The 57421-nt window shown below is 73.5% G+C and carries 45 protein-coding genes (2 of these 45 cut by a window edge); 20 read left to right on the top strand and 25 right to left on the bottom strand.

The genetic code is table 11. The features are described 5' to 3' along the window. Together WMF33_RS41095 and WMF33_RS41090 are read right to left on the bottom strand one after the other, a co-directional pair. A protein-coding gene (locus tag WMF33_RS41095; protein ID WP_437333710.1) for a hypothetical protein crosses the window boundary here: on the bottom strand, positions 1-852 show its 5' portion. 714 nt of this gene lie to the left of the window's left edge; only the first 852 of its 1566 coding nucleotides appear in the window; the start codon lies at positions 850-852; its stop codon lies beyond the left edge, outside the window. Positions 853-868: 16 nt separating this feature from the next. Next, positions 869-3157, bottom strand: a complete 2289-nt coding sequence (locus WMF33_RS41090) for a GumC family protein (protein WP_437333709.1) — start codon at positions 3155-3157, stop codon at positions 869-871. A gap of 288 nt (positions 3158-3445) precedes the next feature. On the opposite strand from WMF33_RS41090, the gene WMF33_RS41085 reads away from it, so the two are divergent. Next, positions 3446-6916: an FG-GAP-like repeat-containing protein gene (locus tag WMF33_RS41085; protein ID WP_437333708.1), complete on the top strand. Its 3471-nt coding sequence runs from the start codon at positions 3446-3448 to the stop codon at positions 6914-6916. 256 nt (positions 6917-7172) lie between these two features. On the opposite strand, the gene WMF33_RS41080 is transcribed toward WMF33_RS41085, so the two are convergent. Both WMF33_RS41080 and WMF33_RS41075 read right to left on the bottom strand, forming a co-directional pair. Next, positions 7173-8435: a hypothetical protein gene (locus WMF33_RS41080; protein ID WP_437333707.1), complete on the bottom strand. Its 1263-nt coding sequence runs from the start codon at positions 8433-8435 to the stop codon at positions 7173-7175. Between the two features lie 59 nt (positions 8436-8494). After that, positions 8495-11134, bottom strand: a complete 2640-nt coding sequence (locus WMF33_RS41075; RefSeq protein ID WP_437333706.1) for an O-antigen ligase family protein — start codon at positions 11132-11134, stop codon at positions 8495-8497. A 199-nt stretch (positions 11135-11333) separates the two neighbouring features. Here WMF33_RS41075 and WMF33_RS41070 point away from each other — a divergent pair, with 199 nt between their 5' ends. Together WMF33_RS41070 and WMF33_RS41065 are read left to right on the top strand one after the other, a co-directional pair. Continuing rightward, positions 11334-12614, top strand: a complete 1281-nt coding sequence (locus WMF33_RS41070; protein WP_437333705.1) for a phage head spike fiber domain-containing protein — start codon at positions 11334-11336, stop codon at positions 12612-12614. A 25-nt stretch (positions 12615-12639) separates the two neighbouring features. Then, positions 12640-13275: a phenylalanine--tRNA ligase beta subunit-related protein gene (locus WMF33_RS41065; RefSeq protein WP_044989384.1), complete on the top strand. Its 636-nt coding sequence runs from the start codon at positions 12640-12642 to the stop codon at positions 13273-13275. Positions 13276-13320: 45 nt separating this feature from the next. Here the strand turns inward: WMF33_RS41065 and WMF33_RS41060 are convergent, their stop codons facing one another. Together WMF33_RS41060 and metK are read right to left on the bottom strand one after the other, a co-directional pair. After that, positions 13321-14643 (bottom strand): hypothetical protein, encoded by a 1323-nt coding sequence (locus WMF33_RS41060; protein ID WP_437333704.1) that lies wholly within the window; start codon positions 14641-14643, stop codon positions 13321-13323. 348 nt (positions 14644-14991) lie between these two features. Beyond that, a complete protein-coding gene (metK, locus tag WMF33_RS41055; protein WP_437333703.1) occupies positions 14992-16239 on the bottom strand; it encodes a methionine adenosyltransferase in 1248 nt (415 codons plus the stop codon). A 412-nt stretch (positions 16240-16651) separates the two neighbouring features. Here metK and WMF33_RS41050 point away from each other — a divergent pair, with 412 nt between their 5' ends. Further along, on the top strand, positions 16652-17047 hold the full coding sequence (locus WMF33_RS41050) for a YbjN domain-containing protein (RefSeq protein WP_437333702.1): 396 nt from the start codon (positions 16652-16654) through the stop codon (positions 17045-17047). A gap of 16 nt (positions 17048-17063) precedes the next feature. On the opposite strand, the gene WMF33_RS41045 is transcribed toward WMF33_RS41050, so the two are convergent. Continuing rightward, complete coding sequence (locus tag WMF33_RS41045) at positions 17064-17432, bottom strand: PDZ domain-containing protein (RefSeq protein ID WP_437333701.1); 369 nt, start codon at positions 17430-17432, stop codon at positions 17064-17066. Positions 17433-17643: 211 nt separating this feature from the next. Between WMF33_RS41045 and WMF33_RS41040 the strand changes: the two genes are divergently transcribed. Beyond that, entirely contained in the window at positions 17644-18516 is an 873-nt protein-coding gene (locus WMF33_RS41040; RefSeq protein ID WP_061629115.1) for a CDP-alcohol phosphatidyltransferase family protein, read from the top strand. Positions 18517-18593: 77 nt separating this feature from the next. Here WMF33_RS41040 and WMF33_RS41035 read toward each other — a convergent pair whose 3' ends face one another. From WMF33_RS41035 to WMF33_RS41015, 5 genes are all read right to left on the bottom strand, one after another. Further along, on the bottom strand, positions 18594-19301 hold the full coding sequence (locus tag WMF33_RS41035; protein ID WP_437333700.1) for an NTP transferase domain-containing protein: 708 nt from the start codon (positions 19299-19301) through the stop codon (positions 18594-18596). Further along, positions 19298-19861: a thiamine pyrophosphate-dependent enzyme gene (locus tag WMF33_RS41030; RefSeq protein ID WP_437333699.1), complete on the bottom strand. Its 564-nt coding sequence runs from the start codon at positions 19859-19861 to the stop codon at positions 19298-19300. Before WMF33_RS41030 ends, WMF33_RS41035 begins: the two co-directional genes overlap by 4 nt. Continuing rightward, on the bottom strand, positions 19858-20370 hold the full coding sequence (locus WMF33_RS41025; protein ID WP_061629118.1) for a thiamine pyrophosphate-binding protein: 513 nt from the start codon (positions 20368-20370) through the stop codon (positions 19858-19860). The genes WMF33_RS41030 and WMF33_RS41025 overlap by 4 nt, the downstream gene beginning before the upstream one ends. 4 nt (positions 20371-20374) lie before the next feature. Then, a complete protein-coding gene (locus WMF33_RS41020) occupies positions 20375-22039 on the bottom strand; it encodes an isocitrate lyase/phosphoenolpyruvate mutase family protein (protein WP_437333698.1) in 1665 nt (554 codons plus the stop codon). A 180-nt stretch (positions 22040-22219) separates the two neighbouring features. Further along, entirely contained in the window at positions 22220-22546 is a 327-nt protein-coding gene (locus WMF33_RS41015) for a 2Fe-2S iron-sulfur cluster-binding protein (RefSeq protein ID WP_437333697.1), read from the bottom strand. A 126-nt stretch (positions 22547-22672) separates the two neighbouring features. Here WMF33_RS41015 and WMF33_RS41010 point away from each other — a divergent pair, with 126 nt between their 5' ends. After that, a complete protein-coding gene (locus WMF33_RS41010; RefSeq protein WP_061629121.1) occupies positions 22673-23962 on the top strand; it encodes an NAD(P)/FAD-dependent oxidoreductase in 1290 nt (429 codons plus the stop codon). A 30-nt stretch (positions 23963-23992) separates the two neighbouring features. Here the strand turns inward: WMF33_RS41010 and WMF33_RS41005 are convergent, their stop codons facing one another. The 4 genes from WMF33_RS41005 to purQ form a co-directional block, all read right to left on the bottom strand. Further along, positions 23993-24334, bottom strand: a complete 342-nt coding sequence (locus WMF33_RS41005) for a hypothetical protein (RefSeq protein ID WP_437333696.1) — start codon at positions 24332-24334, stop codon at positions 23993-23995. Positions 24335-24454: 120 nt separating this feature from the next. Next, on the bottom strand, positions 24455-25828 hold the full coding sequence (locus WMF33_RS41000; RefSeq protein WP_437333695.1) for a DNA methyltransferase: 1374 nt from the start codon (positions 25826-25828) through the stop codon (positions 24455-24457). Further along, complete coding sequence (locus WMF33_RS40995) at positions 25806-26603, bottom strand: zinc ribbon domain-containing protein (RefSeq protein WP_437333694.1); 798 nt, start codon at positions 26601-26603, stop codon at positions 25806-25808. Before WMF33_RS40995 ends, WMF33_RS41000 begins: the two co-directional genes overlap by 23 nt. After that, a complete protein-coding gene (purQ, locus tag WMF33_RS40990) occupies positions 26600-27325 on the bottom strand; it encodes a phosphoribosylformylglycinamidine synthase subunit PurQ (RefSeq protein WP_061625438.1) in 726 nt (241 codons plus the stop codon). Before purQ ends, WMF33_RS40995 begins: the two co-directional genes overlap by 4 nt. A gap of 93 nt (positions 27326-27418) precedes the next feature. Between purQ and WMF33_RS40985 the strand changes: the two genes are divergently transcribed. Beyond that, positions 27419-28072: a CPBP family intramembrane glutamic endopeptidase gene (locus tag WMF33_RS40985; RefSeq protein ID WP_437333693.1), complete on the top strand. Its 654-nt coding sequence runs from the start codon at positions 27419-27421 to the stop codon at positions 28070-28072. Between the two features lie 421 nt (positions 28073-28493). Here WMF33_RS40985 and WMF33_RS40980 read toward each other — a convergent pair whose 3' ends face one another. Next, entirely contained in the window at positions 28494-29792 is a 1299-nt protein-coding gene (locus WMF33_RS40980) for a response regulator (RefSeq protein ID WP_437333692.1), read from the bottom strand. 175 nt (positions 29793-29967) lie between these two features. On the opposite strand from WMF33_RS40980, the gene mnmA reads away from it, so the two are divergent. The 7 genes from mnmA to ftsH all read left to right on the top strand — a co-directional run bounded on the left by mnmA (position 29968) and on the right by ftsH (position 39086). Next, positions 29968-31125: a tRNA 2-thiouridine(34) synthase MnmA gene (mnmA, locus tag WMF33_RS40975; protein ID WP_437333691.1), complete on the top strand. Its 1158-nt coding sequence runs from the start codon at positions 29968-29970 to the stop codon at positions 31123-31125. After that, a complete protein-coding gene (locus WMF33_RS40970; protein WP_437333690.1) occupies positions 31122-31775 on the top strand; it encodes a hypothetical protein in 654 nt (217 codons plus the stop codon). Before mnmA ends, WMF33_RS40970 begins: the two co-directional genes overlap by 4 nt. Positions 31776-31965: 190 nt before the next feature. Then, positions 31966-34233 carry a serine/threonine-protein kinase gene (locus WMF33_RS40965; protein WP_437333689.1) on the top strand — a complete coding sequence of 756 codons (2268 nt, stop codon included), beginning with the start codon at positions 31966-31968 and terminating at the stop codon, positions 34231-34233. Further along, entirely contained in the window at positions 34230-35627 is a 1398-nt protein-coding gene (locus WMF33_RS40960) for a class I SAM-dependent RNA methyltransferase (protein WP_437333688.1), read from the top strand. Before WMF33_RS40965 ends, WMF33_RS40960 begins: the two co-directional genes overlap by 4 nt. Positions 35628-35751: 124 nt before the next feature. Then, positions 35752-35991, top strand: a complete 240-nt coding sequence (locus tag WMF33_RS40955) for a hypothetical protein (protein ID WP_437333687.1) — start codon at positions 35752-35754, stop codon at positions 35989-35991. Continuing rightward, entirely contained in the window at positions 35988-36977 is a 990-nt protein-coding gene (gene tilS, locus WMF33_RS40950) for a tRNA lysidine(34) synthetase TilS (RefSeq protein ID WP_437333686.1), read from the top strand. The genes WMF33_RS40955 and tilS overlap by 4 nt, the downstream gene beginning before the upstream one ends. Before the next feature lie 162 nt (positions 36978-37139). After that, positions 37140-39086, top strand: coding sequence for an ATP-dependent zinc metalloprotease FtsH (gene ftsH / locus WMF33_RS40945; protein WP_020740357.1), 1947 nt, complete (start codon positions 37140-37142; stop codon positions 39084-39086). A gap of 171 nt (positions 39087-39257) precedes the next feature. On the opposite strand, the gene WMF33_RS40940 is transcribed toward ftsH, so the two are convergent. The 3 genes from WMF33_RS40940 to WMF33_RS40930 form a co-directional block, all read right to left on the bottom strand. After that, entirely contained in the window at positions 39258-40727 is a 1470-nt protein-coding gene (locus tag WMF33_RS40940) for an alginate export family protein (RefSeq protein WP_437333685.1), read from the bottom strand. A 209-nt stretch (positions 40728-40936) separates the two neighbouring features. Continuing rightward, positions 40937-41779: a hypothetical protein gene (locus tag WMF33_RS40935; RefSeq protein ID WP_437333684.1), complete on the bottom strand. Its 843-nt coding sequence runs from the start codon at positions 41777-41779 to the stop codon at positions 40937-40939. Beyond that, positions 41776-44736, bottom strand: a complete 2961-nt coding sequence (locus WMF33_RS40930; protein WP_437333683.1) for a GYF domain-containing protein — start codon at positions 44734-44736, stop codon at positions 41776-41778. The genes WMF33_RS40935 and WMF33_RS40930 overlap by 4 nt, the downstream gene beginning before the upstream one ends. Positions 44737-45066: 330 nt before the next feature. On the opposite strand from WMF33_RS40930, the gene WMF33_RS40925 reads away from it, so the two are divergent. The 3 genes from WMF33_RS40925 to WMF33_RS40915 all read left to right on the top strand — a co-directional run bounded on the left by WMF33_RS40925 (position 45067) and on the right by WMF33_RS40915 (position 48575). Further along, positions 45067-45630 (top strand): ComF family protein, encoded by a 564-nt coding sequence (locus tag WMF33_RS40925; protein ID WP_437333682.1) that lies wholly within the window; start codon positions 45067-45069, stop codon positions 45628-45630. Between the two features lie 986 nt (positions 45631-46616). Then, on the top strand, positions 46617-47642 hold the full coding sequence (locus tag WMF33_RS40920; protein WP_437333681.1) for a polysaccharide deacetylase family protein: 1026 nt from the start codon (positions 46617-46619) through the stop codon (positions 47640-47642). Positions 47643-47852: 210 nt separating this feature from the next. Continuing rightward, complete coding sequence (locus WMF33_RS40915) at positions 47853-48575, top strand: hypothetical protein (RefSeq protein ID WP_437333680.1); 723 nt, start codon at positions 47853-47855, stop codon at positions 48573-48575. A 42-nt stretch (positions 48576-48617) separates the two neighbouring features. Here WMF33_RS40915 and WMF33_RS40910 read toward each other — a convergent pair whose 3' ends face one another. Further along, a complete protein-coding gene (locus WMF33_RS40910) occupies positions 48618-49682 on the bottom strand; it encodes an endonuclease/exonuclease/phosphatase family protein (RefSeq protein WP_061623866.1) in 1065 nt (354 codons plus the stop codon). 14 nt (positions 49683-49696) lie between these two features. On the opposite strand from WMF33_RS40910, the gene WMF33_RS40905 reads away from it, so the two are divergent. After that, positions 49697-50158 (top strand): hypothetical protein, encoded by a 462-nt coding sequence (locus WMF33_RS40905; RefSeq protein ID WP_437333679.1) that lies wholly within the window; start codon positions 49697-49699, stop codon positions 50156-50158. A 50-nt stretch (positions 50159-50208) separates the two neighbouring features. On the opposite strand, the gene WMF33_RS40900 is transcribed toward WMF33_RS40905, so the two are convergent. Next, on the bottom strand, positions 50209-51468 hold the full coding sequence (locus WMF33_RS40900) for a hypothetical protein (protein WP_437333678.1): 1260 nt from the start codon (positions 51466-51468) through the stop codon (positions 50209-50211). A gap of 372 nt (positions 51469-51840) precedes the next feature. Here WMF33_RS40900 and WMF33_RS40895 point away from each other — a divergent pair, with 372 nt between their 5' ends. Continuing rightward, positions 51841-52599, top strand: coding sequence for a hypothetical protein (locus tag WMF33_RS40895; protein WP_437333677.1), 759 nt, complete (start codon positions 51841-51843; stop codon positions 52597-52599). A gap of 61 nt (positions 52600-52660) precedes the next feature. On the opposite strand, the gene WMF33_RS40890 is transcribed toward WMF33_RS40895, so the two are convergent. Then, positions 52661-54073: a DUF4331 domain-containing protein gene (locus WMF33_RS40890; RefSeq protein ID WP_437333676.1), complete on the bottom strand. Its 1413-nt coding sequence runs from the start codon at positions 54071-54073 to the stop codon at positions 52661-52663. Between the two features lie 32 nt (positions 54074-54105). Continuing rightward, complete coding sequence (locus WMF33_RS40885) at positions 54106-55182, bottom strand: hypothetical protein (protein WP_437333675.1); 1077 nt, start codon at positions 55180-55182, stop codon at positions 54106-54108. 286 nt (positions 55183-55468) lie between these two features. On the opposite strand from WMF33_RS40885, the gene kbl reads away from it, so the two are divergent. Further along, the gene (gene kbl, locus WMF33_RS40880; RefSeq protein WP_437333674.1) at positions 55469-56659 is read left to right on the top strand and encodes a glycine C-acetyltransferase; all 1191 of its coding nucleotides are present in this window, start codon (positions 55469-55471) and stop codon (positions 56657-56659) included. Positions 56660-56664: 5 nt separating this feature from the next. On the opposite strand, the gene WMF33_RS40875 is transcribed toward kbl, so the two are convergent. Then, positions 56665-57421, bottom strand: partial view of a zinc-binding dehydrogenase gene (locus WMF33_RS40875; protein WP_061624923.1) — the 3' portion only. 413 nt of this gene lie beyond the right edge of the window; only the last 757 of its 1170 coding nucleotides appear in the window; the start codon falls outside the window, past its right edge; its stop codon occupies positions 56665-56667.

The raw sequence follows: 57421 nt of genomic DNA, 5'->3' as shown, positions 1-57421 counted from the left end.
GCGCCGGATCTGCATCCCGTAGGCATGCAGCGCGAGCCCGACGGAGGCGACGGCAAAGATCAGCGCGCCGCGCCGCCCCGTCACCGTGTAGAGCAGGAAGCTCATCAGGAACGACGCCCCGGCGACGGACACCAGCGCGGGGGCCCGCAGGCGGGCCTTGCGGAGCGACGCGAACCGGAGAAAGAAGTAAACGGCCGCGAGCTGGATCAAGTACCAGCCCGAGATCAGGATGCCCTTGCCGAACCCTTCGAGGTAGGTGTCTGCGTAGCTCAGCGTGAAGAACCGCCTCACGCCGATCGAGGCGATCCACGCGAACACGAGCCCGAGCCCGAGCAGCCCGACCACCAGGTTCCCCCAGTCCTGGTCCAGGATCGCCTTCGGTCTGTGCACCGGCACCAGGCGCTCCACGTTCGGCGCCTCGGGGGGCCGGCTCAGGGCGGTGCACACGATCGCGCACCCGGCCGCGCCGACGTAGGCCACCTCCATGGCCGCCTCGTCGCGGCTCGACAGATGCAGGCTGCTGGACATCAGCAGGCGCAGGACGGGCGTGTAAGCGACGCTGAGGAAGTACGTCGCCGGCACGTACGTCTCCGGATCGAGCGGATGAAAGCGGGGGCCGCCGGCGCGGGCGAGCGACGGGACGAGCGTCAGGAACACGATGCCGAGGGTCCACCCGAGCCCGCTGCCGAGCGACCCCTCGAGGACGGGGCCGAGCGCCGCGAGGGCGGCGACGAGGAGCGCCGCCCCGACCCGGACGCGGGGCGCCCTCGCCCGGGCGGGGGCTGCCTTGGCAGCGCGCCGAGCGCCGGGGGCGCGGGGGATCCCCCACGCGCCAGGGGGCCTCAAGGACATCAAGGGCCGGGGCTCCTCAATTCGGCAGGGGCGGCGGAGGCGGCTCCGCGGGGCCTCCGGGCGCAGGCTCGGCAGGCGGCTGGGCGTAACCGTCGCTCTTGTAGCCGTAGTAGTGGTAGACGCCGTACTCTTTGCGGTTCAGGTCGACGGCGTTCAGCACGACCCCCACGGTCTTGCCCCCGACGTCGTAGAGCGCCCGGATGCCGTGGCGCGCGAAGTCGCGCGTCGTGACGGCCGCTCGCACGACGAGCACGGTGCCGTCGACCAGCGTGGACAGCACGGTGCCGTCGGTCACCGCGACCAGGGGAGGGCTGTCGATGAGCACGCGGTCGAAGCGGCCCTGGAGCTTGCGGAGCAGCGCCTTGAAGCGATCGCTGTGCAGGAGCTCCGCCGGGTTCGGCGGGATGGGGCCCGCGGGGATGACATAGAGGTTCTCCACCTCCGTCTTGAGCGCGCTCTCGTCGTCGATGACCGAGTCGTCGAGCAGCGCGCTCGTGACGCCGATCTCCATGCCTTTTCCGAAGATATGGTGGAGGCGCGGCTTGCGGAGGTCGCAATCGATGAGGACAACCCTCTGCCCTGCCTGCGCCATGGCGACGGCGATGCAGCAGACCGCCGTCGTCTTTCCCTCCGCGGGCCCGGCGCTCGCGATGAGCAGCGTCTTGTACGGGCGGTCGGGCGCCATGAAGAGCAGGTTGGTCCGGATCGCGCGGGCCGCCTCGGCGATCCCGCTCTTCGGTTGATCGTGGACGACGAGCTCGCGACGGCCCGTCTGGGCCGCGCGCCTGCCGCGGCGGTTCGCCCTGCGGAGCTCGGCCTCCCGCTTGTTCCCTTTGTCGAACTCCGGCAAAAGGCCGAGGAGGGGCAGCCCGAGCTCCCGCTCCACCTCATCCGGCGTCTTCAGGGTGCGATCGAGCAGCGCGCGCCCGAGCGCCGCCACGATCCCGAGGAGCAGCCCGGCGAAGATGCCGACCGCGATGTTGGTCGGGACGCGGGGGCGCAGCGGCTCGATCGGGCGGCTCGGCCGGTCGAGGACGCGGATGTTGTTCACCCGCATCATCCGCTGCAGGTCGCTCTCCTTCGTGCGCTCGAGCACGAGCTGATAGAGCTTCTCCGTGTTGTCCTTGGTCCTGCGGAGGCGGTCGTACTCGATCTTCAGCGAGTTCAGCTCGAAGGCCTGCTTCCTCGCGTTCTCGAGCAGCGTCGCGAGGCCCGCCTCCTGGCGCTTCACGATGGCGAGATCGCGGTTCACCGCTCCCTGGACGTTCTTGACCTCGGCGATGAGCGCGCTCCTGTTGGCGGCGATCCGCTCGTTGGCCGCGCGGACCTCCGGGTGATTCTCGCCCTTGCCGGAGCCGAGGAGCGAGTCGCGCTCGCGGACGCACTCCTCTTGTCGCGCCCGCAGCATCTGGAGCACCGGGCTCTGGATGAGCTCGGAGGCGGGGAGCTCGGTCGAGCTGTTCGGGTCGACCTTCGACAGCTCGAGGCTCCGCGCGGCGAACTCCTCCCGTCGCGTGCGCACGGACGTGAGGGCGTCGTTGATCTGCTTCATCTCCTCGCGAAGCAGGTTGGTCTGGTCCTCGAAGTCCACGTCGAGGATATTGTTGCTGAGCTTGTACTCGTGGAGCGAGGTCTCGCTCGCCTCCAGGTCGTTCTTCAGCTTGTCGAGCTGCGTCCTCAGCCAGTCGACGGCCGAGTTCGTCGAGGCGAGCGCTTCATCGAGGTTCTGCTCGATGTACACATCCATCAGGGTGGCGAGCACGCGCTGCGCGCGCTCGCGATCCGCATCGTTGTAACGCACGACCGCGAGGCGGCTGTCCTTCACCGGCTCGACCAAGAGCCGCTCGAGCAGCAGGTCCGCGGCCTCCTCCGGGGTCACGGACTTGGGCGCGGGGGCCGCCGCGTCCTTCGGGAGGTCCTCGAGGAAGTAAGTGTCGTTCTGCAGGCTGAGCTGGGCGACGACCGCGAGCGCCACCCGCGTCGACCGGATGACCTTGTACTGGGTCTCGTAATAATCGCGGTTATTCCAATACGACCCAGTGCCCATGTCGACCACGGCGTCGACCCCGCGGCCGAGCGGCCTCGGAGGATTCGGATCGAACTGCACTGTCGCCGTCGACTGATAAATTTTCTTCTGTCCGAGCGTGTAGAAGGTGACGCTGAGGGCGACGAAGATCATCGTCGCGAGCGCGGTGGCCCAGTGCTTGCTGATGATGCGCCAGGCGGCGACGAGATCGAACGAGCGCTCGGCCGAAGCGTCGCTGGGGGACAGGGAAGGCGAGGGGGCTCTGAATTCGTCAGCCATAAGTCGTACGCTCTAAGCGCGTTTCCCAGGGTAGGGGGCCGCGCGGAGGGCTAAGGTGCCCCCCAAGTCCCCAAAATTCAAGCCGGCGTTCCGAATTGGGCGGGGATGTAGTATAACATGCGCACGTCGGGCTGTCCACGGCCTGAACGCCCGGGCGGCGGCGCGGAGGAGCGCGCGCTGGGAGGACTTTTGCTCGCTGCTGCCGCTCCTCCGGGATGGATTACACTTCGGCCGCGTGCGCAGCGCTACGCTCGCTCGCTGAGGACAAGCAGAATGACACGGTCATCGATGGTAACGCGTGCAGGCGCGATGGCGGCGTGCTCCGCGCTCCTCTTCGCCGGAAGCGACGCGTTTGCAGACTGGCCTTCTGCCCGTCACGACCCGCAGCGCACGGGCGCCACGTCGTCCACGAGCAATATCGCCAAGCCGGCTCCCTACTGGCGATCGTACCTGGGCGGCACGCTCACGTCGAGGAGCATGTTCGCAGGCGACGTGAACCAGGATGGCGAGATCGACCTGCTCTTCGCTTCCGGAGGGCGCGTGACGCTCTCCGATCCGCAGGGCTTCACCCGCTGGAGGACCCCTTCGATGGACTTCCGGGGGCTGCAGGCGGTCGAGGATCTCGACGGGGACGGGCTGCTCGAGGTGGTCGCCGTGACCGGCGCCGGGGCGGCCGTGCTCGATGGAGCGAGCGGCGACATCCTGTGGATGGAGCACGCCACGGAGCTCGGCGTGCTGGGCGCAGCGCGCCTCGCGGACTTCAACGATGACGGCCACCTCGATCTGTTCCTCGACGAGTGCGGCTGCTGCGCGGTGAAGACCGAGAGCCCGGGCGTCATCTACAGCTTCGCGCGGGGGTTCAGCGCCGTGGAGACGCTGCCCCCCCCGCCGCAGCGCTCGCACTGCAACGCCGCCATCGACACGGTCGGCGACTGGGACGGGAACGGAACTGCCGATCTCCTCGTGTCCTCTCACGACCGGCTGTTCTTCGTCTCCGGGTCTGGGGACGTCTTCGCGGAGTCCGGGCTCGTCGGAATGCACCTCGGGGGCGCGATGTGCGAGGCCGTGCGGCTGGGCGACCACCCGAGCCGCCAGCAAGCGCTGTGCTTCCAGAATCGGGTGTTCGGCGTGCAGGGGGCGCGCGAGGTCTCCCTGCTCGCGTACAGGCCGGGCGAGAGCCCGTCGCTGGCCGTCGCCTGGCGGAAGACGCTCAGCCCCAACGACGGCGGCGACGCCCGGGCGCCGACGCGCCTCGTCTGGGACCTCGACGGCGACGGCGCGCTCGAGGTGCTGGCGAGCGGCAAGACGGGCGAGACGTGGACGTCCTTCGTGCTCGACGCGGCCACCGGCGCCGAGCTCGCCGTCATCCCCGACGAGATCGTGCAGGGAGCGGTCCCGGGAGAGGCCGGCGCCGAGCAGTGGATCCTCGCCTCGCGCGAGGAGCGCGTGTCGGCGTTCCGGTTCAGCCGCGCGGCAGGGCGGCGGGTCGAACGGCTCTGGTCGCTCGACGGGGAGCTGGTCCGCACGCGGTACGACTGGGAGCGCGCGCAGCACACGGGGCTCAGCCAGGCGCTGATCATGCCGGATCTCGACGGCGACGGGCGCGGCGAGCTCGTGCTCGAGTCGACCTCGGCGCCGGTGGTGGTCACCGCGTACGCGACGCGCGCGGACGGGGCCTCGCCGGCCGCGGCCTACCGGGTCGACCTCGGCGTCGGCGTCGGGGCGCTCGACGCGCCGGCGGCGACGTCTCCGGGGTCGCCGCGGCTCATGGTCTCCCGCGAGGACGGCTTCCTCACGCTGCTCGACGCCTCGCTCGCGCCGACGAACCTCGTGCACGAGGGGCGCGAGGTCGTGCCTGGGCTGCGCGTCGGCGGCTACCTCGCCGGCCCAGGCGCCTACGTGAACTTCGGCCGCGCGCCGATCGCGGCGAAGCTGTCGCCGGGGGACACGGCCGACAGCGTCGTCGTCGTCGATAGCCGGGGCGATCTCGTCCGGATCGCGTCCGAGGACGCGAGCAACGTCGCGCCGGCCAAGCCGGCCTGGCGCGTCGTCGACGCGTTCGGCGCCTCGATCTGGCCCGCCGACGACAGCTCGCCGGCGACGCTCGCGTGCTTCCGGCGGCGCCACCCGCTCGTCGATCCGCCGAGGTACGCCGTCGTGGCGCTCGACGCGAACGGCAGGCAGACGGGCGAGACCGCGGTGCAGAAGCCGCCCGCGTGGGACGTGCTGCACGGAGACCTCGACGGCGACGGGGCGCCCGAGCTCGTGGCGCTCACGGTCGACGCCGCCTACCGCACCGAGATCCTCGCGCTCGATCGGAGCGGCGGGGTGCGATGGAAGGACGACTTCAGCGCCTCGGCCGGGACGCAGGCCGTCGCGATCGCCGACTGGAACGGCGATGGGGGGGAGGACGTGGTCGTGGCGATCAACTCCGCCCGGGTGCTGTCGGGCCGGGACGGCCGCGCCCTCCGCGAGAGCACCGAGCGGTTCCCCTACTTCATGCCGATCCTCGCGGACGTGTCGGGCGACGAGCAGCTCGAGATGACGCTGCAAGGGGGGTACCACCCCGAGCGAACGCTGCCGCACGATCTGAGCTCCGCGCTCTGGAAGGGGCCGGCGAACAGCCGGCCGTACCCGCACGGCGCGATCGCGAGGTGCGAGGGGAGGTCGCTCCTCGTCGAGGGCTCGTACTTGCAGCCGGCGCGCCTCACGTTCACCAAGCTCGACGGCCCCGGCGCCGGCCAGTCGAGCTCCATCGTGCTCGCCGGCGACGCCGTGTTCCCCGACGAGCAGGCCGCGGAGCGGGCGGGCGCGGTCATGGGCCAGCTCAGCGACGCCGCGATCTCGCGGAACCTCACCGGGCTCCCGTCCGCGGGCCCCGCCGTCGTCATCGGCTCCACGAACGGCTTCCTCTACGCGGTCGACGCGTGCTCGGAGCGCCTCCTGTGGTCGTACGCCTTCGGCGAGCCGGTCGGCTCGCCGATCCTCGCGGACACCGACGGCGACGGCCACGACGACATCGTCGTGAGCGTCGCGGACGGCTACCTCTACGACCTGCGGCACGAGATCCTGCCCGCGCCCGAGTTCGTCTGGGAGATCGACCCGATCGCGAGCCCCAGCGAGGACGTCGACGAGATCGAGACCCGGGACACCCTCCACGTGAAGTGGTCGAAGGTCCCGGCGGCGACGTCGTATCAGGTGGCGGTCGTGGGCGGCGAGGGGAACTACGTGAGCTCGCCGCCGTGGCGCGACGTCGGCGACGTCTCCGAGGCGTCCATCGACCGATTGCCGCTCCTCGACGGGGCGAAGTACTACGTCGGCGTCCGCGCGGTCTCCGCCGCCGGGCTCTCCCCGGATCGCGCGTCGGACGGGGTGATCGTGCGCATGCCGCAGGGCGAAGGGGGCGCCGGTGGGGACGGCGCCGGTGGGGCGGGGGCCGGCGGGGCCGGCGCCGGTGGGGCCGGGGCCGGCGGGGCCGGCGGTGGCGGCGGCGGGGCCGGTGGGGCTGGCGGCGCGGGCGCTGGCGGCGCTGGCGGGGCGGGGGCCGGTGGGGCCAGCGCGGGCGGCGCCGACGGCGCGCTGCCGTTGGACACGCTCCTCTATGGCCGGGGCTGCGCCTGCTCCGAGGCGCCCGGGCAGCCCGGCGCCTCGTGGGCGGCTGGCCTCGGCGGCGTCGCGCTCGCGCTCCTCGCCCTCGGCAGGGCCCGAGCCACGGCGGCCGTTCCGGCGCGCCGCCGCGGGAGCGCCGCGCGGTCCTAGCGCCGAGGTGGGTACAGCTGCCGACGCCGGACCGCTGTACCCAAGTCGAGACCAGTTCCACCCACCAGGAGTCCAGCCAACGGATCCAGAGAGAGAATTCAACGCAAAGGCGCAAAGGCGCAAAGGCGCAAAGGCGCAAAGGCGCAAAAGAATCAATATTAATGCTTTTTTGCGTCTTTGCGCCCTTTGCGCCTTTGCGTTGAATCTCTCTTCTCTCGCGAGGCAGATCCCTGGCGGGATTGCTGACCCGCGGTACTTAGAAGCTAACGCTCTGCCCGAGCGCCAGCGCGGCGGCGTACGCGGCGATGAGCAGGAACATCGCTCCGAGCGCGTAGCGGCGCATGGACGCGTCGATCACGAAGGCGAGGCGGGCCACGCCGACCAGCGCCGAGGGGCCGAACACGCCGAAATGGCGGACCAGGAGCTCCGGCGCCAAGAGGAGGCCCCCGGCCACACAGGCGCTGCTCAGCACGCTGCCGATGGGGAGCGCGCGGCGCGAACGCGGGCCGGAGAAGTAGACGCACAAGGTGTCGGTGATGAGCGGACCCGCCACGGAGACCAGCATCGTCGCCGTCATGGCGTCACGCGCGGCCCCCGTATGAGGGATCCAGGGGATCGGGATCGCAAAGAGCGCGTAGATGACGGCGCCGATGGCCCAGAGCGCGAGCCCCGCCGGCAGCCAGGCGCGCAGGGCGCGCGGCTGCCAGGTCGCCTCGTCGCCCGAGCCGCTCGCGCCCGAGACGCCGCGCGCGGCGAACGCCTGCGAGGCGCTCGAGAAGGCCACGGCGAACGACCAGTAGAGCACCTGCTGCCCGACGCGATGCTCGCCGATGTACTTCAGGTTCACGCTGAGCGAGATGGGATAGACGACCACCGTCGAGAACGTCGCGATGGAGTACGGGAACGCCCGCCGGACGATGAGCACCGCGTAGCGGGCGGCGCGCCGGAGGCGGGTCGGGCGCAGCAGGAGCAGCGCGGGCGAGGCGCTGGCGAGCCCGAGGGCCGTGGCCACGCCTCCGGGGAGGCCGGCCAGCGCGGCCAGCATCGACGCGCCAGGCGAGAAGACGAGCAGCACCGCGAGCGACTGGAGATACCGGCCCTCGCGCTGGAAGAGCGGCCAGAGGCTGGGCGAGGCCGCGGCGAGCAGCGAGCACCCGCTGAAGAAGGCCGTGATGAGCCCCGCCGCGCCGCCCAGCCCGAGGGCGAGCTCGTGCGTGAGCGTGATGCTGAAGGCGACCGCGGCGATCATCGCGAGCGCGCCGCCGGCGAGCGCGCGGCCCGCCTTCGTCGAGAGCGCGCGCGTCCGGCGCGCCAGGATCGGCGCGAGGCCGGCGTGGACCAGCGCGACGGCGACCACCCCGCGCGACATGTAGTTGGCGAGCGCGGCGAGGGCCGCGGGCTGGGACGAGAGCGCGAGCACCCACTGCGCGGCGAGCGAGAGGGCCCGCGGCAGGAGGACGGCGAACGCGACCCCCGTGCCCCCGTGCATCAGGGCGCGCAGCAACGACGACAGCTTCACGAGGCGCTTCGCTGGAGGCGGACAGGGGCGCGCATGACCACAGGGGGCGCGCAGTCTACCTACGGCGAGAGCGTAGGCGCCAGGGCCTTGGCCCGCTCGTCGAGGATCCTCCGGCGCAGCTCGGCGTCGTTGCCGCCGCGGCGCTGCAGCAGGCGCTCCAGCGCGCTCGCCGCCTCGACGTGCGCGCCGGCCGCGCTCGCGGCGTCGGCGAGCTTGAGGAGGCGCTCCTCCGTCGGTTCGTCCTGCGCCGCCCGCGCGTAATAGGTCACGGCGGACGAGTAGTCCTTGCGCCCGGCGAGCAGGTCGCCGACCCAGGTCGCCGCCGACGCGCACTCCGCGTGGGAGCTGCACGCCGCCGGCATCAGGTCGCGGAGCGCCGGGAGGAGCCGCTCGGAGGTGCCCAGCTGCGACGCGGCGACGACCCGCAGGCGGAGGCAGCCGAGCCGGTTGTCGAGCCGCTCGCAGCTCTGCGCGAGCAGCTGCTCGGCCTCCGCGCTCTTCTTGCGCGCGAGGAGGAGCCGCGCCCGCAGCTGGACCGCGAGGAACGAGTCGCTCTTCGCCCCCTGGATCGCCGCCGCGTGCGCCTCGACCTGCCGCTCGCAGGCGCCCCGCTGCGCCTCGTCGCCGCCGCAGCGGGCGGAGCTCGGGTCCTCCAGCATCGTGAGCAGCGCGGTGCCCGCGGCCCAGCGCGCGCCGACGCGCGCAGGGTCGCGCGCGACCGCCTCCTCCGCGCAGCGCAGGCGCAGGTCCAGCGCCTCCCGGCGGTCCCCCACGATCGCCATGCGCTCGAGCATCTCGACCCCGGCCTTGCCCTCCGGCACCGCCCGCAGCAGCTCGTCCCAGCGCTCGGTCCATTGCCGGGCGAGGACCGCGGCGGCGCCGGTGACGGTGGTGTCGTCCTCCACCGCGAGGCGGAGGCTCAGGAGCGCCTGCTCCTTGGCGCCGCGCGACGCGAGCACCTCCGCGAGCAGGAGGTGGGCGCGGCCGTGGCGGCGCGAGCGCTCGAGCGTGCGCTGGAGCCACGGGATCGGGCTCTCGATCCGGCCCTGCAGCACGGTCACCGCGCCGAGCAGCGGGAAGTACGGCTCCGCGGGGTGGCGGAGCATCGCCGCGCGGAGCTCCTCGCGGAGGCGCGGCCAGCCGGCGCCGCTCGCCGCCCCGGCGTCGCTCACGGCGCGGAGCGCCCGGCGGTCGTGGTCGACGTCGCGCCAGCCGAAGCGCAGCATCAGCGCGACCAGCGCGACCCCGGCGGCCGCGGCGCACGCCGCCTCCTGCCACGGCCGCCACCGCCCGGAGTCGGCCTCGTCCGCCGGAGCGCCGCGGCGCGGGCGCTCGCGGTGGGCCTCGCCCCAGAGCGAGCCCAGGGTCGCCGCGAGCGCGATGGCGACGCCCGGCACCTCGAGCCCGAGGTCCAGCAGGTTCTGGAGGAGGAGCACCACGCAGCCGACCCACGCGCCCAGCGCCGCCGTGCTCCCGCGGAGCGCGATCTTGCCCGGGCGAAACGCGACGCCGAACGCGACGAGCGCGGCCGCCGCCGCCGGGACGCCCCACTCCGCCGCCCACTGGATCGCGAAGTTCTCCGCGTGGGTGAACACGATGTTCCCCGGCTCCTGCCGGTAGGCGGGGAACACCGTCTCGAAGGCGCCGCGCCCGATGCCGAAGAGCCAGTGGTCCGCGATCAGCGGGAGCGTCGCGTAGAACAGCGACAGCTTGTTGAGGTTGTCGTCCGCGATCTCCGAGAGCGTGCGGTTCGTGGTGGCGAGCGCGGCCAAGAGGGCGCCGCCGGCGATGGCGAAGCTCAGCAGCCAGGCCGCCGGGCGCTGGATGCGGCCGCCCGAGCGCCGCCTGCCGCGCCGCTGCCGCGAGAGCAGCGCGAAGAGGGCGAGGCCGAGCGGCAGCACGAGCAGCCCGCCGCGCGAGGACGCGATGATGCCGACCCCGACGATCGTGGTGATCCCGACCCCGGCAACCCAGGCCGGCAGGAGCGGCCGGCTCGTGAGCAGCAGCCCAACGCCGGAGAGGATTCCGAGGTTCAGGTACCCGGCGAGGTTGTTCGGGTTGAGCAGCGGACCGATATGCCACGCCGCGACCGAGAACCGCGGTTGATACAGGCCGAAGACCTGCGTCGCGCCGAGCAGCCCGTGGGCGATCGTCGTGAGCGCGGCGAGGAACGCGCTGCCGAAGACGAAGGTGATTCCAAGCCTCGCGCCGTGCCGCGCGCCGACGAACGCCGCGGCGATGAAGATGCCGGAGTACGTGAGCCATTTCACGGCCTCGACCAGCGTCGCCCCCGGATCGAGCGAGATGCTGGCGTACCGCGGCGCCGCCTCGCCGAGCGGCATCAGGGCGCGCGACCAGATGTCGGCGCTCGCGGGCGAGAGGCGCTCGAGCCACGCGAGCGGCAGGGGCACGGCCTGCAGCAGCGTATAAGCGGTCAAGCCGAGCAGCGTGAGGACCGGCAGCGCCCTCACCAACGATCGTCCTTCGGTGAGCGCGCCGGCGCGGAGCGAGAGCGCGGCAGCGATCGTCGTGATCGAAGACACCAGCGCCAGCGTGGGCGTATGGACGGCGCCGATGGCGAGCACGGATCCGGCGATAGCGGCCGCGAGGAGCCACGGGATCACCCGCTCGGCGAGCGGCGGCGCGGCGCCTCCTGGTCGGCTCCACGCTGCGGCGCTCGTCGAGCGCCGGCGTTCCATGGGCGACCTCGGCGAGAAGCGGGGGTAATCCGGATCCACGGCCCGCCAGGGTAGTCGATCTCGGTCGCGAAGGGACGAGATCGACCACGGCATGACAGGCTCGATCGGCGCGGTGCCAGGATTGACAGCGAGAGAGTGGGAGGACAATCATCCCGCCATGAGTGCCGCCGCGCTCCGCCGCGCATCAACGGTCCTTCCGTTGGCGGTCCTCGTCGCGAGCGCGGGGGCCGCATGCACGCTCGACGTGCAGGGCACGGGAGGGAGCGGGGCGGGCGCCGCCCCCGCTTCGCCCGGCGATGGCGGGGGCGGCGGCGAGGGGAGCGTGGACGGTCTGCCGAACGGGATGCTCTACGGGTGGTCCGCGAGCACCCCGGCGCAGCCGGGGGTCTACGAGCTTCCGGGGTGGCTGACGCTGGAGAGCCCCACTCCGGACAAGACCGTGCAGATCGGCGAGAGCGCCCTCGTGAGCGGAATCCCCGCGCACGCGGCCCGCGCGCGCCGGATCCGGGACGACGGCCCCTCCGGGCTCAGCCTCGAGAGCGCGCGCGAGAACCGGATTCCGCTCTCGACTCCGTTGCTGCGCCCCTGGCGCACGCTCCACGCGGCCAGCGTCGCGGAGGCGCACGGGCCGGACGGCGAGCTGTCCGCCGGGCGCGTCTCCGATGAAGACACCGCGCAGGCCGCAGCGACCTACGTGCCGGTCGACCGCAGCGACGGTTCGATCTCGACCGTCTCGGGCTGGGTGGGCGACGTGGAAGGGGAGGAGGGCGGCTTCGCGTGGATACGGGCCTTCGCGTTCGACGACGCCGCCCAGAACGACGAGCGCGCGCGGGTGCCCGCGCCGGCGCGCGCGTGGCGCCGCGTCGACTTCACCGGCGTCGAGACCGCCCGCGCCGGGCAGATCTGGGTCTATCCCGCGGCGGGCGACGGCGCCCGGCAGAGCGCGGCGAGCTTCGCGTTCTTGAACCTCGAGTCGGCCCGATACCCCTCGTCGGCCATCCCCACCTCGGGCAGCGCGCGGCGGCGCGAGGCCGACGTGCTGGTTGCGAACAACGCTGAATGGTTGATCTGGAAAGGGTGGTTCAAGGCGATTCTCGATTTCGCGCCCAACTACGCCTCTGGCGAGCAGCTCGCCGATCACGACCTCCTCTACATCGACTCCGGAACGCGGGTGTTCCTCCGCGCCTCGGACGGCGCCGTCGTGATGACCGTGACGGGCGCCGACGGCTCCGCGAGCCTGGAGACGGAGAGCCTCTCGTGGGAGCGCGAGCAGCCCTTCCACGTCGAGGCCTCGAGCTCGCCGTCGGGGCTGTCGCTGCGCGTCTCCCTCGACGAGGGGAAGGACGTCGAGATCGAGGAGCCGGCGGCCGCCGTCGCGATCCCCGTCCCCGAGTCGGGCCGCATCCACATCCTGGGAGACCCGGACGGCAGCCAGGAATGCGCGGATCTACGCCGCGTCGAGTTCTACGAGGTCCACTGAGCGCGGCTGGTGTAGAGTGCGCCGCGTGCTCACGATCTCGGCACATCCGCTGCTCGAAGCCGCCGCCTTCGTCACGACCTTCCCCGCGCCGCTCGGCGAGCTGCCGGAGAGCGACGCCCTCCGCGCCCTGCTGTCCGACAAGGCCTCGGCCCCGTTCCGCTCGGACGACGCCGTGCGGTCGGCGGTCCGCGACCTGCTCCGGCACGGCGGCTACAAGCCGACCGGCCGGGGCAAGCCGGCCTCCGAGTACCTCATCCGCGCCGCGGAGGGCGGCGCGCTCGCGACCATCAACGCGGCCGTGGACGCGTGCAACGCCGTGTCGCTGCACACCGGGCTGCCCATCAGCGTGATCGATCTCGACCGCGCGAGGCCGCCGCTCCGCATCGACGTCGCGCCCGCGGGCGCCCGCTACGTGTTCAACGCGTCGGGGCAGGAGATCGACCTCGCGGGGCTCCTCTGCGTCTTCGACGCGGAAGGCCCGTGCGCGAACGCCGTGAAGGACTCGCAGCGGACCAAGACCCACGCGGGGACGACGCGCACGCTCTCGGTCCTCTGGGGCAGCCGCGCGCTGCCGGGCCGCGCGGCGGAGGCGGCCGCCTGGTACAAGGCGCTGCTCGGCGGCGTCGGCGCGGCGACCTCGGACGCGCCGATCGCGGCCTGAAGAACCGCGCCGGCTCACCCGCCGCCGGCGCGGGCGCGCTCGTCGCTAGGGGGCCGGCGGCGGGCGGTCGACGGGTATCGTGCTCACGGTCTCGTCCTTGTCGGCGAGCCACACCCAGTTGTCGACGAGCCCGGTCGAGTCGAGCTGGTGATCGCCGGCGTCGTACGCTCCCCACCGGATCTTGATCAGCTGGCCCGGCTCGACGGGCGCGGAGGTGACGAGCCAGCTCGTCCCCGCGCGGCCCTCGAACCCCGTCCCGAGCAGCTCGCTGGTCCCGCTCGAGCACGCGTACACCCTGCCGTCGAGGTTGCAGGGCGGGCCGCCGTCGCAGCTGCAGACGTCGATGAAGGCGTTGTTGATGCTCATCGCGTTCCTCTTGTTGTCGAAGAGGATGTGGCCGTCGATGAGGTTGGCCGGACGCGGCGAGAGCAGCGCGACGAAGTAATCGTTGAACTCGGTGCAGACGAGCGGCCAATCGTAGGTGACGTAATTGATGTTGAACGCGAAGCCGCGGACGTTCGTCGGGACCCGGATCGCGATCTCGACGGCCGTCGGGTCGGACGGCTTCAAGGGCACGAAATCGCCGCAGTCGCGCGGGTCCTTCGGGAAGCCCTCGGGGAACTCGCCCTCGTACTTCTTGTTGAACCCCATCGGGCTCTCGAACCCCTCGTCGCTCGCTTGGCGCGCCGTGCCGCTGGAGAGCGCGAGCAGCCGCGCGCCTGCCTTCGGCGGGATGTTGGCCCCGAACTTGGGCAGGATGCCGTGCCCGAGGTGAAAGTTCGCGTTCTGTTCCGCCCCTTCCGGCGGCGGCGAGCCGTCGACCATGACCCAGGCCGCAGAGACCACCCCCCAGTCGCCGGGCCCGGACGACGTCTTGCACAGCTCGACCGCCCTCGCGGCGCTGAGCGGATCCGCGTCGTCGATCGGGATGTCGCTGTCGCAGGGCTCCGGCAGGTTGTCGATCTCGCCGTCGCAGTCGTCGTCGACCCCCTCCGGCGCGGCGCCGCCCTCGCCGCCGACCGTCGCGAGCTCCACCACTCCCGGGTTGACGAGCGGGTTGCAGTCGTCGCAGTCGCCTTGCTGCTCCGTGTAGCCGTCGCCGTCCGCGTCGTCGTCCGGCGAGCCGCCGCAGTCCATGCCCCCAGCGCCCCCCACGCTCGCCGCGCCTCCGGCGCCGCCCGACGCCGTGGTGATGGTCGTCGCGTCGGTCGTCGCTGTCGGCGCGTTGCCGCCGGGGCCGGCGGCGCTCCCGGCGCCGCCCTCCCCGCCAGCGGCGATGCCGCCCACCGGTCCGATGTTCCCGGTGCAGGCCACGCTCAGGCACCCCGCCGCGGTCATGAGGCTCAAGAAATCCAACCAACGCGTCATCGGTGCTCCTCGAGGTCGCATGGAGCCAAGGAGGTTCAGGTCGATCCGGCGATACGGGAGTCTGCGATGATTTTATCAGCAGAAGCCGCGGCAACAGTCAGCACATCCCGGCGAAGCGCGGTGCTTTTTTGTGAGTCGGACGCCCACATCGTGGCACCGGCTCCCGGCCAGGCGCGGGCGTCCAGCGCGCTGCGCGCTGCCGAAGAAGAGGGGCGACCGCATCGACGGAGCCTCGACAAAGCAGAGAGCGCCGGCGCTTTCACCGCGCCGGCGCTCTCGGGCCCTCGAGGGGCGTGGGCCGCCGGATCCGCCCCGCTCGACCGGTGTCGGGCGGGACGTTCCGGACGCTCAGGCCTGGGCGCCCACTTCCTTCTTGCCCTTGCGCTTCGGCTCCTTCTTGCCGGAGCCGTTCACGGTCGCGGGCACCGCCGAGAGCGTCGGGCGCAGCAGATCCTCGGCCATCTTGGCCGCGCGGTTCGTCTTCTCCCAGCTGAACTCGTCGCGCCCGAAGTGGCCGTACGCCGCCGTCTTGCGGTAGATGGGCTTCAGCAGGTCGAGCTGCTCGATGATCGCCTTCGGCCGCATGTCGAAGTTCTGCATGATGTACTTCTCGAGCACCTCGTCACCTACGCGGCCCGTGCCGAAGGTGTTGACGTGCACGCCGACCGGCTGCGCTACGCCGATGGCGTAGGCGATCTGCACCTCGCAGCGCGCGGCGAGCTTCGACGCGACGACGTTCTTCGCGACGTAGCGCGCGTAGTAGCAGGCGGAGCGATCGACCTTCGTCGGGTCCTTGCCGCTGAAGGCGCCGCCGCCGTGCCGGCCCATGCCGCCGTAGGTGTCGACGATGATCTTGCGGCCGGTGAGGCCGGCGTCGCCGAAGGGGCCGCCGACCACGAAGCGGCCGGTCGGGTTCACGTAGACCTTCGTGTTCCGATCCATCAGCTTCGCCGGGATGCTCTTCTCGATGATCAGGCTCCGCACGGCGTCGACGATCGTCTTGTGCTTGACCTCGGGGCTGTGCTGCGTCGACACGACGACGGCGCTCACGCGGACGGGCGTGTGCTCCTCGTACTCGATCGTGACCTGGGTCTTGCCGTCGGGGCGCAGCCAATCGAGCTTCTTCGACTTGCGGAGATCAGCGAGCTTGCGGGCGAGGCGGTGGGCATAGCTGATCGGCGACGGCATCAGCTCCGACGTCTCGTCCGTCGCGAAGCCGAACATGAGCCCCTGATCGCCGGCGCCCTGCTCCTTGAAGAGGCCCTCGCCCTCGGTCACGCCGCGGGAGATATCGGGCGATTGCTTCTCGATCGCCGTGAGCACCGCGCATGTCTCGTAGTCGAAGCCCATCGAGGCGTCGGTGTAGCCGATGTCCTTGATCGTGTTGCGCACGACCACCGGCATGTCGACCCACGCCGAGGTCGTGATCTCGCCGGCAACGACGGCCATGCCCGTCTTCACCAGGGTCTCGCAGGCGACGCGGGCCGTCGGATCCTTCTCGATGATGCCATCGAGAATCGCGTCGGAGATCTGGTCGCACACCTTGTCGGGATGTCCTTCGGTGACGGACTCGGAAGTGAACTGGTAACGGCGCATGAATCGCTCCTTCGGCGGGCTCGAAAAACGGGCCTCTACGCATAGTTCGAGCGCGGGGCACCGTCAACGCGGGCTGCGGCCGGCCGCGGACAAAAGCGCCGGCCGGACGAGCTGCCGGATGGGTCGGCTCGCGCGGCCTGAACGCGAATGGGCCACCGCGCGCGCGGCCATCCTGCGCGCGCGGCCGCCCCGCGCGCGCGCTGCTGCCCGGGCAGCACTTCGCTCCCCGGCGCGCATCCGTCGGGCGCGCCGGCGAAAGGCGCGCCCGACCGACGCGCGCCAGGCGAAGGAGCTGCGCCGCGCTCGGGATCGCGCCGGGCGGCCCGCGATCGCGGGCGATCGCGGCGCGGCCGCCCCGCCGCACGTCCAGCGCACTCCCGGTGGCGCGCCGCGAGCGGCTATGATGCCGCGCATGACGTTCGACGAGATCAGGGCCTGCCTCGAGGGTGAAGGCTGGGCTGTGGAGGTCGTGTCCAGCGACACGATGCGCAGCGACTTTCAGGGGGCCGAGCGGCTCTTCCCCCTGTTCGTGCGGCTCTCGCCCCCCTTCGTCGTCTTCGCGGTGATCCCGTTCGTGCGGCTCCCGATGGAGCCCGAGGAGGGCGACGCGATCGTGCGACGCCTCCTCCAGCTGAACCGCGAGATCAACATGGCCAAGCTCTCGGCCGACGAGGAGGGCGACGTGATCCTGAGTGTCGAGTACCGCCTCGAGGACCTCGATCCGAGCGAGGTGCGCGACGCGGTCGACGTGCTCTCGTTCTATGCGAACAAGCACTATGCCGAGCTTGTGGAGCTCGCCACGCCGTGAGGAGCCCCCCGGCGCCTCACGGCACGATCGGCTCCTCTCGCGGCTTGATCCCCTCGTGCGCCCTGAGCTCGCTGCGCACGACGCGGACGCGCCGCACGTCGCCGCCGCGGACGACCGTGAGCTCGACGGCGCTCCCGACCGCGCCGCGGAGCCGCTCGCGCACCTCGGCCGAGGAGAGATCCCGCACGTAGACGCCATCGATCATGAGGATCTCGTCGCCGGGGATCAGCCCGGCCCGCTCGGCGGCGAGCCCGCGCGGTACGTCGCGCACGTAGAGCGCCTGCGACTCGTTGTCTCTCCCGAGGACGGCCCCGATGGACCCCACGCCCGCCGCGCAGCCGGCGGCCATGAGCAGGAGCGCCGCGCCGAAGGACCTGCTTGCCACGGGGACACCATAGCGCCCGAGCGGCGCCCCGTGCGCCTCATCGTCGGGCGACGTCCCCGATGTCCGTGGAGCGCTCAATCCAGTTGGTCTCCGGGGGGAAGCTGCCCTAGAGTCCGCGCCGGAGTCGCCGATGCCCGAACCGTGCGCTGCTACCGAGAGCTCTACGCCTGCCGCTCCGTCCGGCGGTGTGCCCGGCGGCTGGAAAATGCGCATGGAGGACCCGCTCAATCGCTACTATCGGTACCCGATCGCGCGCTGGATCGTGCGAGCGCTGATGAGGACGCCCGTTACCCCGAACCAGGTGACGCTGGTCCAGCCGCTCTTCGCGGCGCTCGCCGGGTACCTGGTGACGTTCGATGATCCGCGGCACCTCGCCGCCGGCGCGCTCGCCTTCGAGCTCCGCTCCATCCTGGACTGCGTGGACGGCGCGCTGGCGCGGGCCAAGCGGATGGCGAGCCCCGCAGGGCACGCCATTGACGCCCTTGCGGACTGGCTCGGTGTGACATTCCTGTACGCGGGCATCTTCTGGCACTTCCACCTTCACCCGCCGCCCGAAGGCCCGTGGAGCGCAGTCCTGTCCACGAACGGCATCCTGCTGCTCGCGCTGCTCCAGGGGGCGCTGCGCTCCTTTTCCTCGGACTACTTCAAGCTCAAGTACTGCTCGATCTTCGAGCGGGGCACCGATGAGACGGTGGACGTGCTGCGCAGCAAGATCCAGGCGCTCGGCCCGTCGTCCTCGTTCTTTGCCCACGCCGATGTCTTCATCGGGCGGATGGGGCACCTCGCGTTCGAACACGAGTGGTTCGACCCGGAGCGGAGCCGGTCCTCCACCGGCGCCGATCAGGTAAAACAGCTGATCCGGGAGGAGACATCGCCGCTCACGCGCCTCATCGGCGCGCTCTGGGCGATATCGAACGGGGACGCGTTCCTGTCGCTGGTGGTGCTGACGCTCCTCGCGGACCAGCTCTGGCTGGGTCAGGTCTTCTTCGCGACCGGCGGGGTCGTCTGGATCGTCGCGGTCATCGTGCTGAACGGCTGGTTCCTCCGCGGCGCGTCCCGCCGCGGGAAGCTGGCCGTGGCCTGAGCTCGGCCGCCGCGGCGCCGCCGCGCTCGGGCCCGCGCGTCTCGTCTCGTCAGAGGGCGCTCGTCAGAGGGCGCGCGTCAGAGCGCGCTCGCCAGCCGGCGAGCCTTCTCCACGTCCTCCTCGAAGTCGATCTCGGTCCAGGGCAGGTCGTCGACGCGCTCGATGCCGAACGGCACCTCCTGGAAGGCGCGGTCCATCGCGGCCTCGTACTCCTGATCGAGGCGGCCGGCGGAGACCTCCTCCTCGAGGAGGCGCTGCATCACGCGGCCGCCCTGCGGGCCGACCTTGGCGAAGCCGACGGTCTCGCCCGCCAGGTCCCACTCCTTGCCGACGCGGCGCGCGATCTTCAGCACGCGGCCGGCGCGGACGCCGACCATCATCTCCTCGCCGCTCTCCTCCGAGCCCGCGTCGACGAGCAGGCAGTTCTCGTGCGGCGAGGACACGAGGCGCCGCAGCAGCGCGGCGGGGTACAGCACGTCGGCGTCCATCCACAGCCCGCCGCCCGACAGCCGATCGGCCGCGACGTGGAGCGAGACGATGCTCCCGTGGACGAACCGCGGGTTCTCGACGAGCTCGATCTTGAGCGGGGCGCGGAGCGACGCGAGGGCCTCCTCGATCATCTCGCGCCGGAAGCCGACGACGATCGTCAGCTCGGCGACGCCGCTCTCGGCGAGGTTCACGAGGTGGCGCTCGAGCAGCGTCTTGCCCTCGATCGAGATGAGGCACTTGGGCGCGTCCCGGCCGATGCGCCGGCCGCGCCCCGCGGCGAGCAGGATGGCCCTCATCGGCGCGCCTCGGCCGCGAAGCGGGCGGCGAGCTCCGGCGGGGTCTCGGCGACGCGGCCGATGCCCTTCACGGTGCCGCCCTCGACGAGGGCGAGGACCATGACCGGGCCCGGCTGCACGCGCGCGGCGCGCAGCGACGCGTCGAACGAATCGACCGAGTCGGCGCGGTGCGTGGCGCGGTAGCCGACGGCGCTGGCGACCGACTCGAGCTTCACGTCGCCCGAGATCGTCCGCTGCCCACCGGTCGAGGCGTGGGAGCGGTTGTCGAGGACGACGTGCAGGAGGTTCGCGGGCCGCTCGCTCCCGACGCTGGCGAGGGCGTTCATGCCCATGAGGACGTTGCCGTCGCCGTCGAGCACGAAGATCCGCTTGCGCGGCTGCGCGAGCGCGAGGCCGAGGCCGATCGACAGGCCGAGCCCCATCGAGCCGATCATGTAGAAATTCGAGGGCCGGTCCTGCGTCGTGTAGAGCTCGCGGCCGATCATGCCGTTGCAGCAGACCACGAGGTCGTCCTTGCCGACCGCCGCCGTGAACACCTTGAGCGCTTCGAGCTTGTTCATTCGAGCACCCCCGCCGGGACGATGAGCGCCGCCGGCTGCCTCGTGGAGAGCATGACGTCCTTCGCCCACCCGACCTGCGGGCCCATCGGCTCGCCGCCGCGGAGGACGCGGTGCTGGATCTTCATCAGATCGAGGATGGGGAGCATGATCTCGCCCATCATGATGTGCTCCGGGGCGTCGTTGCCGCCCTCGCCGCGCCAGGAGATGACGAGCAGCGTGGGCACCTCGTACATCGTGCTGAGCGAGGCCAGCGCGTTGACGGAGACGCCGAGCCCGGAGTTCTGCATCAGGACCATCGGCAGCCGGCCGCCGAGCCAGGCGCCGACCGCCATCCCGATCGCGCTGTCCTCGCGGGTCGCCGAGATGTAGCGGGCGTCCCTGTCGGCCTCGAGCTGCGAGACGAGGCCCTTCAAGAGCGAGCAGGGCACGCCCGCGAAGAAGTCGAACCCCGCGTCCTTGAGCGCGGCGACGAACTCGGGCGCGTACGATTTTCCTGAACCGTGGGACATCGGCTCACTCCTTGATGAGGGCCCAGGCGCGGCGGTAGTCCTCGAACGTGTCGATCTCGAGCCACCCCTTGTAGACGTCGATCGCCTGCACGTCCGCGCCGCGGTCGATGAGCTCCTGGAGCAGGTCGGTGAAGGTCGCGCTGCGGAGCGACTCGGCCTCGTGGAAGCTGCCCTTCGCGCGGGTCTCCTGCAGCTGGCGGTAGCAGTCGGTGAGCAGGCGCGCGCCCTTCGCGGTGAACATGGCCATGCCGACGAACTCGCCGTGCGCCTCGCCCGCCGGGATCGCGCGGCCGACGCGGGCCACCCGGTGCGGCGCGTCGGCGCCCACGAAGCGGTAGCCGGCCTCCTGCGCGTCCTTCAGGACCACGAGATCCGGCACGCCGCGCGCGTCCTTGGGCCGCTGGCCCTCGGCGTAGGCGCGGTCGACGACGATCGAGATGTCGGCCGGGCTCTTGAGCAGCTTCTCGAGGTGGCCGCGCTCGAACACGATGTCGCCGTAGAGGAAGACGAACGGCCCGTTCAGCTCCTTGGAGGCGCGGAAGAGCGAGGCGACCTCGTTCGTCGTCGCGTACTCGTCGTTGTCGTAATAGCGGGCGTTCGGGAGCTTGATCGCCTCCTTCTTGTACCCGCGCACGACGGCGACGTCCTTCACGCCGCACGCGTTGAGCACGTCGATCTGCCGCTCGAGGATGCTCTTGCCCTTCAGGTCGAGCATCGGCTTCGGCAGCTCCTCCGTGAGGGGCAGGAGGCCCTGGCTCTGGCCGGCGGCGAGGATGACTGCGGTGACGCCCGGGCTGCCGGAGGGCAGGAAGCTCGACTCCTCCTGCTTCATCTTGTCGACGCCCACGAGCTGATAGACGCGCTCGAGCGGCACCACCTTGTCGTCGACGCTGCCGGTGTACATCTCGCGCTTGAGCGTCTGGAGCGTCTCCGTCATCGCCTTGATGGACGAGCGGATCGCGTGGTTCGCGAAGATGATCAGCTTGAAGCCGGCCTTGTGCAGGGTGTCGACGTTGGTCGTGCGGTAGATCGTCGGCACGCAGACGAGCGGCGTGCCCGGGCGATCCCACGCGCGGGCGAAGGAGAGCACCTCGTCCGGGTCCTTGCTCTTCGAGTGGATGAGGACCATGTCGGCGCCCGCGTCCGCGTAGGCGCGGCCGCGGCGGAGCGCCTCATCCATCCCCCAGCCGGCGATGAGCGCCTCGGTCCGCGCGATGACCACGAAGTCGCGGTCCTTCTGCGCTGATTTCGCCGCGCGGACCTTGAGCGCGTGCTCCTCGACCTCGGCGAGCTCGCGCTTCACGCCCGCGTAGAAGCTGCAGCGCTTCGGGAAGATGTTGTCTTCCATGCAGATGGCCGCGACGCCGGCGGCCTCGTACTCCTCGACGCAGCGGATGACGTTGACGGCGTTGCCGTAGCCGTTGTCGCAGTCCGCGATGACGGGGAGCGAGGTGTTGTTCATCATCTTGGCGGCGTGGAGGTTCTCCGCCATCGTGAGGATGTTCGCGTCCGGCACCGCGTAGCTCGCCGAGATCTCGAAGCCGGAGGCCCAGAGCCCGTCGAACCCTGCCTCTTCGCCGATCTTCGCGGAGAGCCCGTTGTGCGCGCCGATGATGACGATCGGGCCCGGGCGGGCCATGAGCTCGCGCAGCTTCCTGGCTTTGGTCACGTCTGCTCCACTCCTCTCCTCCGCGCGGCCTCGTCACGGTCCGCCCGGCGAGCGACCGCGCCCGCTGCGCAGCGGAGCGCGGCCCGAGCGAGCGGCGCCCGCCGTCGCCGCGCGCGGGCGGCGCCGTGGGGCGCCGGGTCTCGCCCTCCATCGGAGCCGGGCCTCAGAACGGGGCCTGCCTTAACACCGTTCGCCGGTCCCGCCAATGCCGCGCACGCCGCGGAGCCGGACCAGCCCAGGGCCGGCGCGGAGCACCGCCTGGCAGGCGAGGCGCAGGCGCGGCGGGGCGCCGAGCCGCTCGAGCAGCTCGAGCTCGCCGCGCGCCGGCGGCTCGAGGTGTTGCTCCCCCTCGACGACCTCGACGCGGCAGGTGGCGCAGCGCGCGTCGCGGCACGAGAACACGACCGGCGCGCGGGCGTCGTCGCAGACGTCGATCAGCCTGCCGGCCTCGGCCTCGGCGGAGACGGGAGGGCCGAGCTCGCTGGCCTCGAACACGACCGTGGGCATCGCCGCTTCCTCCTGCGCCCTGGCTGGGGCCCCGCGCCGATGGCGAGCGGCGCGTCGGCCCGGGTCTGACCTCGCGCGCCGCGACCGCATTTTCGCGGGCGTCTCCTCGCATTATACGACGGAGGCATGACCGATCGCTGGGACGCAATCATCCTCGGCGGCGGGCCGGGTGGGTCGACGCTCGCCGCGTCGCTGGCCAAGCTCGGCCGCCGTTCCCTCGTGCTCGAGCGGGAGACGTTCCCTCGCTTTCACATCGGCGAGTCGCTGCTGCCTCGCTCGCGCGAGGTCTTCGAGCGGCTCGGGCTGGACGAGAAGCTCGACGCGCGCTTCCTCCGCAAGTACGGCGCCCGCTTCCTGTGCTCGTCGACGGGGCGGACGCGGACGTACAGCTTCGCCGACGCGTTCGATCCGAAGTTCGAGTTCGCCTACCAGGTGGAGCGCGACGTGTTCGACCAGCTGCTGCTGCGGCACGCGGCGGAGCTCGGGGCGGAGGTGCGCGAGTCGTGGGAGGCCGTCGAGGTGCTGTTCGACGGGTCGCGCGCGGTCGGGGTGCGCGCGCGGCCGCGCGCGCGGTCCGAGGGCGCCGCGCCGGACGCCGCGTCGGCCGCGCGCGCCGGCGCGAGCGACGTCGTGGAGCTCCGGGCGCCGATCATCGTGGACGCGACGGGGCGGGACACGCTGCTCGCCTCGAGGTTGCGGCGCAAGGCGCAGCTGGCCGAGCTCGACAAGACCGCGCTCTTCGCCCACTACGAGGGCGTGGTCCGCGAGGACGGGATCCACCAGGGCAACATCCAGCTGGTCATCTTCGACCACGGGTGGTTCTGGTTCATCCCGTTCCGCGGCGAGGTGACGAGCGTCGGCGCGGTCGTGTCGTCGAGCTGGATCCGGAGCCGGAGGCGAGGGGAGAGCCTCGACGATTTCTTCGAGCGCACCGTCGCCGAGAGCAGCTGGGCGCGGGAGCTCCTCGCGGGCGCGCGGCGCGTGAGGCCGGTGGGGGCGCTCGCCGACTTCTCGTACCGGATCGACCAGCTCGCCGGCGACGGCTGGCTCTTCGTGGGCGACGCCGGCGGGTTCCTCGACCCGCTCTTCTCGACGGGCGCGCACCTCGCCATCAAGGGCGCCGATCTGGCGGCCACGGCGATCCACCGCGCGCTCGAGGCCGGGGACACCTCGCGCGCCGCGTTCGCGAGCTACGAGGCGGAGGTCCGCTACGCCGTCGATCTGTTCCTCGGCGTCGTGCAGGGCTTCTACAAGGGCCACTTCCGGGAGACGCTGTTCGAGCCGAACCAGCGGCCCACGATGCGCAAGCTCATCACCAGCATGCTCGCGGGCGACGTCTTCCACGCCGAGAAGCGCCCGCAGTGGGCGTCGTTCCTCCGGCAGTACTATCCGGCGGAGGTGCCCACCTTCACGTGACGCGCGGCGCGCTGGCCCCCGCGCGCGCGATCACCCGCCGCAGGGGGCGCGCTCGGCGACCGCCTCGCTCATCTGCTGGCACGCGGCCGCGAGCGCGCTGCGCGCCTCGTCCCTCGCGTCGCCCTCGAGCGCGTCGTCGTCGGCCTCCGCCTTCGCCTCGAGCGCGTCGCGCGCGATCCGGATCGCGGCCTCGTGGCCCTTCCTCGTCTCCGCGGGCAGCTTGCCGGCGCAGGCGAGCATCGCGGCCAGGTAGCCGTCGCACGCGTCGACCCCCGTGCTCTCGAGCTCGGCCCTCCCCGGCTCGCCGCCGGCCTTGCCGCAGCCGAGGACGGAGGTGCCGCACAGGAGGAGTCCGAGGAGTGCTCTCGTCATCGTCATCGTCATCGTTGCGCGCCCGGGGCGTCGCCGGCGCCCGGTGCCGGCCGCGTCGCGCCCCGCTCGATCGCGGCGCACCGTGCCACGGGCGCGCGCCGCGGGGCAATTTTCGGCCGGTCAGGCGCGGATCAGCAGGATGGCGTGCTCGTGGCGCGGGCGGCGCTGGAAGGCGCGCGCCGTGGGGCGGTGGAAGTGCGGGCGCGGCTGCGACGCGACCGCGCGGACCGCGAAGCGCGCGCCGGAGGCCGCGGCCCTCACCACGTCGACCGCGTAGACCGGCGCGCCGGCCACGACGCTGTCGGCGATCAGCAGCACGAGCGGCGCGCCGCTCCGCAGCACGCGCGCGAGCGCGACGAGCACGCCGCCGAGCTCCTCGCGCCAGCGCGCGCGTCCGGCCTCGGGGCCGAGCGGATCGAGGTGCCGGCGGGCGCCGATCTCGTCCTGCTCGAAGCTCGCGCTCCGGAGCCGGAGCCAGCGCAGCCTGGCCTCGTGGTGGGCGAGGTAGTCGTAGACGCCCGGGTACGGCGGCGACGTGACCGCGAGGTGGACCGAGTCGGGCGCGACGCCGCGCAGCGCGCGCGCGTCGCCCTCCTCGACGAGCGCGGGCGGGCTGGCGGACAGCGGCGCGGCGACGTCGGCGAGGCGCCGGGCGAGCTCCTCCGCCTTGCGGACGAAGAGCCGCGCCGGATAGCCGGCGGCGATCCGCCGCGGCAGCTCGTGCTCCGACGTGTCGGACGTGCGGCGGCTGAGCTTCGTGAGGATGGCCGAGAGCACGAGCTCGAGATCCGCGCGCAGGGCGTCGGCGCCGTGGCCCGCGAGGCGGTCGAGGCCGACGCGCAGCCCGTCGAGCTCGAGCAGCACGTGCGGCTCGAACAGGGCGACGTCCTCGGGGCCGTACCTGCGGCTCGGGCCGGCGCGCGCCTTGCGGCGCTCGTCGGCGGCGGCCGCGACCTCGCGCGCGGCGGCGACGAGCCGCTCGCGCTCGCCCGGGGTGCTGCCCTGCACCTTCAGCCGGGCGAGGCGCACGGCGAGGGGGTTCGCGTCGACGCCGACCGCCGCGCGGCCCGCGAGCCGGGCCTCGACGAGGACGGTGCCGCTGCCGCAGAACGGGTCGAGCACCCGATCGCCCCGCCTCGAGAGCGCCTCGACGAGCCGGCGGGCCGTGTCCGGGTGCATCCGGGCCGGGTAGCTGTGGAACCCGTGCACGTGGGCGCGGGCCGCCTCCTCCGCGTCCCTCGCGCTGGCCACGTCGAGCGCGTGGGCGAGCATCGCCGCGTCGCCCGGATCGCCCTCGAGCCGCGTCTCGCCGCCCACGTTGGTCAGCGCGCGGCGCGCCTGCGGCGCAGGGCGGGGCGCGCGGGGCTCCTGGGGCGCGCGGGGTTCCTGCGGCGCGCGGGGCTCCTGGGGCGCGCGGGGCTCCTGCGGCGCGCGGGGCTTCTGCCGCGGGGCGCCCGGCTTCGTCTTCGGATCAGCGCTTCGTGGGCTCGACATGGGCGGTCCGTTGCGTGAGGGGCATGTCGGCGAGCGCTTCCTCCTCGGCGGCGAGGGCGTGCGCCGCGCGCTCGGCCTCGGGCTCGCCCGCGGGCGCCGCGCCGACGCGCAGCCTCGGCGCGTAGCCGAACTCGCCCGCGGGGCTCACCGCGCCGCGCACGACGTCGTTCACCTCGAGCAGCGCGAGCAGCTCCTCGGCCTGGGCCTCGCCGATGCGGAGGGTCGAGGCGAGCGCGCCGGCGGTGAGCGGGCGCTCGGCCTGCCGGGCGACGTCGGACGCGACGGAGACCCAGGCGGCGTCGAGCGCGGGCGCGATGTCCCGGCCCCGCGACTTGGCCCGCCGGAACGCCCACAGGGCGAAGGCGGCGACGGGCGCCATCGTCAGGAGGCCCGCGGCGAAGAGCCCGACGCTCGCGCTGAGGACGAGCAGCATCACGGCGAACAGGAACACCTCGAAGCCGAAGAGCGCGCTCGCCGCGATGCCCGCCGCGCGCCAGACCGAGCGCGCCGAGGCCGCGGCGCGCGCCTTCTGGAGCAGCGGCACCTCGCGGCCGGATCGCTTCGCGCGGTCGCCGTCGACCGGGACGCGCGGGCCGCCGCAGACGTCGCACCGGAAGCGCAGCTCGGGGTGCGCGGAGACGCCGGCCACCCCGCCGCAGTGCGGGCACGCCTCGGCGCGCTGGTCCGCGCCGCACCGCGGGCAGCGCGCGCTCCCCGGCGCGAGCGCCGCGGCGCACACGCGGCAGCGGGCGTCGCCGGACGGCGCCTGCGTCACGGCGCGCTCGCGGCGGACGCGGCGCGGGCGCCGTTCACGCTGCGGAGCACGGCGTCGAACAGGGCGCGCCCGTCCGCGCAGCCTTGCCCCTGGAAGGGCTGGCTCATCCGCTCGGGGTGGGGCATCAGCCCGAGCACGTTGCGCCGGGGGCCGCCGTAGATGCCGGCGATGTCCATGGCGGATCCGTTGGGGTTCGCGTCTCCTCCGACCAGCCCCTCCCGGTCGCAGTACTGGAGCGCGATGGCGCGATCCTCGACGAGCTTGCGGAGCGTCTCCGGATCGGCCTGGTAGCGCCCCTCGGCGTGGGCGATCGGCAGGCGGAGCACCCGAGGCAGGCCGCTCGTGAACGGCCCCTCGGCGCGCGGCGTCACGAAGACGTCGCGGCACTCGAAGCGGAGGTGCGCGTTGCGGGTGAGGGCTCCCGGGAGCAGCCCCGCCTCGGTGAGGATCTGGAACCCGTTGCAGACGCCGAGCACCAGGCCGCCGCGCTCCGCGTGCCGCCGGATGGCGGGGACGATCTGGCTCGTGCGCGCGATGGCGCCGCAGCGCAGGTAGTCCCCGTAGGAGAACCCGCCGGGGATGGCGACGAGGTCGGTGCCAGCGGGGAGCTCGGCGTCGCGGTGCCAGGCGGTCGACGTGCGGACCTGGAGCACGTCGCGGAGCGTATGGATCATTTCGGCATCGGCGTTGGAGCCCGGGAAGATGACCACGGTCGCGTGCATGGCCGTCCACGTAGTCCGGTTGCCGGCGCTCGGCCAGGGGTCCTGAAGCTGCGCGCCGCTTCACCGGGTTCTGGGGGCGTGCCATGATGGGGCATGGCTTCGCGATGGGCGCGGACCGGCCGGACCGACGCGACGCTACGGGCTTCGCGGTGGGCGCGGACCGGCCGGGCCGACGCGACGCTGCGGGCCGCGTCCGGCTACCTCGTCCTCTCGGCGCTGGCGATCTCGCTGGCCCTGGTGGTGCGGGATGGATGGCCGTGGATCCACCCGAGCCCCTGGCTCTCGCTGCCCCCGCTGGCCGCCTTGCTGATGAGCGCCGCGCTCGGCCTCACGCTCGCGGCCGGGGTCGTCGCGATGACGCGCGTCGCCGTGGCCCGGTTCGGCTGGGCGCGGCGCCTGCACAGCGAGCTCCGCCCGGTCGCGCTGGACCTCTCGCTCGGCCAGGTCCTGCTCCTCGCGGGCCTCTCGAGCCTCGGGGAGGAGCTGCTCTTCCGCGGGCTCCTGACGCCGCTGCTCGGCGTGGCGCTGAGCGCGCTCCTCTTCGGCCTGATGCACCAGATGCGCGGCCCGAGCCGCTGGGTGTGGGTCGGCTGGGCCGCGGGCGTCGGCGCGGGGCTCGGCGCCATCTTCGCCGCGACCGGATCGCTGGTCGGTCCGTTCGTGGCGCACGCCGTCGTGAACGCCGTGAACCTGAGCTACCTGCGCGACCACGATCCCGGCGAGGCGGAGCAGCAGGCGACGCTCTGAGGGGCTCGTCCGGCCGGCCGGACGAAGGCCTTCGTGAGGAGAGGCGTTGCCGACCTGCCCGGCCCCCTGGGAGGGAGCTCGCCGCCTTTGCGAAGGCAGACCGATCGGCTCGCGATCGACCCCCGGCCGAGGTGGCCGAAGGGGAGGGGCGAAGGGGGTTCGACCCCCGGCCGAGGTGGCCGAAGGGGAGGGGCGAGGGGGGTCGAACCCCGTTCAGGGTGGCCGAAGGGGAGGGTCGAGGGGGTTCGACCCCCGGCCGAGGTGGCCGAAGGGGAGGGGCGAAGGAGGTTCGACCCCCGGCCGAGGTGGCCGAAGGGGAGGGGCGAGGGGGGTCGAACCCCGTTCAGGGTGGCCGAAGGGGAGGGTCGAAGGGGGGGCCGACCCCCGGCCGAGGTGGCCGAAGGGAGCGCGCGGAGCGACCTCAGCGCTTCTTTGAGTCGGGACGGGGAGGCCGGGCGGGCGCTGGTCGCTGGGGGACCGGGCTCATGCGCGACGAACCTTCTTCATGGCTCGCCGGCTGGGTCGTCGGGGGAGCGACGCTCCCGCGGGAGAGCTCGCCCGGCTCGCTCGAGCGGCCCGGCGAGGATGGCGGCGCCGTCGTCCGGCGCGACGGCGGCTTCGACGGGGAGAGCCGGCCGTGGCCGCGCGGGACCGTGGGCGGATCGCTCTCGTCCGCGCCGCGCCGGCTCGACGGCGGCTTCGCCGTCATGCGGGCGAGCGAGCGCAGCGTCGGCGGCGGCGCGGCCTCGAAATCGAAGCTCAGCTCGAGCGACGGCGGCGCGTCGGAGATCGCCAGGGCGCCGTCGGCCGCCCTCCGCGGCGCGGCGCCGGGCTGGCGGCGCAGGAACTCCCCGAGCGGCGCGCGCGACGACGGCGGCGCGACGTCGTCCGGGATGGACGACGGCCCGCCGAGCGCCGTCGTCGCGATCCGGGGCTCCTGACGGCGCCGCGACGGCGGCATCGGCAGCTCGACGCGGGCGCTCTCGTCCTCGAGCCGGGTCGCCTCGAGCAGGTAGGCGGCGATCGATTTTCGCTCCGGCGGCACCGGCCGGCTGCCTGGAACGAACGCGAACCGCCCGACCTTCCAGGCCAGCATGGTGCGGAGCGCGGCGAGCGCCGACACGCGCGTGCCGCCCACGGTCCCCTGGACGATGCACCCCTCGGCGATGTCGAGCTGCGCGCGCCGCTTCTTGCTGAGCACCTCGAACACGCCCGAGCGCCGCTCCATCTCGAGGACCGTGAGGACGGTCGCGATCGACATCTGGCTGAGGTCGCCCTCGATGGCGGTCTGGTCGACGGAGGCGGGGATGGACATGAGGCTGTCCCGCCGCTGCCGCAGGCGGGACGCCATCTGCACGAGGGCCCCGATCTGCGCGACGACCTCGGTGACCCGGAACGGCTTGGTCATGTAGACGTCGGCGCCGACGTGGAACCCCTCGAGGCGGGATTGCTGGTCATCGAGGGCGGAGAGGAACAGGAAGGGGGTGACGGACACCCGCGAAGGTTGGGTGCGGACGTTGCGCGCGACCCAGTAGCCGTCGTGGTCGGGCAGGCCGACGTCGCAGACGATGCACTCGGGCTCCAGGGTGCAGGCGGTCGAGAGCCCGGCCTCCGCGGTGGCGCAGTAGATGACCTCGTAACCCACCTCGCGGATCGCGGTGGCGAGCAGGTCCGCGACATACTCCTCGTCCTCGATCACGAGCACGACCCCGCTCGGCATCTGGCAGACGGTACACGCGCGCCGCGGGGGTGGCCAAGGGTGAATGGCGGCGAGCCGGTCCGAAGCTTGGGCCGCGCGCCGCCGCGCGCCGCCGCGCGCCGCCGACGGAGCGTGTCGGCGCGTGTTTGCCCGCGGCGCCCGACCGCGGCGCGGGATTCACGCTATAAGAACGGAAATGGCAACTCCTGTCCGAGAGGCCGGCAGCGCGGCGCGGCCCGGCGAGCGGCCCTCCCCGGGGGCTCGCGTCTTCATCGCGATGAGCGGCGGAGTCGACTCCTCGGTCGCCGCGGCGCGCCTCTGCGACGCTGGTTACGAGGTCGTCGGCGTGACGCTGCACCTCTGGGACTACCCCGACGACGGCAGCGTCAAGAGCCGCTGCTGCGCGCCCGAGGATCAGCACGACGCCCGCCGGGTCGCCGACCACCTCGGCATCCCGCACTACACCTTCGATCGCCGCGCCCTGTTCCGCGAGCACGTCGTCGATCCGTTCGTCGACGCCTACCTCGCGGGCGAGACGCCGAGCCCGTGCGTGGCCTGCAACCGCTCGGTCAAGCTCCGGGAGCTGTTCCCGCTGGCGGAGCGGCTGGGCGTCTCGTGGGTGGCGACGGGCCACTACGCGCGGGTCGTCGTGGAGGAGGGCGGCGCCCGCCTCTACCGCGGCCGCGATCGGCACAAGGATCAGAGCTATTTCCTCCACATGCTCCGGTCGGACGAGCTGTCGCGGCTCCTCTTCCCGCTCGGCGAGTCGACCAAGGAGGAGGTGCGCGCCGAGGCGATCGCCCGCGGGCTGCCGGGGGCCGACAAGGGGGAGAGCCAGGAGCTCTGTTTCATCCCCTCCGGCCGCTACGCGCCCTTCGTGGCCGAGCGCGCGGCGGACAGGCTCCGGCCCGGGCCGATCGTCGATCGGGACGGGCGCGTGGTCGGGTCGCACGGCGGGGTGCACGGCTTCACCGTGGGCCAGCGCAAGGGCATCGGCGTCTCGCTCGGCCGCCCGGCGTTCGTCGTGGGCCTCGACGCGGCGACCGGCGCGGTGCGCCTCGGCGACGAGGCCGACCTCTACGCGGCGGGCGCCGAGATCACCGAGGCCGTGTGGTCCGACGACGCGGTCTTCCCCCTGGAGGCCGAGGTGCGGGTGCGCGCGCGGCACGAGGCGGCGCCCGGCGTCATCGAGCGGCGGCGCGACCCCGCGACGGGCGCCGAGAGCTTCGTAGCGCGGTTCGAGAGCCCGGTGCGGGCCGTCTCCCCCGGTCAGATGGCCGTGGTGTACCGGGGCGACCGCGTCCTCGGCGGCGGCCGCATCCGGGCCGCCCTCCGCGCGGGGGCGGCGTCGTGACGGCGCGCCTGCTCGTGCCCCTCGTGTGCTGCCTCTCGCTCGGGTGCTCGCTCGGGCAGGGGGAGGGCGAGGTCTACAGCTCGAGGCTGCTCGCGGCGGACTGCTGGGAGGGCGCCTACGACATGCGCCCCGACTTCTTCGCCGCGGTCCCGTACCGCTCCACGCTGCAGATCCGGGTGCAGCGGGGCAGCGACCTCCAGGAGGTCTCGGACGGCCTCGCGGTCACGATCGACGATGTCGGCCTCATCCGCGGGGACGGGCAGGTGAACAAGCTCGACGTCGACCTGAGCGTCGGGCTCCCGCCCGGCGTCGAGCTGCCGGGCTCGCCCCCGCCGACGCCGAAGCCGGAGGGGCTCGCCCCGCTCGTGCACATGGCGCTCTACCTCCAGCGGTCGTGCCACAACCAGAACACCGTGCTCTACGCCGTGGATGGGACCATCAAGTTCCAGGCGCTGTTCAGCGGCGATCCCAACGAGACGGACGCGGTCGACAAGTACACGGACGCGACGTTCGACATCTGGGTCGGTGATCCGCGCGACGCCGGGATCGGTCATCCAGCCGACGCCATCCCCCGGGAGCTCCTCTCGAGGGTCACGGGGAGCTTCCGTTTCTATTTTGAGCGAGGTCAACCTGGCCAACCGTTCCCCTGAGCTCGCCACGACTCCGTCCTGGGTCTCTGGTGGTGTCCTACCTGTCAGGACACGGGCCTTCAGCGACCGAGTGGATTGAAGCTGACCATCTGCCAGGTCGCTCGGCCGAGACGACATGGCAAAGCGCCGCGCACTCGCGGTAAAGTAGTGACCGCTCATGCCCCAACCCCCGCCTCGACCCGCATCGCGAATGGGCGGACCTCCAAGCCCCGGGTCGACCAATTCATCGTCTGACGCGCGCGCGAAGGAGTCCGAGAAGCAGCAGGGGACCTACTTCCTGGGCCGTTACCGCGTGGTCGACGAGATCGGGGTGGGCGGAATGGCGAGCGTCCACCTGGCGCGCATGGATGGGCCGGGCGGCTTCCAAAAGTGGGTCGCCATCAAGCGGATCCACCCGCATCTGGTCGAGGACGATCAGTTCGTCGATATGTTCCTGGACGAGGCGCGCATCGCGGCTGGCATCAACCACGCCAATGTCGCGCAGGTGTTCGATCTCGGGAAGGACGACAACACTTACTGGATCGCCATGGAGTATCTCCACGGCGAGCCGCTCCGGGAGGTGATGCGGCGCGCCGAGGAGCGCCGGCTGCGCATCTCGCCCGAGCTCGCTGCGCGCATCTGCTCCGATGCGGCAGAGGGGCTCCACGCCGCCCACGAGCTGCGTGGAAAGAACGGCCAGCTGCTCGGCCTGGTGCACCGCGACGTGACGCCGCACAACCTGTTCCTCACGTATGACGGCTACACCAAGGTGGTGGATTTCGGGATCGCCAAGGTGGCCGATCGGCTGTCGTCCACCCGCGCGGGAACGCTGAAAGGCAAGTTGGCCTACATGTCTCCCGAGCAGGTGCGCGGCAATGAGGTCGATCGCACGACCGACGTGTTCGCGCTCGGGGTCGTCCTCTGGGAGCTCACGACGAACCAGCGTCTCTTCCGGATGGATACCGATCTCGACACCCTCGAGAAGGTGCAGGCCTGCGTGGTCCCGCCGCCGTCCACGATCGTGCCCGACTATCCGATCGAGCTGGAGAGCGTCGTCATGAAGGCGCTCGCCAAGCACAGGCAGGACCGCTTCCAGACGGCGCGCGAATTTTCGCGAGCGCTGCAAAACTTCCTGATGCGGAGCGGGATCTTCGTCGGCTCCGAGGAGGTCGCGCAGTTCGTGCAGCAGGTGTTCGCCGACCGCATCCAGAAGCGCGAGGCGCACCTCGCGTGGGCGGCGGAGGTGACGTCGACGATCAACGTCGAGCAGGTGCGCGGGCGGGCCTCGACCACGGCCACGGACAGCGTCGGGCTCCGCAGCCGCGGGCGGGAGCCCGAGCCGCAGCAGCGGCTCACGCCGCCGCAGGTCTTCCGGCACAACGCCGCGCCGGCGAGCGGGATCGCGCCGGTCGGGCGCACGCCGTCGAGGGACGCGGCCGGCAAGCAGATGGTGGCCTCGTCGCTGATGGACGACGACGAGGATGTCCCGACGACGGTCGCGACGCGCGAGCACGCCGAGCCGGTGCGGCCGCTCCCCTACGGCGAGCGCGCGATGCCGCGCCCGGCGGCCGGCATGGCGCCGGAGCTCGCGCCGGCGCCTCCTCCTCAGCCCGGCGCCCCGTCCGCCCTTCCCACGGTGCGGCCCGGTGCCGCGCCCGCGCACGCGAGCTCGCCGCGCGCGCACGGCGGCCAGAACCTCACCGCGCCGACGATCCCGGCGAACCCGTATCCGCCGCGCGATCTCGGCGCGGCCGATCGGGCGCCGTTCCCCAAGGGGGGCCTCCTGGACAGCGATCTGGGCAACCCGCTCGCGTCCACGCTCGCGCTCCCGCAGCAGGCTCCTCCCCAGCCCCCCGCGCCGGTCCCGCAGGGCTCGAGCGACGCCGCACGCCGCGCGCACACCAGCAGGGCCGCTGCGTTCGGCGCATCGCCGCAGGCGCCCTCGTACGCGCTGCCATTCAACGGCCAGGGCTACGCTCCTTCGCCCCCTGCCGGCTCGCCCGCGCCGGTGTTCCCGCCGCCGCCGTCGATGACGCTCGATCCATCGCGCGCGCAGGCCCAGCCGTTCGCGCCCGCCGCGCCGGCGCAGCCTCCCCAGTCGCAGATCGAGACCGCGCTCTCGCTGCCGCGCCCCGATCCGGCGGCCATCTGGGCGGCCACGCAGGACGCGGTGTCCAAGGGGAACGGCAGGAACACGCTCGTGCTCGTCGCCGTCATCGCCCTCACCGCGCTGTGCGTCATCGGCATCGGCGCGCTGATCTACATCAAGACGATGGCCGCGCAGCCCGCGCCCCTGAAGGGGGTCGACGCTGCGCCGCCCGCCTCGACCGGCGCGACCACCACGCGCGGGCCGCGCCTCGGCGCCCACGTGGAGCCCGCGGGGGATGGGCGCGCGCGCTCGCTCGCCCTCGCCGGCGGAGCTCCTCTCGTCCACCACCCCGGCGCGACGAGCCTGCGGCGCGTTACGATGAAGGGATGAAGGCTGTTCATCGCCGCTCGAGCGGCGCCAGGGCGCGGCCCCGCGCCGGCGAGCGAGCGCAGCTGCGCATCGACGCGCTGGCCGCCGGCGGCGCAGGGATCGGTCGGCTCGCCGGCGAGGTCGTCTTCGTCCCCGCGACGGCGCCGGGCGACCTCGTCGAGGTCGAGCTCGATCGGAGCGCGCGCCCGGCGCGGGGCAAGCTGCTCCGCGTGGTCGAGCCGAGCGCCGACCGCATCGCCCCGCCCTGCCGCTTCGCGGAGACCTGCGGCGGCTGCGACTGGATGCACGTCCGCGTCGAGGCGCAGCAGGCCGCGCACGCGCAGATCGTCCGGCAGGCGATCGCGCGCGCGGCCTCGCTCGCCGAGGCCGACCTGCCGCCGATCCGCCTGCACCCCGCGCCCCAGCCGCTCGGCTACCGCTCGCGCGCGCGGCTGTTCGCGCGCGCGGAGCGCGGCGAGGTGCGCGTGGGCTACCGCGCGCCGAGGACGCACGCTGTCGCGGCGGTCGACCGCTGCCTGGTGCTGGCCGACCCGATCGCGCCGCTCGCCGGCGAGCTGCCCGGCGTCCTGCGCGGGGCCGCGGGGGAGGGCGACATCCTCGTCTCGCTGGGCGCCTCGAGCCGCCCGGTGGTCGAGATCCTCTGGCGCGGCCAGCTGCCGCCGGCCGTGTGGCAGCAGCTCGACGAGCGCACGGCCCGCGGCGCGTGGGCCGGCGCCCGCGTCACGCTCGACGGCGCGCGCGAGGCCGCGTCGTTCGGCGATCCGCGGCCGGCGATCGTGGGCGCCGACGGCCTGCCGCTGCTCCTCGCGCCGGGCGGCTTCGGGCAGCCGTCCGAGGAGGGCGCCGCCGTGCTCGCCGGCCGCGCCGCCGAGCTCGCTCACCTCGACTCCTCCCGGCCGCCGCACGTCCTGGAGCTGTTCGCGGGGAGCGGGACGCTCTCCGTGCTCCTCGCGCGCGGCGCGCCGCGGTCCGCGCCGGTCGCCGGGGCTGCCGAGGCCGCCTCGCCGGCCGCCCCGGGGCTCGCGTCGTTCACGGCGGTGGAGCGCTCGCCCGAGGCGGTCGCTTGCCTGCGCCAGAACCTCGCCGCCCGCGGCCTCGCCGGCAAGGCGATCGAGGCGGACGCCGACCAGGTCCCGATCCCGGCGCGCACCGACGTCGTGGTGCTGGATCCGCCGCGCAGCGGGGCGCCCGGCGCGGCGCGCGCGATCGCGGCCTCGGGCGCGCGCGTGGTCGTCTACGTGTCGTGCGACCCGGCCACCCTCGCGCGCGATCTCGGCGGCATCCTCCGCGGCGGCTTCGAGATCACGGACATCGAGGCGGTCGAGCTCTTCCCGCAGACGAGCCACATCGAGTCGATCGTCCGCCTCACCCGCGCCCGCCGGCCGGCGCGCTGAGCCGCGCGGCGAGGAGGCGCGTCGCGCCGCGTCGCGCGCAGCCCCGGCGAGCTCGGGCCGAGATCGCGCGCGGCGCGAGGTCGCAGCGCGCCTCCGCCCAGCGGCTTGCGCTACGCTGGCCGGGATGATCCACCCCCTCGACGAGCGGCTCCGCGAGGAAGCGCGGCGCTACCGCCTCGTGTTCGCCTGCCCCGACTGCGCGTCGTTCGATCCGGCGGAGACCGAGCGCGACGAGGCCGGCGGCGCGCCTCCCGGCGGCGCGCCGCGCTGCTCGCTCGGCTATCCGGTCGCGCCGCACCTGAGCCCGTCGCTCGACGACGAGCGCGACGAGATCATCTTCTGCAAGGCGTTCGAGCTGCGATGAGCCCGTCCCCCGGGCCTCCCCCGCCGCCCAGGCGGGGCCGATCGCACCCCCCGTCGCTGATCCGGCTGGCCGAGCGGCTGATCCGGGACGAGCGGCTGCTCGCGCGCGGCGACGTGGTCCTCTGCGCCTGCTCCGGGGGCCCCGACTCGACGGCGCTGCTGCACGTCCTCGCCATGCTCCGGCGGCGGATCGGCCACGAGGTCGTCGCGCACGGCGTCGACCACGGCCTGCGGCCGGCGGCCGCGGCCGAGCTCGCGATCGCGCGCGACCTGGCCGAGCGGCTCGGCGTCCCCTATTCCAGCACCCGTGTGGACGTGGCGCCCGGCGCGAACCTCCAGGCCAGAGCGCGCGCCGCCCGGTTCGCCGCGCTGTCGGCGGCCTCGGCGGCGCTCGGCGCCCGCGCGATCGCGACCGGCCACACCGCGGACGACCGGGCCGAGACGGTGCTGCTGCGCCTGCTGCGGGGCGCTGGGCCGCGGGGGCTGGCCGTGCTGCCGCCGCGCGCGCCGCTCTGGACCGACGCCGCCGGCGCGGCGCCGCGCTCGGCGGCTGCCGGCGTCGAGCTCATCCGCCCGTTGCTCCTGGCCCGCCGCGCCGACGTGCTGGCCCACCTCAGCCGACATCGGCTGGCGTTCGCGGAGGATCCCAGCAATGGGGACCCCCGCTTCACCCGCGTTCGCGTCCGCCGCGAGCTCCTCCCGCTCCTCGAGGACCTGTCGCCGACGATCGTCGAGCACCTCTGCGCGCTCGCGGACATGCTCGCCGCCGGCCGAGATCGGCGCGCCGGCGGCGATCCGGCCGTCCTCGACGGCGGCGAGCCGCTCTCGATGCCGCTCGGTCGGGCGCAGCGCCTCGCGATCGAGCGGGCTCGCAAGCTCGGGCGGCCGCTGCGCGTCCTGGTCCGCGGCGGCGGAGAGATCGCCCTGGGCTTTCCAGAGGAGTCCAGCGTGCTTATCGAGGACAGGTCCGAGCGTCGCGGGGCCTGACCGCATGCACCCCACCCGCGACCCCTGTCGAGTCCCCTGTTTCGCCGTGCCGCCGCGGGGAAAACCCGCGGTCGACGACCGAGCCGACGGGTGGCATGCTGACTGGAACACGCGTACAATTTCGGTACACGCCGGCTCGCCGCGCGAGCTTAGAGGGTCCTCGTGAAGCAATCGCACAAGACGCTGCTGCTCTGGGTTCTGCTGATCATGATGTTCTTGGCGATCTGGCAGTTCTTGAGCCCGGATTCCCGGCCCGCCACGCAAGTCGCGTTCAGCGAGTTCATGGGCCAGGTCCAGGTCGAGGCCAAGGACAAGGATCCGCACGTCGAGTCGGTCACGATCAAGGACCGCGAGTACACCTTCTGGGTCAAGGACCCCAAGACCGGGGCGAAGACGAAGAAGGTCACGATCGGGCCTGACAACGCCGACGAGATCACGAAGACGATCGTCGACAACAAGGTCGCCGTCTACTTCGAGAAGGAGGACACGTCGCCGTTCTGGCCGGGGGCGATCATGTACCTCCTGCCGACGGTCTTCCTGCTCGTGATGTTCTACCTGTTCATGCGCCAGCTCCAGGCCGGCGGCGGCAAGGCGATGAGCTTCGGCAAGTCGCGCGCGCGGCTGCTCAGCGAGGCGCAGAACAAGGTGACGTTCGCCGACGTCGCGGGCATCGACGAGGCGAAGGACGAGCTCGAGGAGATCATCGCGTTCCTCAAGGACCCGAAGAAGTTCCAGAAGCTCGGCGGCCGGATCCCGAAGGGCGTGCTCATGATGGGCCCCCCCGGGACGGGCAAGACGCTCCTCGCGCGCGCGATCGCCGGCGAGGCCGGGGTGCCGTTCTTCTCGATCTCCGGCTCGGATTTCGTCGAGATGTTCGTCGGCGTCGGCGCGAGCCGGGTGCGCGACCTGTTCGAGCAGGGCAAGAAGCACGCGCCGTGCATCATCTTCATCGACGAGATCGACGCGGTCGGCCGCCACCGCGGCGCGGGCCTCGGCGGCGGGCACGACGAGCGCGAGCAGACGCTGAACCAGCTCCTCGTCGAGATGGACGGCTTCGAGTCGAACGAGGGCGTGATCATCGTTGCCGCGACGAACCGCCCCGACGTCCTCGACCCCGCGATCCTGCGGCCTGGCCGCTTCGATCGGCGCATCGTGGTGAACCGCCCCGACGTGCGCGGCCGCGAGGGCATCCTCCGGGTCCACACGAAGAAGGTCCCGCTCGGGCCGGACGTCGACATGGAGATCCTGGCGCGCGGCACGCCCGGCTTCGTCGGCGCCGACATCGAGAACCTGGTCAACGAGGCGGCCCTCCTCGCGGCGCGTCAGGACAAGGACGTCGTCACGATGATCGACTTCGAGATGGCCAAGGACAAGGTGCTGATGGGCGCAGAGCGCCGCAGCATGGTCATCAGCGACGAGGAGAAGCGGACCACGGCCTACCACGAGGCCGGGCACGCGCTGGTCGCGAAGCTCCTGGAGAAGTTCTCGGACCCGGTCCACAAGGTGACGATCATCCCGCGCGGCCCGGCGCTCGGCCTCACGCAGCAGCTGCCGAAGGAGGACCGGCTCAGCATGTCGCGCGAGTTCGCCAAGGCGCGGCTCTCGGTGCTGATGGGCGGCCGCGTCGCGGAGGAGATCATGTTCGGCCAGTTCACGACCGGCGCGGGCAACGACATCAAGCAGGCGTCGAACCTCGCGCGGCGGATGGTGACCGAGTTCGGCATGAGCGACGTCATCGGGCCGATCTCGTACGGCGCGGACGAGGAGAGCGTGTTCCTCGGGCGCGACTTCACGAGCCGGCGCCGCGACTACTCGGAGACGATCGCCAACCAGATCGACGACGAGGTGCGGCGGTTCATCCTCGACGCCCACGCCGAGGCGCGGCGGCTCCTCACCGAGAACCGCGAGATCCTCGAGCGGCTCGCCAACGCGCTCCTCGAGCGCGAGACGCTGGACGCGGAGGAGGTCGACGCCATCGTCTCGGGCCGCGAGCTGCCGCAGCGCCAGCGCGTCGTGATCCCGAGCTACAGCGATCGCGATCGCGCCGCGAAGGAGAAGCGCCGCGCGGCCAGCATCTTCGGCACGCCGAAGCCCGCCCCGAGCACCTGATCGCGAAGCGCGGGGGCCGCGCCCGGCGAGCCCGGGCGAGCGCCCCCGCACCGCCGCGCGCCGCACGGCACGGCGCGGCCCCCGAGACGCCTCACTCCCTCCCCTCCGACAGCGAAGCACGCGGCGCGCGACGTGAACCGCGACGCACGCGGCGCGTGACGCCGACCCGCCTCAGGGAGCGGTCACGGTCGTCTGCAAGAACGCCCACTGCTGCAGATCTGCCGGGCGGCCGCCGTCGTGCGCGCGGTTCGCCTTCGTGAAGATCGCCTGGGCGCCGTCGCCGAAGATGAACAGGCCGTAGCCGAGCGCGAAGCGCAGCGGCTCCCACGGCTGGTAGGCGAGCGAGACGTCGATCTCGTGGCCGAGCGTCCGGCGCTCGTTGTCGCGGACGGCGCCCACGGGAAGGAGCCGCGCGGTGACCCACCTGCCCCCGGGCGAGGCGAGGCCGACGAACGTGTACCCGGCGGCGACGGTCATCGCGTCGAGGGGCGAGGCGCGGACGGCTCCGCCCGCCTCGATCACGTTGGACCACGCGTAGAGCCCCATCGGGCCGTGGTTGTCCTGCGCGTCGGGCAGGATCGGATCGAAGCGGCGCTGCGTCTCGCCCTCCTCGAGCGCGCCGTCGTCGCCCGTCGCGTAGGCGCCGCGGGCGCTGAAGGTGAGGCGGGCGGGGAGGGACGTCTCGAGCGCCGCCCGCGCGGCGGCCGCGAACCCGCCGAGCGGGCGATCGGCCGTGAAGGTGGCGACCCGACCGAGCTCGTAGGCCCCCTCGATCGCGTAGCGGAAGCCGCGGCGGTCGCCGGAGATGCGCGCGTCGAGGACCACGGTGTCTCCGGGCGTGAGCCAGGTCGGCCGCGGCTCGCGCGCGATGCGCGCGAGCGCCGTGGCCTCGAGGTGGAGCAGGGGGGCGACGCGCCAGAGCGCGTTCAGGCCGTAGAGCTGCGTCCCTGTGCCGGCGGAGATGGGCTTGCGCGTCCCCGTGACCTCGGGCGGCGCGCCGCCCGGCGCAGCGAGGAGCACGGCCATCGCCTCGAGGTCGACGTTGCCGAGCTGCACCCCCGCGCGCACCCCGTCGAGCGAGCGCGCGGTGAGCGTCTCGTCGTCCGCCCCGATCAGGCGGCCGTCCCCCCACTCGATCCGCTGACGGCCCAGCCGGACGAAGGCGCGGCGCCCCGAGCGCGTGTGCACATCGACGTAGGCCTCGTAGGGCGCCGTCGCCGGGAGGGACGGCTCGCCCGCCCCGACGAAGATCGCGTCGTCGGTCCCCCAGAGCCGCGCGTCCTGCAGCGTGAGGACGCCCGTGACGGGCCCGCGATCGACGGCCAGGCCGAGGCGCGCGCGCTGCGCGAAGAACCACTGGGTCTTGACGACGTTGCCCGTGTCGAGGAGCGGCGGCAGCGCGCCCCCGAAGCCCTCGGCGAGCACCGCGTTCGAGCTGTAGACGTCGCCGCCCGTGTCCACGGGGTACCGGCGAAGCTCGCCCCGGATCCGGAGCTCCGCCGACGGGCGGAAGACGAACCCGCCGAGGTGCACGCCCTCCGACTGCGGCGGCGCCTGGGCCGCCGCGGTCCGGGGCGCGAGCGCGAGCGCGAGGAGTGCCGATCCCAGAGCGATGGAGGCGAACGGCAGGGATCGGATCATCAGCGAGGAGGGCCGGAGCGCGGGGTCGTCGAACGGCGGATGCGCGGCCTGGCGCGCGGCGTTCTCGCGGGCCGCGCTCCTGGATCGCTCGCGGAGGATAGGCGTCCCGGCGCTCGTCGGACAAGTGGGGAAGCTGCCGAATGGGACGCAGTGCCGCTCCTGTCCGGAGGCGTTGCCGCCGGACAGGGCGAGCCGCCGCGCCGGCGGCGTCACGGATCGAAATCGTCCTCGCCGTTCGGAGGCGGCGGCGGCTTCGGCGGCCTCGGCGCGGCTCCGGCGCCGCTCCCGCGCTGCGGCGGCGCCTTGGCGCTTCCGGTGGGCTGCCTCGGCGTGGGGCGCCGCGCCGCGCCTCGCCGCGCCGGCGCGACGCCCGCGTCGACGGCGAGCACCAGATCGAGCGCGAGCTTCGACGCCCTGCCGGCGTGCCGCTCGGCGACCGCTCCCGCCTCGGCGAGCACGCGCTCGGCCGCCTCGAGCTCGCGCTTCGCCTCGCGGCGCTGCGGGTCGCCCGCCATGGTCTCGGCCCACGAGGCTGCCAGCGACGTCCGCTGCTTCTCGAGCGCCGCCGCGCGCTTCGACAGCTCGCCGAGCTGCTTCGCCGCCGCGAGGGAGCTCTTCAACGACGCCTCGAGCGCCTCGACGGCGTCCCTGTCGTCCGCGTCGAGCGAGCGCCCGCCTCGCGCGCTGACGAGCCGCGCTTCCGGCGCGAGCTCGACGTGGAGCGAGACGCCCGACGCGCGGAGCTCCGCTGCGCGCGCGCGCGCAGCGTCGAGCGCCGCGTCGGCGGCCGACCTCGGATCGAGCCCGGCCGCGCGCGCGAGCTCGGCCCGCGCCGCGTCCGCGAGCGCCTCGGCCTTCAGCGACTCCTCGCGGAGCGCGAGCGCGGCCTCGAAGAACTCGTCGTAGGGCTGCTTGCCCGTGCGCAGGGCCCGGCCCTGCTCGAGCTGCGACGCCTGCGCGGCGCACGCGGCGAGCAGCGGCGCGTGCGCCGCGGCGAGCAGCAGCGCGAGCGCCGCCGCCCGGAGGCGGCTCGCGCCCGGGGCCCTCGTCATCCACATTGGAGGATGACCCCCCAGAGCTCGTAGCTCGCGGCGGGCTTCGAGAGGAACACGACGCCCACGTAGCCCGATCGCGGCGCGACGCCGAGCACGCCCTGCCCGAAGTTCCCGGCCGGGGGCGAGAGCGCGATCGGATCGCCGATCGGGGAGAAGTTGGGGGCCAGGGTCTGCGCGCGCATGGCGCGGCTCCCCGGAGGGCCTTCGGTCCACACGAGGAGCCAGCGTCCGTCGCTGAGCCCCGCGATGTCCGGCGCGAACGCGTCGCCGCCGGGGCCGCCGGAGGGGAGCGGGATCACCTGGGTCGACGTGGGGATGTCGCCCGGCGCGGCTTGCCCGGCGCGGATCTCCCATCGTCCGTCCGCGGGCCGGTCGGCGAAGACGACGGCGAGGGCGCGCTCGTTCCAGCCGAGCGAAGGCTTGCCGAGCGCGCCCCCGGAGCCGTTCACGCGGGTGAGCTCGCCGGCGGGCCTGCGCTCGGCGTCGAGCCAGCCGGCCCACACGGCCTTCTCGCGGCGGAACGCGACGGCGTACCCGTGGGATCCGGCCGCGAGGGCGCGCGGCGATTCGAGCGGCTCGTCGCCTTGCACCGGCCAGAGCCGCGAGGGCGCGGCGCCGGGGTCGTCGGCCGCGACCACGGCGCCGTCGGCCAGGCCGATGACGAACGGCCGGGGCCCCGGGACGCTGACCGGGGAGCGGATGGCCTGCTGCGCCGACGTGAGGACGGTGAAGGTGTCTTCGACCGGCGAGATGCTCACGATGTCGGCGGCCTCTCGGTTCGAGAACTTCTCGCTCCGCTCCCCGGTCGCGGGATCGATCTCGAGGCCGACGGCCTCCATGGCGCTCCTGGCGTAGCCCACCAGGAGCTTGCCGCCCTTCGTCGCCGTGACCTCGAAGGGGATGCTCTTCGCGACGAGCGGCGCCCATGGCTGCGGCTGGCGCGCCACCCAGCAGGGCTTCAGCGGCGCGGGGATCGCGGAGCGAGCGACGTTTTGCGCGGCGCCGAGCGCGGGGCGCGCCGTCGCGATCAGCGGCTGCCGCGCGGCTGCGACGGAGTGGCGGCCCGCGAAGAAGGCGGCGATGCTCATGAGCACCGCCGCCCCGCAGATGCCGATGAGCGACGAGATCGGCACGGGCACCGCCGTGGAGAGCCGGCCGTCGCCCCGCGCCGGCGCGCCCGCGAGGGGCGGCTGAGCGCGCCGCGCGGAGAGGGCGCGCGGATCGAGCGCAGGCGGGCCGTTGCTCGATCCCGGGGCGGAGCCGCGATCGGAGCGCGGCGCCGGCGGAGCCGCGGCGGACGCAGGGCGCAGCCCGGGCAGCAAGCCTGGCCACGCGCGCCTGGCCGGGTGCCCCTGCGGCGCGCCTGCGCCGACGCCCTGCGGCGCGCCTGCGCCGACGCCGGCCGAGGGGATCGTGGCGTACTCGCGGCGCCCCATCGTCGGGTCGACGGCCAGGGGGGAGCGCTTCGTCTCGCTGGGCACGGGCGCAGCGGCGTGCTCCTTGGCCTCGCGGTGCGGCGCCGTCGTGGTGGAGGGCTCGGGGGCCTCGCTGACGGCGCGGAGCTCCGATGGGACCCGGCCATCGTCGGCCGGCGTGCTGTCGGCGCCGCGGGGCGGGGGACCGTCGCCGGGCGCCGCGGGGCTGGCGAGGCGAGGTCCGATGGACGCGATCGCCGCCGCGTCGGCGGCGATCGAGACGGGCGTCGCTTCGGCCGAGGGGATCGGGGCAGCCGGGGGCGAAGGGAGCGCTGCGGCCGGCTGCGAGGGGGACGGCGGCGCCGCCACCGGCGTCGCGCGGGGAGCGTCCGCGGGCGGGCGCGGCGGCGGCGCGGGGAGCGCTCCGAGGCGGACGAGGGCCTTCGCGCCTGCCGCGGTGTGATCCGGTGCATCGAGCGCCGGCGCGCCCGCAGGCCGCTTCGCTGCGACGGCGGGGAACCGGACCGGGACCGGCGGCGGCGGCACGGACCGCCCCTTCGCGGGCCGCTTCGTGCCCCGACTGGGGCTCGCCAGCGCCGGCGGCGTTGTGGGGAGGGGCTTGCCGGCGCCCTGATCCGCGACGGCGGCTGCGCCGCTGCGCCCGTCTTCCTGCGGCGCAGCGCCGGCCGGCGCTGCGTCGCGGCCTGGAGGCAGGGGCGGCGGCCGGGGCGGCCTCGCCGCGCGCGCGGCCGGGCCGCCGGCGGCCTTCGGCGTCGCGCCGGGCCTGCTGGGCGCGGCCGAGCCCGCCGCGCGCCTCGGCGCTGCGGGCTCGCCGCCTTCGGTCATCCCGCCGGCGGCGCCTGCGTCGCCGGCCGGACGCTGACCGGCCGACGTGTCCTCGGGGTCCTCGGACGCCGAGGGGAGCTTCGGCGCGCGCGGGATCGCGGGCGCTCCCTCGTCGCCTGCCGAGGAGCCGTCGTAGCGGGGCAGCTGCGTGATCGCGCGGGCGACGCCCGCGTCGAACGCTCCGCCCGCCGAAGGCACGACGATCGGCGCGCTCTGTCCGCTGGCCGGCGCGCTCGCCGGAGCCTCGACCCCCGCGAGCGTCGCCATGGGCTCGCGCTTCCGCGGCGGCGGGGGGGGCGGCTGCGGTCGGGCGGTGGCCCGGCCCGGGGACGCCGCAGGTCGCCGCTCGTTCGCGGACCTGTCCGGGGGCGCCGGGCGCTGACCCGGGCGGGCGGGCGCCGGGCCCAGCTCCTCGACGAGCTCGAGCTCCAGCGTCGCGCCGCTGTCGCGCGCCGACGCCCGGGCATCGGCGGCGGGCTTGTCGGGCGGAGCGGCGCCCGCGTCCGGCTTGCGCCGGAGCTGCGCGGCGTCGGCGAGCTCCGGCTGCTTGGAGACCGGGGCCCACGCTTCCATGCCCTGGCGCCACACGAGCGTGGAGCCCGGGATGACCCCGGCAGCCAGCGCGCTGCGCAGCTCGGCGGTGCTCACGAGCCGCTGGACGCCGCGCTCATCCGTCCATCGCCACGCGCTCAACGGCGGCCCCTCCTCCCCTTGCGAGAGCGCCGGAATTTCAGGACGCGATCCACGACGCGGGGGATCGTACCGCGCGTCGTTTGCAAAGAGATCCTCTTTTGTCCGATCGCGCAACCGCGCGCCCGCTCCTGACGACGATCGCGCTGGCAGCCCATGAGCCCTTCCCGCGCCCTCGTCGCCGCAATCCGCTTTCTGGCCGCCGTCGCTGCGCGTGCGCTCAGCCCACCGGCCTGCGCCGCCTGTGACGCCGCCATCGCAGCTGGCGCGGTATTTTGCTCCGACTGTGCGCGGACCACCGTGCCGTACGCGGAGCGCCCGCTGCGGAGGGCGGTGGGGTCAAGCGCGGCGGCGGGCGTCGAGCTCGTCGCGTTCGCTGCGTTCGGCGGGGCGGTCGCGGAGGGGATCCGGCGCTTCAAGTACGGGGATAGGCCGGACCTCGCGCGTCCGCTTGGCCGGTTGCTGCTCGGCGCGGCGCGCGACGCCGCGGTGAGCGCCGACCTCGTGGTCCCGGTGCCGCTGCATCCGCGCCGTCTCGCCGAGCGGGGGTACAACCAGGCGGCCTTGCTGGCTGCGTACGTCGCTGACGGACTTCAGGCGTCGATGGCCCCGCGGGCGCTTTGCCGCGTCCGTCCCACGGCGCAGCAGGCGCAGCTCCCGCGCGGTCTCCGCTTGCAGAACGTGGCGGGGGCGTTCCGGGTCCGCGCTCCGGAGCGCGTGCACGGCCGGCGGGTCGCGCTGGTCGATGACGTGGCCACGACCGGCGCCACGCTCGCGGCGTGCCGGGAAGCGCTCCTGGGCGCGGGGGCTGCTTCGGTCACCTACCTCGTCCTCGCGACGACCGAGAGCGGCGTGGACGAGCTCAGAAGGCCGCCTCTGTCAGCGCACCGCACTTGATGCGAACCGTCCTGCCCTCGGCGAGCCATCGCGTACCGTTGCGCGTCGGCTCGCCGAGCCTCACGAAGAAGCGCCCGCAGCGCACCTCGATGGGCTGATTGCTGGGACCCACCGCCACGCCCGTGACGTACACGGTCGCGTTCTGGGAGGAGTTGAGCTTGAGGAAGCCGTAGCCGCGGCGCGGGTTCCGCGGAACGCTCGCTTCGGCCTGGGTGGCCGGCGGCTGTGGAGGTGCCGGCGCCGCCTCGGGGCTGGGCTGGGGTGGAGGTGGGGGTGTGGGCTGGGGTGGAGGCGGGGGTGGCGCCTCGGGGCTGGGCTGGGGTGGAGGCGCGGCGGGGGACGGCGGAGGTGCGGCCTGTACAGCGGCTTCGGTCGCGCTCGGCGGGGGCTGGGCGGTCAGCTGCACGGGGGCGGCTGCTTGCTTCGAGGCTGCGGTGCTCGAGGCTGCGGTGATGACGCTGGCGGGACCGCTGGCCGCCATGTTCGCCGGGAGAGCCTCCCGGCTGCGTTCTGCGAGCCCGGGCAGGCCCGTCTCGACGGCGTAGACGCCCAGCGCAAACACGATCGCTGCCGTCGTGAGGGCAACGCCGATGGTGCCGAGGGGCGAGAGCGGCTTCGACGGATGGCCGTCAGCCGACCGAGGTTGGGTCACGTCCGCAGCCGACCCAGGTTGGGGCCCGTCCCCAGCCGACCCAGGTTGAGGCGCGCTCTCGGTCGACCCAGGTTGGGGCCCATCCCCCCCAGCCGACCCAGGTTGGGGCGCATCCTCGGCCGACCGAGGTTGAGGCGCGTCCGTCGCGAACATCGCCGCCAGTCTAGCGGGATCGTCCACCGCCGAACCTTTCTCTCCCGCTCGGCGGCCCAACGTCCGGCGCGCAGGACCGCTCCCTCCGAGCCGCTCCGGAACGCGAGCACGGACGCTGTTTGTGTGCTGGAATACATGCGTGTACGTCATCGCACATCCACTGACGTGGGTTCGCAGGGGGATGCCGCACGGCCGTCGCGCGCTGGCCGCCGGCGCGCTCGACACCCTCGGGCTCCTGGATCGCTTCCTGTGGCTGCGCGCGAAGCTCCGGCTGCCCGTGCTCTCCGTGTTCACCTACCACCGCATCGCCGAGGTCTCCGACGTGGACGAGCTCGATCCCGGCGTCGCCGAGGTGAGCGCGTGCGAGTTCGAGGAACAACTCGCGGTCATCAAGGCGCACTGCACGGTGGTGTCGCTCCGGGACGTGCGGCGCTTCGCCAAGGGCCGGAAGCTCCCGCCGAACCCCGTCATGGTCGCGTTCGATGACGGCTACCGCGACAACCACGACGTCGCCTTGCCCCTCCTCCAGCGCGCCGGCGTCACGGCCACGTTCTTCGTCGCCACCGAGTACCCCGGCAAGGGGCGCCTCTTCTGGTGGGACCGCGTCGCGCTCCTCATGCACCGGTGCCGGCGAGCGCGCGTCGAGCTCGCCTACCCAGCGACGCTCGTGCTCGAGCCGCAGCGCGACCCGGTCGCCGCGGCGACCCTCGTCTGCCAGACCATCAAGCGCACGTCCGGCGTCGACATCGGCCGCCTGTGGGACGAGATCGAGCGCTCCACGGGCGTATCGATCGACCTCTGCGAGGAGCGCGCGATCGCGGCCAGGACGATCATGGACTGGCACCAGATCGCGGCGCTGCGGCGGGCGGGCATGGACGTGCAGTCGCACTCGCACAGCCACCGGGTCCTCCAGACCCTGTCGCCCGAGGAGGCCACGCGCGATCTCGCGCGCTCCCGCCGCGTCCTCTCCGACGCGTTGAACGAGGCCGTTCACGCGGTCGCGTACCCCGTCGGCTACAGCCTGTGCGGCGCGTTCCATCGCGCCGTCAGGGAGGCCGGGTTCGAGATCGGCTTCACCAACAACTCCGGCCTTTGCACGCTCTCGTCCTTCGATCCCCTGAACTTCCCGCGCATCGCCATGGACCGCGGGCAGATCGGCGCCCTCTTCAAGCTCAAGCTGCTCATCGGCCAGCGGCCCGGCCGCTGATCGGGCAAAGCCCCCGCGCCGCTCCGCCGCCGCGCTCTCCGGCCCGCCGCCCTCGCTGCCCCAGCGCCCCCGCTCGCTCGCGGCCGCCTCGACCGGCGCGGCCGTGGCCTGGGCTGTGCACGTGCACCGTCGCTGGGCCGGTTCTGCACGCGCATGGCCTCGATGGCCAGGAAAGCTGCTTCGCAGCCTGTCCGACGAAGGGAGGCTCTCGTGAAAGGCACAATCCGTGGTCGCAGCTCCCGCGCCGCCTCGTCCATGCTCGGCGCGGCCTCGCTGATCTCCGCAGCCCTGGGCTCGGGATGCGGCGGCTCAGCGCCGCACGCGGCTCCCGCCAAGTCGCCCGCGCAGCCCGCGCTCGAGGCGCGCGACGGGCGAGGGGAGCGGAGGGGGGCCGTCGAGCAACCCGAGCACCGCGAGCAGCGCGAGGCGCAGCGCGCGTGGTGCGTGTACCTCGAGGAGCTCTACGAGCGGGCCACCGAGCAATCGAAGGGCTGGCCCAAGTTCGAGCAATGCACCCGGATGACCACGATGGCCTCGCCGAGGATGCTCCGCGCCACCTCGGAGTGCTCGCTGGCAGCGCTGAGGCGGTTCGAGGGCGATCCCTTCACCGCCGCTTACGCGGAGGAGGTGAGCCGCTGCGGCTCCGACGCGATGACGGCCACCACGCTGCCGCGGTCGGATCTCGCGCCGTTCATGGCCGCCCTCTGCGGCCGGATCGCCGGGTGCGGAGACCTCGACTACGACACCTGCCGGCAGAGCCTCGAGGAGGGGCTCGGCCCGCAGCTCGAGCGGGCGATCGGCGCGATGAACAGCCGTGGCCGGCAGGAGGTCCGCGCCTGCTTCGGCAAGCTCGCGTGCGGCGGCGATCTCGGTCCGCAGATCTCCGCGTGCCTCGAGCCCATCATGGACGACCTGCTCTGGCTGCCGGGGTGACGCCCGGACGCGCCAGGGCGGCAGCGCTGCGCGGCGCGGCGGTCAGCCGGAGGTGCCCGGCAGGCGGCAGCGCGCGATCAGCGGGACGTGATCGGAGAGGCCGGCGAACGCGCCCTTGTGACCGAACGGGTGCGTGCCCGCGAAGTCGAGCCACTCGAGGCGCTCGGACGAGTAGACGTGATCGAGGTGCATGCGCAGGTTCATGAAGCCGGCCGTCGGGAAGGCGCGCGCCTCGATCTCGGAGAGGCAGCGGACCTTGGCGAACGCGTCCACGAAGCCGATCTCCTCGCGCAGGAAGCGATCGACCGGCGAGCCCGGCAGCGAGTTGAAGTCGCCGACCACGACGAAGTTGTCGCTCCGCCGCTCGCGGTGGACGAAGTCGGCGAGCACGCGCGCCTCCTCGAGCTGGTTCGGCCCGAACCCCATCCGCGCCTCGCCGGTCCAGAACTCCCTCGAGAACACGCTCGGCAGGCTGAGGTGGGTGTTGAACACATCGAACGTCTGGCCGCTCTCGTGCTCGAACGACACATGCGCGCAGATGCGCGTCTGCTTCAGTCTCTTGACCCTCCGCCGGTGGGTGATGTCGTGCGGACGCTCTGCGTTGTGGTGCCCGATGCGGAACGTGTCGCGCGCGATCACCGCGAGCCCCGTCGTGTAGATGTTCGTCCGCGAGGTGAGCCTGTAGGTGTGCGCCGGGAAGTAGTAGGCGACGTAGCGCTCGGGCCGCTCTGCGTGCGCCAGCGCCGCGTGCAGCTCGGTCATCAAGCGATCGAGCTGCGTCTCCTCCGGGTGCCACCGCGGGTTCATCGTCGAGGAGCGCAGCGACTGCGTCTCCACCTCCTGGAGGCACACGAGATCGGGCAGCGGGGAGAGCCGCGCCAGCGTCGTCGCGATCCGGGTGATGGCGGCGCTGGTCGAGGCGATGCCCCGCGTGCCGTGCCCGAAGTAGCGGACGTTATAGGTGATGATCCTGAGCGACGTGGCGCCGTCGGCCGCCGCCGCGCCGCCGCGGCTCGCGCCGCGCGCCTCGCCCGCGGAGCGGCCGCCAGGCGCGGAGTCCTCAGGGATTGTGCCGTTCGAACCAGGTGGGAGGCGCCGCTCGGTCATGTATCCTCTCGCCCATGGGCAAGAACATCATCGTTTCCGAGGATACCATTCGTGACCTGCTGGAAGCGCATGCCTCCCTCTCCGCCTGGTACTATGAGCTCTGGTCGGCGCTGCGGGTCGCGAACGCGTCGGCGAGCGCCCCCGATGATGCGGCCCGTGCGGCGTTTGTCGAGCGGATGGCCACGAGCTTCCCGGAGGTCGCGTCGATCGCCCGCTCCATCCGGGTGCCGAGGATGTTCGTCCCACCTCCGCCCGCCGTGAGCATACCCCCGGTCGCGACCGCGGAGGGCGAGGGCACGGAAGAGGCCCCGACGGCGGTCGAGCCCGCTCCCGCCCGGCTCCGCGAGCTCCACGGCCAACCACCCAAGAGCCAGCCAGGCGCTGGATCCGCCGATGAGCCCGCTCCGGCGCCGTCCCAGCCCGCGATCGCTCCTCCGCCGCTGGTGATCCCATCGACGGTGAAATACGACACCTGAGGTCGCTGGCGACGAGATCGGACTCGGCCTGATGCGCGCTGGGCGCGCTGTCAGCGGGCTGGGCCGCCGATGGAAGTCCGCCGCGCGAGGAGCTGCTCGGCCTCCGCGGCTCCCGTCCAATCGAACCTCGGGTTCAGATCGAGCGCAGCCCGCACGAGCCGCTCGCCCTGCTCAAGGTCTCCCAGCGCGATCCGGATCGCCCCCGCGTGATAGAGCAGGCGCGCGTCCCTGGTGCCGAGGGCCAGCGCCCTGTCGCTCGCGGCGCGCGCCTCGGACAGCCTGCCGGCGCGGTACAGCGCCCAGGCGACGGTGTCCTCGGTGTAGATGTCCCCGCGGACGGCGCGCTCCGCGGCGGCGAGCCGCGCGGCCTCGTCGCGCTCCAGGCCCTTGGTCGCGTAGTACAGCGCGAGGGTCCGGCGATCGGAGAGGCGCCCAGCGGCGACCGCGCTCTCGTAGGCCCGCGCCGCGCCGGCGCGGTCGCCGGCGGCCGCCCTGGCGTCGCCGAGCAGCCACGCGATCTCCGCCTCCGCGCTCTGCCGGTGGGCCCGCTCGAGCAGCTCGACGGCGCGGCCCCACGCGCCGCGGGCCAGCGCGACGCGCGCTCTGCCGGCCAGCGCCGGCGGATACTCGCCCTGCGCGGCCAGCGCCCGCTCGAAGCCCCGGTCCGCGGCCTCGTGGTCGCCCTCGTGCCAGAACATCGCGGCCGCCTGCGTCAGCGCCCACGCGAGCGCCTCGGGCTCGCGCGGATCGCCCGCGTCGATCGCCAGGCGCATGATCCGCTTCGCGGTCGCCGCGTCGCCCTGGAGCCAGCGGAGGTGCGCGGCCCGCGCGTAGGACGGCAAGCCCGGCCGCAGGTCGACCATCCGCTGCGCCGCCGCGACCGCCGCCTCGAAGTGACCGAGCCCGAGCTCCGCGTCGCTGAGCGTCCCGAGCGCGAGCGTGTCGCCCCCGTCCCGCGAGAGGACCCGCTCGGCGGCGTCGCGCGCCTCGACGAACCTGCGGTCGTGGAGCAGCGCGAGGCCGAGCAGGTCGAGCGACGCGCGATCGCCCTCCGCCTGCGCGAGCGCGAGCTCCGCGCACGCGTGAGCGCGGCGGTAGAGCGACGGATCGCCGGAGGCGCGCGCCTTCTTGATCCACGCGAAGCCGAGCGCGCTCCAGAGATCCGCGCCGCCCGGCGCCTTCGCGAGCCGCCGCGACAGCGCCTCGATCTCGAGATCCGCGGCGCTCACGCCCACCGGCGCCGCGAGCGCGAGCCTGCGCGCCGCGTCGAGGCTCGAGGGCGCCGGCGCCTCGTCAGGGCGCTCGATCAACGCTGGCGCGGCCGGCAACGCTGGCGCGGCCGGCAACGCTGGCGCGGCCGGCAACGCTGGCGCGGCCGGCAACGCTGGCGCGGCCGGCGACGCTGACGCGGCCGGGACGGCGTCGCCGCGCGATCGCCCGGAGCAACCGAGGCTCCCGCTCAGGGCAACGCAGGCGAAGAGGCGAGCCGTTCGTCGCAGCATCGGAGCGTCGACCTCCTTTCGCGCTGGAGCTCCGCCCGGGGCGAGCCGCGCCTCTTACCGCGGCGTCGCGACCTCGATCCCGATCGCGAAAGAGCTTGCCTCGCCGGTAGGCGCCGGCAAGCTCGCCGCTCCAGCGCATCGCTCGATCGGCCAGCAGCGCGCAGCGCGGAGGGGATCGCATTGCCTGTCTCGACGGATCGCGACCGCCTGCGGCGGCTCTGCGCCGCGGCGCTGATCCTGCAGCTCGGCGCCGCCTGCGCGCGCGCGCAGCGCAGCTCGCCGGACGATGGCGCAAGCGCAGCGCCCCCGCCGGACGCGGGCGCGACCGCAGCGCCCTCGCCGGACGCGGGCTCCTCGCCGAGCGGCTCCTCGCCGACGCCGCCCGTCGACACCCCGGTCGGCGACGAGATCTCTCCCGTCTACCCGAAGGCCGAGGGCGCGCCGGATCCGCTCGCGGCGCGGCTGTGCGAGGCGCTGCACGCGCTCCCCGCGCGGCGCAAGGCGGCGTGCTGCGGCGGAAGTCCGGGCTTCCATGCCGGCGCGGAGTGCGCGCGCGCGCTGAGCTTCGCGCTCCGCGCGAAGGCGGTGACCCTGTCGACCGACGCGGTCGGCCGCTGCGTCGAGGCGATGGCGCGATCGCTCGAGGGGTGCGACTGGGGCGCTCCGCTCGCCGCCCCGATTCCACCGGCGTGTGAGGGGCTCGTCCGGGGCGCGCTCGGCGAGGGCGCGCGGTGCCGGTCGTCGCTCGAGTGCGTGGACGGGCTGCGTTGCGACGGCGTCGGACCCACCGACGCCGGCATCTGCCGCGCCCCGCGCGCCGCGGGCCCGTGCGGCCGCTCCGTCGACGCGCTGGCCGCGGTCACCCGCCAGACGCGCTACGCCGAGGCGCACCCCGAGTGCCGCGGCCGCTGCGCCGGGCGCACGTGCGCGGCGCCGTGACGCGCGCGGCGCCGTGACGCGCGCGGCGCCGTGACGGGCGCGCGGCGCCGCACCGGCCGGCTCAGGGCCGGAAATGCCCCTGCGTCGCGCCTTCCCAGGCGGTCGCGAGGTACGGGAACGCCGGCAGGAACCGCGCGTCGTTCGCCGCGACCCCGTCGCCCGCGGTCGTCCCGGGCGCGCCGGTCAGCAGGAGCGTGAGCAGCGCGTCGGTGACGTCGGTCTGCTCATGATCCGCGCCGGGCACCAGCGCGCGGCCGTTCGGAAAGGCCGACGGCATGCCCAGATCGATCCGGAGCACGTCGCCGACCGTCTCCAGGTTGTGCCCCCCGAGGCGCGCAGGCTTCAGGTTGAACAGATCGATGAGGTCGGTCCGGTTCTGCTTCAGCGCCTCGGGATCGAACCCCGCGAGCGGCTGGCCAGCCCGGTAAAGGCCGGCGAACTCCGCGTCGCGCACCACGATCGGGTTCAGGAAGTACGCCCCGAAGTTGGCGAGGTCGTCGCGCGGGTGCGCGCGGTTGTACTTGTCCTTGTCCTGCAGGCCGATGATCCAGGTGTTGACGAGCGGCATGCCGACCCGCGACACCTGCACCCACGGGCCCAGGCCGTCCTCCTTGCCGTTCGCGCGCAGGATCCGCACCTTGCGGCGGCTCGCGGAGGCCCAGACGCCGAGCGTCTGCCGGTCGCTCGCCCCCGGCGTCGGCGCCGACCCGCCGTTGGCCACCGCGAGCGGGATCTCGAGCGCGAGCGTGTGGACGTTGAAGCCGGCGAGGTTGTCGCGCCCGGCGCACGACGGGTTCGGCGCCGCGAGGAGCGGGCACAGCCCCGCGAGGTCGAACGCGCGGCCGAGGTCGGCGTAGAAGCCGTCGTCGCGCGGCCCGGCCCAGGCGCGCCCCTCGCCGCCGGCCATCTGCTTGAGGAACTTCGAGGACGTCGCGAAGGCAGGGTAGCCGCCGCCGGTGATCTGGTAGGCGAGCTGGTTCGTCCGCTTCCCGATGTTCGGCGGCGCGACCGGGGCGCCGGCCAGGATGACCTTCGACGCTCCGCCCTCGATCTTCGTGATCGTGTACGTCTGCTCCGCGCCGGCGAGCTGCGCGAAGAACTCGTTGCCGCCGCTCGGCGCCGGCGTGAGCCCCGCCGGATCGGCCGCCCGGTACGGCGTGGTGGAGAACCGGAACTGGTAGGTCAGCGCGTCCTCGAGGCTCGACGGCCCGCGGGCGATGTGCACCTCGTAGAGCACGTCGTCCGAGAAGCCGTGGAAATTCGGCCCGCCGGCGGGCTCCTCGAACGGGATGTAGCTCGCGAGGATCACGAGGTTCGCGCCCTCGACCCACGCGTAGAGATCGGTGTTGTCGGCGGCCGGATCCCCGGCGATCGCCGGCGCCTCGCGGTGGCTCGACGCGGCGGCGAGGCCGGGTGCGCTGAGCGCGGCGCACGCCGCGATGGCGGCGGCGACGCGCGACGGTCGGTGGATCATGCGTGCGGGTCCTCCCATCGCTCCTCCGCGGCTCACGGCCCGAGCAGGAACACCGATCCCTGCTCCTGGGCCCTGTGATCGACGAACGCGAAGACGTCGGCGCCCTTCGCCCGGTGCAGCCCGCCGGGCTCGTCGTGGCCCGGGGCGCCGGCGGCCGTCGCCGAGCGCGCCCCGGACGCCACCTCGATCCGCACGACCTCGTCGACGCCTCGGGCCACGTCGCGCGCGAGCACGAGCAGCGCCGCGTCGTCGCGCGTCAGCGCGAGCCCGCACGGATAGCCGACGTGGAGCCCGGCCGCGAACGCGCTCACGAAGCCGTCCTCGATCCGGAAGATCGTCGCCGTCCGATCGGGGCTCGCGAGGGTGTCGCACACGAAGACGTCGCCCCCGCCGGCGACGGCGACCCCGCTCGGATCGACCAGCGGGCTCCCCGTGGCGATCGCGGAGGCCTCGCCGCCGCGCGCCGGCAGGGCGAACACGCCGGGCTGGCCGCCCTCGCGATCGCGCCCCGAGAACACGATCCGCTCCTCGCCGTCCGCGCCCCGGGCGACCTCCAGGCCGCGCGCGCGCATCCCCTCGCCGCCGCGGACCGGCGCGACGGCGCCGCCGGGCAGGTCGATCGCGAAGAGGGCGCCTGCGTCGTCGAGCGCCGCGCCGCCCGCGCCCGGATCGGCCACGAAGAGCCGGCCGCCGTCCGCGCTCGCCGCGATCCCGAGCGGCGCGACGAAGGGCGGTCCGGCCGCGATCTCGGTGGAGCCCGCGCCGCCGCCGCGCGCGCTGGTCCTGAAGACGCCGGCCCTGCCGCCCGCGTCGATCGCGGTGAAGTACACGTACGCCGCGCCCGCGTCCGGCGTCGCGTCGAACGCGATCGCCGGAGCGAGCGTCGAGATCGCGTAGGACGCATCGCCGCCTGCGCCGCCTGCGCCGCCTGCGCCGCCCGTACCGCTCGCCGCGGCCGCGCCCCCCGTGCCCGCGGCGGAGCCCGCGACGGTCCGTCCCGGCGCGTCCTCTGCGCGGCTGCAACCCGGGTTGCCCGCGGCGGCCGACAGCGACGCGACGGCGCACAGCACGCCGGCGCTCCGCCGGAAGTCCCCCCTGGCTTCCGTCATGCCTGCTCCTCCCGGCGGCGCTCGTGCGCCCGGCGCGCGCCGCGCGATCGCCGCGCCGACGCGCGTGCCGCGCGGCGATCGCGCGGCGCCGAACGCGGCCGTTCTGCCACGGCGCTCCGGGATCGAGTAGGCCCCGTCCGCGCCGCGCGAGACAAAGCCGCGCGCACCCTGCCTCTCGAGTCCGGGGTCGCCCGCCGGCGCTCAGGCCGGCGAGCAGCCCCGCGCGGGACGGCCGTACGGCGTTCCCCCGTCGACCTGCTGAGGACCCCGTTTTATAACGACATCCATGTTCGATGTCGCTCGGTCATTGTACGCACGGGCGTTGGAGGACATCCGTGCGGCGGGTCTCTACAAGGAAGAGCGGATCCTCGCGACGCCGCAGGGGCCGGCGATCCGGACCGAGGGGGGCGCCGAGGTCCTCAATTTCTGCGCGAACAACTACCTTGGCCTTTCGTCGCACCCGGCGGTCATCGGCGCGGCGAAGCAGGCGCTCGACTCGCACGGCTTCGGCCTCTCCAGCGTCCGCTTCATCTGCGGCACGCAGGACCTGCACCGGCGGCTTGAGTCCAGGATTGCCCGCTTCTTCGGCACCGAGGACGCGATCCTCTACTCGTCCTGCTTCGACGCGAACGGCGGCCTGTTCGAGACGCTCCTCGGCGAGGAGGACGCCGTCATCTCGGACGCGCTGAACCACGCCTCGATCATCGACGGCATCCGCCTCTGCAAAGCCGAGCGGCACCGCTACCCGAACGGGGACATGGCCGCCCTCGAGGACATCCTCCGCAAGACGGAGGGCAAGCGGCTCCGGCTCATCGCCACCGACGGCGTGTTCTCGATGGATGGATACCTGGCCAAGCTCGATACCATCTGCGAGCTCGCCGACAAGTACCGCGCGATGGTGATGGTCGACGACTCGCACGCGACCGGGTTCATCGGACAGACGGGGCGGGGGACCGCGGAGCTCTGCGGGGTCATGCACCGGGTCGACGTGATCACCTCCACCCTGGGCAAGGCGCTCGGCGGGGCGAGCGGCGGCTTCACCACCGGCCGGCAGGAGATCGTCGACCTGCTCCGGCAGCGCTCGCGGCCGTACCTGTTCTCCAACACGCTCGCGCCCGCGATCGCCGGCGCCTCGATCGCCGTGTTCGACCTCATCGACGCCGAGCCCTCGCTGCGCCAGCAGGTGATGGAGAACGCGCGCCGCTTCCGGCAGGGGGTCACGCAGGCCGGGTTCACCGTCAAGCCGGGCATCCACCCGATCGTGCCCATCATGCTGGGCGAGGCGCGGCTCGCGAACGACATGGCGAAGGCGCTCCTCGCCGAGGGTATCTACGTCATCGGCTTCTCCTACCCCGTCGTGCCGAAGGGCGAGGCCCGCATCCGGGTGCAGCTCTCCGCCGCGCACGAGCCCGCGCACATCGATCGGGCGATCGAGGCCTTCCGCAAGGTCGGCCGGCAGCTCGGCGTCGTCGGCTGACGGGCTCAGTACCGGAGGATCACCTTGGGGTGGTTCGAGATCGCCTCCTGGAAGGCCGCCGGGTCGTAGTCGTTGAAATCGAACACCGTCTCCTGACCCCGGTTCAGGATGACCTCCCAGATGAGGTCGTGGATGTTCGGATCGCGCGACTCGAGCAGGTGGCGCGTGATGTGCCACGTCTCGAACATGCGGCGGCCGATCACGCTGTGGAGGCTGATGCCGTCGACGATGAGGCGATCGAAGTTCTCGATCACCGCGTCGCCGCTCTTCAGGCCGAAGAGGATCACGTCGCCCCCGCGCCTCGCCGCGTGGATCGCGTTGTTCACGCTGCTGTTCACGCCGCTCATCTCGAGCACGACGTCGACGCCGACCCCGTCCGTCAGCTTGCGCACCCGCTCCGTCAGCTCGGGATCGCTCGCGTGGGGCCGCTCGGGGCTCGCCCGGTGCGGGCGCAGGACCACGTCGGCGCCCAGGCGGCGGGCCATCTCGGCGTTCCGCTCCAGCGGCTCGACGCCGATGATGTAGATGGCCCCCATCGCGCGCGCGATCGCGACCGCGAACAGGCCGATGGTGCCGCAGCCGAAGATGGCCACGCGCTTGCCGCGGAGGTTCACCTTGGTGCACGCGTGCACGGCGTTGCCGAACGGCTCCTGCACCGCGGCGACCTCCGGCCGGATCCTCGCGATGTCCGTGCGCCACAGGTTCTTCGCCGGCAGCTTGACGAGCTCGGCGAAGCAGCCATCCTCGCTGATCCCGATGATC

It is taken from the genome of Sorangium sp. So ce394, assembly GCF_051474665.1.
GTDB classification, from domain to species: domain Bacteria; phylum Myxococcota_A; class Polyangia; order Polyangiales; family Polyangiaceae; genus Sorangium; species Sorangium cellulosum_D.
This window is presented reverse-complemented; position numbering and strand designations above follow the sequence as displayed.

Bases quoted from the DNA above. Each gene is read 5' to 3' on its own strand.
- WMF33_RS41015 (WP_437333697.1), bottom strand. From the start codon at position 22,546: ATGCCCACGGTCGTGTTCGAGGCCAGCGAGCTCGGCCCTCCCGTCTCC.
- WMF33_RS41025 (WP_061629118.1), bottom strand. From the start codon at position 20,370: ATGTCCCACGGTTCAGGAAAATCGTACGCGCCCGAGTTCGTCGCCGCG.
- WMF33_RS41000 (WP_437333695.1), bottom strand. From the start codon at position 25,828: ATGTCGAGCCCACGAAGCGCTGATCCGAAGACGAAGCCGGGCGCCCCG.
- WMF33_RS40955 (WP_437333687.1), top strand. From the start codon at position 35,752: ATGATCCACCCCCTCGACGAGCGGCTCCGCGAGGAAGCGCGGCGCTAC.
- metK (WP_437333703.1), bottom strand. From the start codon at position 16,239: ATGCGCCGTTACCAGTTCACTTCCGAGTCCGTCACCGAAGGACATCCC.
- WMF33_RS40890 (WP_437333676.1), bottom strand. From the start codon at position 54,073: ATGATCCACCGACCGTCGCGCGTCGCCGCCGCCATCGCGGCGTGCGCC.
- tilS (WP_437333686.1), top strand. From the start codon at position 35,988: ATGAGCCCGTCCCCCGGGCCTCCCCCGCCGCCCAGGCGGGGCCGATCG.
- WMF33_RS41090 (WP_437333709.1), bottom strand. From the start codon at position 3,157: ATGGCTGACGAATTCAGAGCCCCCTCGCCTTCCCTGTCCCCCAGCGAC.
- WMF33_RS40960 (WP_437333688.1), top strand. From the start codon at position 34,230: ATGAAGGCTGTTCATCGCCGCTCGAGCGGCGCCAGGGCGCGGCCCCGC.
- WMF33_RS41050 (WP_437333702.1), top strand. From the start codon at position 16,652: ATGACGTTCGACGAGATCAGGGCCTGCCTCGAGGGTGAAGGCTGGGCT.
- WMF33_RS41035 (WP_437333700.1), bottom strand. From the start codon at position 19,301: ATGAGGGCCATCCTGCTCGCCGCGGGGCGCGGCCGGCGCATCGGCCGG.
- WMF33_RS40940 (WP_437333685.1), bottom strand. From the start codon at position 40,727: ATGATCCGATCCCTGCCGTTCGCCTCCATCGCTCTGGGATCGGCACTC.
- WMF33_RS41030 (WP_437333699.1), bottom strand. From the start codon at position 19,861: ATGAACAAGCTCGAAGCGCTCAAGGTGTTCACGGCGGCGGTCGGCAAG.
- WMF33_RS40885 (WP_437333675.1), bottom strand. From the start codon at position 55,182: ATGACGGAAGCCAGGGGGGACTTCCGGCGGAGCGCCGGCGTGCTGTGC.
- mnmA (WP_437333691.1), top strand. From the start codon at position 29,968: ATGGCAACTCCTGTCCGAGAGGCCGGCAGCGCGGCGCGGCCCGGCGAG.
- WMF33_RS40965 (WP_437333689.1), top strand. From the start codon at position 31,966: ATGGGCGGACCTCCAAGCCCCGGGTCGACCAATTCATCGTCTGACGCG.
- WMF33_RS41060 (WP_437333704.1), bottom strand. From the start codon at position 14,643: ATGACGCGTTGGTTGGATTTCTTGAGCCTCATGACCGCGGCGGGGTGC.
- WMF33_RS41085 (WP_437333708.1), top strand. From the start codon at position 3,446: ATGGTAACGCGTGCAGGCGCGATGGCGGCGTGCTCCGCGCTCCTCTTC.
- purQ (WP_061625438.1), bottom strand. From the start codon at position 27,325: ATGCACGCGACCGTGGTCATCTTCCCGGGCTCCAACGCCGATGCCGAA.
- WMF33_RS41005 (WP_437333696.1), bottom strand. From the start codon at position 24,334: ATGACGAGAGCACTCCTCGGACTCCTCCTGTGCGGCACCTCCGTCCTC.
- WMF33_RS40985 (WP_437333693.1), top strand. From the start codon at position 27,419: ATGGCTTCGCGATGGGCGCGGACCGGCCGGACCGACGCGACGCTACGG.
- WMF33_RS41075 (WP_437333706.1), bottom strand. From the start codon at position 11,134: ATGGAACGCCGGCGCTCGACGAGCGCCGCAGCGTGGAGCCGACCAGGA.
- WMF33_RS41010 (WP_061629121.1), top strand. From the start codon at position 22,673: ATGACCGATCGCTGGGACGCAATCATCCTCGGCGGCGGGCCGGGTGGG.
- WMF33_RS40905 (WP_437333679.1), top strand. From the start codon at position 49,697: ATGGGCAAGAACATCATCGTTTCCGAGGATACCATTCGTGACCTGCTG.
- WMF33_RS40935 (WP_437333684.1), bottom strand. From the start codon at position 41,779: ATGACGAGGGCCCCGGGCGCGAGCCGCCTCCGGGCGGCGGCGCTCGCG.
- WMF33_RS40920 (WP_437333681.1), top strand. From the start codon at position 46,617: ATGCCGCACGGCCGTCGCGCGCTGGCCGCCGGCGCGCTCGACACCCTC.
- kbl (WP_437333674.1), top strand. From the start codon at position 55,469: ATGTTCGATGTCGCTCGGTCATTGTACGCACGGGCGTTGGAGGACATC.
- WMF33_RS40910 (WP_061623866.1), bottom strand. From the start codon at position 49,682: ATGACCGAGCGGCGCCTCCCACCTGGTTCGAACGGCACAATCCCTGAG.
- WMF33_RS40980 (WP_437333692.1), bottom strand. From the start codon at position 29,792: ATGCCGAGCGGGGTCGTGCTCGTGATCGAGGACGAGGAGTATGTCGCG.
- WMF33_RS41040 (WP_061629115.1), top strand. From the start codon at position 17,644: ATGGAGGACCCGCTCAATCGCTACTATCGGTACCCGATCGCGCGCTGG.